The sequence below is a fragment of the Cryobacterium breve genome (genome assembly GCF_004402375.1).
Taxonomy (GTDB): domain Bacteria; phylum Actinomycetota; class Actinomycetes; order Actinomycetales; family Microbacteriaceae; genus Cryobacterium; species Cryobacterium breve.
Genome location: NZ_SOGJ01000021.1, coordinates 57672 through 113767, shown reverse-complemented (window position 1 = coordinate 113767; position 56096 = coordinate 57672). Strand labels below are relative to the sequence as shown.

Here is a 56096-nt window from a genome sequence, read left to right as displayed (position 1 = left end):
TGACCCGATTGATGATTTCCTCACGCACGCCGGCTTCGTCGGCTGCGGTGATGTGCTGGCTCACCCCATCGATCAGCAGATCACCCGTACCGTCGCTTCGGATCATCGCGCGTATGCGGGGGAGTGCGGAAATGTTCTGCGTCATGTTCGGCCTTTTTTCGTCGAGCTCAGCTCATCAAGCGTGAACACGTCGAATAACCCTCGACCGTGCCCTGATCAGCCTAACGGGGCGAACGGACCCCACCCCTCGTTTGGGCGGGTCCGGCCACTATCGGTAGAAAGCGCGTCGGCGAGCGCGGTTACGCCACGCGCGGGGCGTGCACCGCCCAGCGGATGGCGTGCAGGCCGCCCCGGGTAGCGTGCGTGTCGGCGTGTCCGTTCTGACGCCGGCACTCCACGAGGTCGTTCGTCGGCGTGATGTGCGGGTCTCGGCACGAGCTGGCATAGCTCGTGTAATCCGTTTCCAGGAGCAGTTCGTAGTCCGTTGGGTTGCTGTGGGTCATGGGTCTGTGTTTCTGTTCAGGCGCACTGTCCGCCCCCTCTGCGGTTTGCGCGGTGCTGCCTAAACGATTCCCGGTTGGGCAGGCAGATGATTGTCAGACAGCGTACGTGGGCCCGGTGCCATAAGTCGAGCATGAGTCACTTTGTTAACCTGATCGAAACTGTGGTGCAGCTTCGTGACCGCCGCTCAACCCGCGGCAGCCGCGCGAGGACGTGAAGTCTCGTCCGGATGGAACGGTCACTCGCGCTGCTGGCGCGCCCCCTCCCGGGATCAGGGCGTGGAAGGGTGTCGTTCTGGGCAACGCCAGGATCGCCACTTGGCCACAGTGCGCCGAGATGCCTCCACGCCCGACTCGGCATCCCGACAGGGCTGCCAATCTCCTTCGTCGATCCCCGTTAGCCGTGGCTCCGGCACCTACCGTTTACGGCGTAACCCTTAGGATTCATGCAGAACACAGAGGTGCACGGCACCCACACAAACGATCAGAGGCGAAAAATGAAATCCCTTGCTCCTTCACTTCGCCTGGCAATCGTGCTGCTCGGTACAACTGCGATCGTGTCGACATTCTTTGACACGGCGACCCGCGCCACAATCAACCCTTTCAATTTCTTTGGGTTTTTCACGATGCAGAGCAACATCATCGTGGTCATCGTTCTGGCAGTCTCGGCCTACGTTTCCTTCTCGGGGAGACCCCAGTCCCCCCGTTTGGTGTTGGCCCGCGGGTGCGCGACGACCTACATAGTGATCACCGGAGTCGTCTACAACGTGCTTCTCGCCGGGCTCGAAGGAGGCGTCTCTCTGGCTTGGGCCAACAGCGTGCTGCACATTGTCCTGCCCCTCTACGCAGCCCTCGACTGGCTGATCTTCAGCGACCGCAGCCCCCTCCCATGGAACGAACTATGGATCGCCCTCATCTACCCCATCGTGTGGATCATGGTCGTGCTCGTCCGCGGGGCAACCGACGGATGGGTACCGTACCCCTTCTTGAACCCGGCACAGGGGTACGGCGTCGTCGCGCTCTATGCTCTGGCTATCGCTGTTGCCACCGTCGTGTTCGCCGCCATCATCTGGACCGTCAGCAGGTTTCGCCCCCTCCGCAGCCCCGCGCTGATCGAGGCTCGGTAGCGAACCGGGCAACGGGCGCTCTGCGCAACCGTCCTGGCCCGTGGATCACGGGCCGTGTCAGTTGTTGTTCGCGGTGACTATCGACCGACGAGGCGAAGTCCCCCGCCGTCCGGCATGATCCACTGCGGGCGGGCGCGACCGACGAACACACCGACGCAGACCACTGCGTCTGAGTTGTGACGCGTGACCTCGGTGACAACTGCACCACATCGAGCGGCGCGAAATTCGATGTGACGGCGCATCGCCGGTTCATGAACCTCTGGAGCAAGTCCGGACGCGGCGACCGCGGCGAAAGATTAGGGAGCCGAACGACCGAGACCGTGCTGCATCCCGAGGGTATCAACCGTGGACGCATAGGTCTCTCGTCGGAGCCTGTCGTCGACGATTGACACGGAAGAGGCGAGTTCTCCGGCATGCTCTGGTTGGAACTTCTCGATCTCCGGTCGATGACGACGTATCGAAGTTGCTCAGCGTGTGAGAACAACAGGTCGGGCCAGGTCGGAATCAGCGGGTGCCAGCTCGGCTCTAACCTGCGCCTTCGGTCACCCTCGACAATATTGAGATAGTTCCGGTCCTGGATCAAGCACCCCGTTGACGATTGCGCGGATGGCGAACTCGCTGGCCTCCGCCAGCTCGATATCTTGCGGGTGCAGTAGCCATTGCAGCTGCAATCCGTCCATCACAGCGAGAATGCTGGCCGATGCCGCGCCGACCGTCGCAGGCTCGGTTATGCCCGCTTGATCGCAGAGCACGCGGAACGCATCCGCGATCACACCCCGCAGCGACGAGTAGCGATCCTCGAAGAACGAGCGAGCCGGGTGATCGTCCGTGACGGATTCCGCGGAGAGCACGGTGTAAACCTGCACGACACCCGCGCGCCGCGAATTCACAAGGGCCGTTCGTACCAAGTGCAGGAAAAGCTCCGGCCCATTCGGAATGTGATGCTCGTCGAGATCCGCGACGTCTGTCTCATCCCGGTACGTGAGCATCTCGAGCAGCAAATTCTGCTTCGACCCGAAGTGATGGAGCACACCGGCGTGGGTGATGTCCACCTGTTCTGCGATGTCGGCAAGGGTTCCATTCGCATAGCCCTTGTTGCCGAAGATGTCGATGGCTGCCTCCAGGATCTCCCGGCGCTTGCGCTGCGTCGCCGGCCTGGTGCGGGGCATGCTGCTCTCGGCTGCGTGCGTCACGGTGTTCCCTTCGGCGGCGACGATAAAGTCCACGTTCTGTCACTTGTTATGTTACTGACTTCTTGGTAGCGTCAGCTCAACTTACTTACCAGCAAGTAAGTAAAATGCGGGATGAGCACCACGATGGTGCTTCATTACTTAAGGAGAAGCAATGAGGCTTAGATCCACCTTTATCGGCGCCGGACTCGTGGCAGCTCTCGCGCTCACTGGCTGCGCCGGGGGCGCAGAACCCAGCTCGCAGCCTGAGGCCGGGGCGGCACTCACCATCGCCAAGCCCGACGGCGCGATCGCCACAGAGTCCAACAACCCTTGGGTCGGAGATTCGTCCGCGAACAAACTCGGCTATAAGAACGTCATCTTCGAACCCCTGGCAATGGTCAACGCCGTCGGCGAGAACGAGACCACCCCCTGGTTGGCCGAGAAGGTCGAAGGGAAAAGAGAATGATGGCAACCGAAGTCTTCACCGATTCCCTCCCGTACCAAGACCCCGCCCTCACAATCCCCGAGCGCGTCGCCGACCTCCTCGGTCGAATGTGGCTGGAGGAGAAGATCGGGCAGATGCTCCAGCTTGACGCGCAAGATTGCCTCGACGACCACGTGCTCCGCAAGCATGTCGGGTCTATTCTGCATACGTCTCCGGAGCTGATCCTGCGTGCGAATGAGCTCACCGCCAAGACGCGGCTGGGCATACCGCTGCTTGTCGCTGACGATTGTATCCACGGTCACTCCTTTTGGGAGGGCGCAACGATTTACCCGACGCAGCTTGGGATGGCGTCCTCCTGGGACGCCGACCTCCTGGAGCGGGTGGCCCGCGCGACCGCAGTCGAGGTGGCGGCCACGGGCGTGCACTGGACCTTCTCCCCCGTGCTGTGCATCTCGCGCGACTTGCGCTGGGGGCGGGTGAACGAGACCTTCGGCGAGGATCCGTTTCTCATCGGCGAGCTCGCCTCGGCAATGGTTCGGGGTTACCAGGGCGCGGGGCTGGCCGATCCGACGGCGATCCTCGCCACCGCCAAGCACTTCGCCGGGTACTCGGAAACGCAAGGCGGTCGTGACTCAAGCGAATCAGACATCTCCCGCCGGAAGCTCCGTTCCTGGTTCCTACCCCCGTTCGAGCGGGTGGCCCGCGAGGGATGCCGATCCTTTATGCTCGGCTACCAGAGTATGGACGGCGTACCGATCACGATCAACGACTGGCTTCTCAGTGACGTCCTGCGTCGCGAGTGGGGGTACACCGGCACGCTCATCACTGACTGGGACAACGTCGGCCGAATGGTCTGGGAGCAGAAGGTGCAGCCCGACTACGCGCACGCGGCCGCGGCTGCCGTGCGGGCTGGCAACGACATGATCATGACGACCCCGAAGTTCTTCGAAGGTGCTCTGGACGCCGTCGAAAAAGGTCTTCTTGACGAGAGCGCCTTCGACTCCGCTGTGGCCCGCATCCTCACCCTGAAGTTCGAGCTCGGGCTATTCGAGAACCCGCGGCTTCCACGCGCAGACCTGACCAGGATTGTGGGAAATTCTGCGCACGCGGAACTGAACCTGGAGGTGGCCCGCCGATCGATCGTTCTGCTGGAGAACAATGGAGTGCTGCCGCTGTCCGCTGCTCGCGCGATGCGGGTCGCCGTGGTGGGACCACTGGCTGACGACGCGCAGACTCAACTGGGCGACTGGGCCGGTGGATCGGGTCAGGTCGGTTGGCTCGACGGGCAGCCCCGCGAGATGATCACGACAGTGCTCGACGGCATCCAGCAGATCGCGCCAGACTACTGGGTCGTTACGCAGGCACGCGGCGCCAATATCCTCACCGTGGCGCCGGATCCCGCCGGCGCGACCTTCCCCGATGGTCAGCCCCGTCCGCCGCACGTCGTGCCGGGCGAGCCGGATCAGGCCCTCATCACGGAGGCCGTCGCCGCAGCGAACCAGGCGGATGTCGTGATCGCCGTCGTCGGCGACAGGATTGAACTCGTCGGCGAGGGTCGATCGACGGCGACTCTCGAGCTCATCGGCGGACAGAACGCCCTTCTGGACGCGCTGATCGCCACAGGGAAGCCGGTGATCGTCGTGCTGCTCGCATCCAAACCGCTCGTTCTGCCGGCATCCGTCCAGCGAGCCGCCGCCGTTGTCTGGGCGGCGAATCCGGGAATGCAGGGTGGCCGTGCTCTCGCCGAGATCCTGGTCGGCGAAGTGGAGCCATCCGGGCGCCTGCCGATCTCGTTCGCGCGTCACGTCGGGCAACAGCCGACGTACTACAACCAGATCCGCGGCCAACACGGCGACCGCTACGCCGACCTCACCCAGTCATCTGCGTGGGCCTTCGGTGAGGGGCGCAGTTACACCACAGTCCAGTACGAGGATCTCGTGCTGGAGGAGACGACGCTCACGGCATCGGGCACTATCGTCGCGCATATAACGGTGCGAAACACCGGCGCGCGGTCGGCGCTGGAGACAGTGCAGGTTTACGTGCGGGATGTCGTCACCTCGGTGAGCTGGACCGACAAAGAGCTCAAAGCCTTCCGCCAGGTCGACCTTGCACCCGGTGAGTCCGCGCGCGTGCGTCTGGAATTGTCCGTCGCCGAGTGCAGCATCGTGGATGCCGCCGGACGACGAGTCCTGGAACCGGGCCAATTCGAGCTCTTGGTCGGTCCATCGTCACGAGAAAATGCGTTGCTCGGAGCCGGGTTCACGGTGAAAGGGTGACGGCGTACGCCCCTCCCACTGGCGGTGAGCCCGCGCGGTTCAGGCGGTCACGGCGAAGATCACAGTATGACGCCGGAACCGGGTTCGGTACGTCCCGCAAGCCAACAGATGACCGCAGGCTCCCATTCGGTCAGTGTGCCCAGAGCTCCATCAACCACAGGGCGGAAGCCGTCCCCACGCCCGTGGACCCGGCCACATGGGCGCGCAGGAAAGTCCGGCAGCCTGCACAGCCAGCTGCCGGCATGGCCGCAGAGACCAGCCGCGCTTGGTTGCACCTCGAGATCGCTCCCCCGTGCAACCATCCGGCCCCGCCTGAACGAAAACGCTACTTTCCTGGCGTCAACGCCTGAGTAGACATTCCTGCCCGATCCGTGCGACCAGCCGAACACCAGGCCTGGTCTGGCTCTGCGCGGGAGCTACCTACTGGTCGACTTCGTGTCTGATGGGTTCTCGTCGGGAGTGTCGCTGTCGGTGTACTCACCCTCAGCTTGCCTCTCGTCAGCGAGTGGTTCCTGCGAGCCGGTAGCTATCTCGGAATCGGTGTACTCACCATCACTATCGGGATTGGCTTTCATGACATTCTCTCCTTTGAAGGGGACTCGGAACTGTATGTACATAATCTATGTTCCTCAACCGGCCAAAAGATAGGCGCAAATGGCTGCCCGCGGCATCAGAAACCGAGGGAACGGCTTCTACGCCGCGTGTTCGGGGCAGCCACGTTTCGGAGGGTGCAGACTCAGCGTTCCCGCCGTGCAGCCTCGACCCTGGCTTGATCGGAGAGCCAGTCCTGCAGCAGCCGGCCGGCCGCCAGATGAGTGCCCTCCGCATCATGTTGCTGCGCGTGCCAGATTTTTTGCTGCTCCGAATCAACCTGATGAGCTGCGAGATACTTGGTAACCGGGCAGGCTGCCAGGTCGTGTGGGTGGGGTGATTCCCAACGCAAGAACTGCCAGTGATAAGCCAGAGCGCCCAGCGCGGTCGCGACCGTGTTCGGCCTGAGGGGGAACCTGAATCCTGCAACCCAGTCCGGTACCGCGGCAGCGGGCATCGGACGCGAGAAATAGTAGCCTTGCCCGGCGGACGCGCCGAGAACGGTGACGGCCTCGGTCACGGCAGCCCCCTCCAATCCCTCCACGACAACGCGCACCCGGAAGTCGCGACCCAGTTGGGTGAGGGTGGCGATGAGGCTGAGGATTTCGACCGGTCTGGTGTCGATCTCTCGGAGCAAACCGCGGTCAAGCTTGATCGAGTCAAAGGGAAGCTCGGACAGCCTTGTGAGCGTGCCGTAGCCCGAGCCGAGGTCATCCAGGGCAAGCGTGACCCCCAGGTCCTTGATCCGGGTCACAGCGTCGACCTGCGCGGTGGAATCCACCGTCTGAGATTCCAGCAATTCCAGCTCGAGTCGCTGGGGTGCAATGCCGTGCCGGGACAGCGACGCTACGACCCAAGTGATGCAGTCAGGATTGATCAGGGTTGACGGTACCAGATTGACGGAGACCCGTATCGCCTGGCCCTGTCCACCCCACCCGGCAAGGCTGGCCAGTGCCATATCCAATCCAAGTCGGAAGAGCTCGTCCTGGTCGGCAGTACTGAGGCCAGGCAAGAACGCATCCGGAAGAACCACCGTGCCGTCATCTAAAACAACCCGAGCCAACGCCTCCACATGGCTGAGCGCCCCGGAACTCAGATCGAGAATTGGTTGCATATACATGCGCAGGCCACCCCCGAACAGACGTTCGCGGTACAGCCTGGCCACGTCATTTTTCAGAATTTCCTGCGCGCGTCCGTCGCGATGCAGGGACAACAGCGACGCCGACGCTGCCCCGTCAACCAGGCCTGGCCTGGCACACCGCCACCACAGCTCACGAATACCCTTGCCCGCCTTGGCCTGGTACAAAGCAACGTCGGCTTCCCGCAATAGTGTGGAGCAGTCCGCTCCGTCAGGGGGACGCAACGCAACGCCCATGCTGAACCCCACGGACACGCTGTCACCCTCAATGGTGAAAGGGGTCTCCACCGCCTGATGCAAGCCGGCCAAGACGCCCTCCAACTGGTCCTCGGCTTCGAGACCGGCGACCACAACAACGAATTCGTCGCCGTTCAGGCGGGCCAGAAAGTCCTCCTCGCCCAGCCGGGCCGCCAAGCGAAGACCCAGTTGACGCAAGAGAGCGTCGCCGCCCCGCGACCCGAACCTGTTGTTGACCAACCGGAAGTCGTCAATATCGATAACCCCGATCGCGGCCGACCGGTCGCCGCGCGGCCTGGCCTGGCCGGCAGCAAGATGTTTCTCCAATGCTCGCCGGTTAGGCAACTCGGTCACCGGGTCATGGTTGGCCTGGAACCGCAATTGCTCCTGCAGGGCCATCCTCGTGCTGATATCTCGCTGCACACTGACGAAGTGGGTGACAACTCCGCCATCGTCGCGTAGCGCGATGATGCTCAGACCGTTCCAGAACGGCGAGCCATCCTTTCTATAGTTGAGGACGTCTCCCTCGAACGACTCACCGCTGCTCAGAGCATTCCGGATCGTCACGCGGATCGCCGGGTCGGTACCCGGCCCCTGGAGCAGACGGCAATTGGTGCCCAAGACTTCCTCGGCTCCATAACCGGTCAGGGCAGTGAAGGCATCGCTGACGTGAAGAATGTACTGCTGCGCGTCGGTGATCAAAGAGACCCGACTCGCCGCGGCGAATGCCCGGGCAAGAAGGGCCTTTCCCGCCGTTTGGTCGAACCGCACGAACGTGTTCATCAGACCAGCCTTCGTCTCACTGGAACAGGAGGCACGGTGTGACAACGCTCACGAGCCGACCCCCCAATGGCCTGATCGAAAGTGCCGATCCCCGCACTATTCGAAGCTTATTCTAACGGCTCGACGCGAGCGACGACCAGCTCAATTGCCGCCATATGGCGTTAGACAAATCAGTGTTTGTGGCGCAGAGATCTGAATAGACGAGGCTCTAGAGCAGACTCAAGACCTCGTATTCCTGCAGCTGTCGCACACTTGGCTTTCGAGTTGATTCGGAGGAGGAAAATCCCGTCGTTTTCTGCTCATCGTGGACGTGGTCCACGGCTATTCCCCTCCGAATGAAGGCAGAGCAAGATCAGGACCGACCTGCAGCGGCAGTCCTCCGGAAGATCGCCAGCGTCGGCACGCCGGGAGGACAACCCGGAGGCGAAGACGCCGGGCACCGCCCCGGCAACATTGTCTGATTGTGTGACAAAGCCTCGGCCAGACGCGTCAGTTCTAGTGACAGCCACCATCGGCTGCCAATTTTCGTTGTTTGCGGACACCCACACAAGGCGTCGGTAGACCTATGTCAATTCAGGAGAACCATCATGCGAGACACCCTCGGCTCGATCCAAGACGGCTTCGCCGTCGCTATTTCGAACATCATCACATTCCTTCCCCAACTTCTGCTTTTCCTAGTAATTCTGATCGTCGGTTTGATCGTCGCGAAGCTCCTTTCCAAGGGCATCGAGAAGGTCCTCGAAAAAGTCGGCTTCGACCGTGCCGTGGAACGTGGCGGAATCAAGAAGGCCCTTGCGAAGAGCAAGTACGACGCCTCCGACATCGTCGCGAAGGTCGCGTACTACTTTTTGTTCCTCTTCGTCCTCCAGCTTGCCTTCGGGGTGTTCGGCCCGAATCCGATCAGCGATCTGCTGACCGGGATCATTGCTTTCTTGCCGCTGATCTTCGTCGCCCTGATCATAATCGTGATCACCTTCGCCATCGCAGCGGCTGTGCGCGAACTGATCGTCAACACCCTCGGCGGCCTTTCCTACGGAAAGCTTCTCGCCAATCTGGCTAGCGGGTTCATCATCATCATCGGTGTCATCGCCGCCCTGAACCAGGTCAACATCGCCGTCACCGTCACCACCCCGATCCTCATCGCGATCCTCACATCCATCGCCGGCATCCTCGTAGTCGGCGTCGGCGGCGGCCTGATCAAGCCCATGCAGACCAGGTGGGAGTCGTACCTGAACAAGGCCGAGGAAGAGGCCCCGAAGATTGCTGAGCACGCCAAGAACGCGCCCAGCATCGCCGATCAGGCCCAGCAGGCAAAGGACAAGGCCGCCCGCGAAACGAGCAGGCGCCGCTAACCAAACCGCAGTGCCGGTGCCTGGCATATCAACCGGCACCGGCCGGTGTCCTCAGATCAGCAGTCCAAGCAGCTGGCAACGCCGCCATCATACGAATCGCGGGTTCCATCGCCTCGGAATTCAGCTTGGGGATACCAGAAGTAGACCGAAGAGCGCACTGGACAAACTCAAAGTCGCGTCTCAGACTCCAGGCAGAATGGTCGCCGACCGGCGATTGGCCCGGTCGGCGAGAACGACGGCAATCACACCCAACAGAACCGCGCCACCGATGCGCGCGAGACCGTCCAGCCCCATCAGGATCCAGGTCACCAGATTCGGTCCGTAGATGGTGGCCGAGCCTCCACCCATGAGCTGCAGCAACAACCAAGCCACGGACACCGCCGCCACAATCCAGGTCGGCACCCAATTCCACGGAACAGGCACGGCCCCCAGCCTGCCAATCTGAACGACGGCCACCAGTGCCAGGGCGAACTGAACGAACGAGTCCGCGTAGACAAAGGCCAGCAAAACGACCGACGCGGAGTCATCCGTAAGGCTATCGCCGAGAACGCCGTACACCACAGACCCGAGCAGCAGCCAGACAGCCAACGCAGCGAGAGCGGTGGTGCCGAGCGGACGACGCGCTGTGACGCTGCCCGTACCTCCCACACCACAGGCGAATACCAGCAGAGCCGCAGAGAACAAAGCGGGGGCCAGCGTGTCGGCGTAGGGGAAAAGCACGGGCTGCGCGATCACCGTGACGACGACTGATGCCAGCAGCAGTCCCCCGCCGATGAACCAGGCGAGTCCTGCCGGTGGTGATGCGCGACCTCGAAGCTGTGAGCTTGCCATCCGATCGAGTCTACTCAGGGCGTTCACAGTGCAGAGCTGAGTTGGAGGACGCCAGGCGGACCTGCCCATCAACCACCGACGAGCGTGGCTCGAGTTCGATATTTCTGAATCAACGGTGTGCGGCCTTCGCGCGCGCGCCACACCCTCGCGCGCAAATCGGCAGGCTGGCGATAGCCGCACCCGCTGCACATCGGTACGTCGTTCAACTGCCGCTACGTCGCCTGCCCGAAGCACGGAGGATCGATGCTGTCGAAACCACTGGTCGCTGTTTGATGCGCCCCCGAACTCCACTGTGTGCGGGTCGCTTGTCGCACGTCGTATGGAGGTCGCGGAGGCGAGGGCGTCGCGAACTGACCGCATGAAACCCCGTCGGTGTGCAGAATTTGCTTGATTTCGCGGCACTGCTGAAAGAAAATAGTCGCATTCGGGCACCCGCAGAAAGGACACTTATGTATTTTCACGTGCAACGCCTCATTCACGACATCGCTCAGGACGAACCAGACCCGGCCGCGGCCAATGCACTCCAGGAAGGCCTCGGCGGTCAGTTCGGCGAGATGCGCACCATGATGCAGTACCTGTTCCAGGCCATGAATTTTCGTGGACCGGCGGCGAAACCCTATCGCGACCTGATCCAAGGCATCGGCACCGAAGAGATCGGCCACGTTGAACTCATCGGCACCACTATCTCCCGGCTACTGGATGGCTCGCCCCGGTACCAGGGCAAGGTAACCGACCCGCTCGACACTCCGGGCGCGGGCGGAGCGATCCCCCTTGAGCTCGCATTGACCCAAGGCAATATTCACCACTACTTGGTCGGCGCCCAGGGGGCCCTGCCCGTCGATGCCGTCGGCAACCCGTGGAGCGGCAGCTATGTGTACAACTCCGGCAACCTCGTGCTGGACTTGCTCTACAACCTCATGTTGGAATCCACGGGCCGGTTGCAGAAGTGCCGCATCTACGAAATGACCCAGAACAAGACGGCACGATCAACTATTGCCTACCTCATCGTGCGGGACCAAGCGCATGAGAACGGCTACGCCAAAGCGCTCGAGACTCTGGGCGTGAACTGGAACACCCTGCTGCCGATCCCGAAGACCAACGCCGAGAAGTTCCCCGAGGTGAAGAAGCTCCTCGACCTTGGACTGCAGAGCAAGCAGTACACCTTCGACCTCGCCGACCAGTCAGAGGCCGGGAAGATCTTCCAAGGGCTCTCCCCATCCAAAGACGGCACGAACCTGGTCTCTGACGAGCAAGCCCCAGAGGGCGTGCCGTCGACGATCGCTCCCGAACGGCTGGAAGAATTCGCACCTGGTCTTGACCCGGCCCTGCTGGAACTGATCCAAGCCACCGCCGACATGGAAATGGCCGAAGTCGACGCACAATTCGGTCCGATCGCCACAACGAAGGGCCAGTAGGCCGATACGGGAGCCAGGTCCCGGGCCGGGGCCTGGCTTCCTTATCGCCCGCTCAGCTGCGTACCTGGCTGCGCCGCACCAGGACTTGGATGAAGTAGATCACTGCTCCGACGGCGATCATGATGCCGCCGCGCAGCCAAACCTCTCCACTGAGCTGAGTGAGCAACACCAGGCAGGACAGCGCCCCGAGCGCCGGCAGCACTGTCCAAGCACGGAAGTGGTGATGCTGCACGCGTTCTCTGCGGAGTACGAGTACGGCAATGTTGGTGCTGAGGAAGACGATCAGCAGCAGCAACACCACGGTCTCCGCCAAAGTGGCGATGGAGCCCGTGACCGTGAGCACCATGGCGAGGAGAGTCGTGGACACAATCGCGAGCCAGGGCGTTCCTCGACCGGGAAGCACACGGCTGAGAACAGACGGCAGCAATCGCCGCGTGCTCATTCCATAGGTCAGGCGGCTGGACATGATCATGGTCAGGAGTGCACCGTTTGCGACCGCGACGAGAGCGATGACACTGAACAACCAGTCGGGGATGGCCACGGCGGTCGCTTGAATCACGGTGAGCAACGGTCCGGTGGAGCCTGCGAGCTCATCGGCCGGCACGGCAACCGACGCAGCCGTGCCAACCAGCACGTAGAGCACCCCCGCGGTAGTCAGCGCGGCGAACAGTGCTTTCGGATACACCCGCGAGGGGTCAGTAACCTCTTCAATCACGTTAGCGCTGGTCTCGAATCCGACGAAAGAATAGTAGGCCAGCAACGCAGCTCCGAAGATTGCCACGACTGGGCTGCTGCCCTCCTCGAACCGCACCGCCCGACCGATGTCACCGCCGCCATTGGAGAGCAGAACGCCGACCGCAGCCACGACCAGCACCAGCCCCGTCGTCTCGATCATCGTCATCACGAGGTTGGCCCGCACGGATTCTTTGATCCCGCGGGCGTTCACCGCTCCGATCACGGCGAGAAAGATGACCGCTCCGAACACCGGATCGATGTCGATGAAGGTGCGCAGGTAGTCTCCCGCGAAGGCCAGGGCGAGTCCGGCCGCACTGACGACGCCGGCGGCCAGCATGCAAAAGCCGACAAGGAAGGAAATAATCGGTCGTTTGTAGGCGCGTTCGGCGAACACGGCGGATCCGCCCGCGTGCGGGTACTTCGTCACAAGTTCCGCATACGACGCCGCCGTCAACAGTGCCAGGGCCAGGGCCAGCAGCATGGGCACCCAGGTGACTCCGCCGACCTTCCCCGCAATCTGCCCCACCAGGGCATAGATTCCGGCGCCTAGCACGTCACCCAGAATGAAGAGGAACAGCATTCGTCCGGTGATGTTGCGCTTGAGCTCCCCGGACGGTGCCAGTGCGGCACCCCGTTTGCTATCGGTGTCGTCGTTCAAATTCATGCTGACAATCGTACTGAGCAGGGCCCCCATGTGGAGCCTGAATCCATGTTTCCAATAGTCAGCGACCTCCATTCACGATGGAAATCTCAGGCTCCGGTTCGGGGTCTGACCAGGTGCCGGCAGATCGTGGAGCCAGTGGCTCCGAAGACCTCGGCAATGTGCTGGACGGTGTGGGTTCGCCGGCCGTCAGCGCCTTTCTTCTCATACAGCTCATGGGCCAGCTTGACGTTGCGAGGCCGATGAACACGGTCGCATCCGCATTGACCAATTCTTGATAGAGCGTTGCGGTCCGGCCGCGGATTCGGTCGGCGGCACCGGTGAGTTTGAGTTCTCCCGGCAGGTCGGGCAGGGCAGACGAATTAGAGCCATCGAGTGGTGTCCCCTGTGAGTTGCTTCAGTCGGTACTCACTGACCATCCCGCGATGGCTCTTTACGTTGACGAAACGACACTGATGAGCCGGAAATCACACCACTCACAGTGACATAACCCCGCACCGTCGGAGCCGACGTCTCAGTGACAGCCTGGATGGAAACCGTCGTCTTGACAGCCATCGAGACGATTCCCAACTCGACCTGGATCGCAATGGAGTACGCCAACGCGATCTCTGACGAGAGCAGAAGACCGTGGATCAGCAATGTGGAAATATCTGATCTTTCGGACGTGGCCTACCCATGGATAGCACAGCGCGATGACACCCGAACTGGGCCTTCTCAACCGTGCGTGACCTTCGATATTCTGCGCTCGATTTTTCCCGCGCCCGCTCTCGGGCGTACCCTCGGAAGATTGTCAGACAGAAACCGAGGGTGCGCGGAATGGACCAAAAATTGCAATCGTCGACAAATGGGAAGGTCATCGCGCTTGCGGTTGCCGGGGCCTTCGGAGGATTCCTCTTCGGATTCGATGCGTCGGTCATCAATGGTGCCGTCAATGCCATTCAAGATGAATACTCGCTCAACGCGTCCCTGACTGGCCTGGCCGTGGCGAGTGCGCTGCTCGGCGCCGCGGCCGGGGCGTACCTCGGCGGTAGCGTGGGCGATCGTTTCGGTCGCATCCCCGTCATGCTGCTCGGCTCAATTATGTTCTTCATTAGCTCGGTGGGATCAGCCTTCGCCTTCGGCGTCTACGACTTGGTGCTCTGGCGCATCGTCGGCGGTCTCGGGATCGGACTCGCCTCTGTTGTCGCCCCGGCCTACATCGCGGAGATATCACCCCGGCAGATGCGTGGCCGGTTGGGTTCGCTCCAGCAGCTTGCCATTACGATCGGGATCTTCTCTGCGCTGCTTTCCGACGCGGTCTTCGCCAACACTGCCGGCGGCGCCAGCGAACCGTCCCTCTTCGGTCTCGACGCCTGGCGATGGATGTTCTTGGCCTGTGCCTTCCCCGCCGCCATCTACTTCGTGATCGCCAGACTGCTGCCGGAGTCGCCGCGCTTCCTCGTGCTCAAGGAACGCGAGGACGAGGCGCGTACCGTCTTTGCGAAGCTCTGGCCGAACGGCGACGTGGACCGCGAGATCCGCGACATCAAGACGTCGATCGCCGTCGACAAACGCGCTGCACGTTCCGGTTCGCTCCGAGGTACGGCCATGGGTCTGCGCCCGATCGTATGGGTCGGAATCGCCCTGTCAGTCTTTCAGCAGTTCGTCGGCATCAATGTGATCTTCTTCTATTCGACGACACTGTGGAAGGCCGTCGGCTTCGAGGAGTCCAGTTCGCTGACCATCTCCGTGTTCACCGGTTTGACCAACATCCTGGTCACCTTTGTCGCGATCGCCTTGATCGACCGGATCGGCCGGCGGCCGATCCTGATGACCGGTTCGATCGGGATGACCGTGTCACTGACCACCATGGCCGTTGCGTTCAGTCAGGCGGTCACCGTGAGCGGCGAACTCATCCTCCCCGGTGCCTGGGGTCCGATCGCCCTCGTCGCCGCGAACGTGTTCGTCATCTTCTTCGGCGCATCGTGGGGCCCGGTGGTCTGGGTTCTACTGGGCGAGATCTTCCCGAACACCATCCGGGTGCGAGCCCTCGGCGTCGCCGCCGCGGCCCAGTGGGTCGCCAACTTCTTGGTTGCCGTGACCTTCCCTCTGATGGCGGCGATGTCGCTGCCGCTGACATACGGAATGTACGCGCTCTTCGCGGGCTTGTCATTTGTCTTCGTGCTGACCAAGATCCCGGAAACGAACGGCATGTCGCTCGACGAGGCGAACACTCTCCTGCCTCCGAAGAACTCGGCGAAGAAGGCTGTCGCCTCGCAGAAACGTGAAACGGTCGGAATCGACCACTGACCTGCTGTGGGTGGAGCTGACCAAAAACATCGGGATTTGACTCTTAGACAGAAAAATCCTCTGCCGACCAAATTCACCGCAGGTGCTCGAGGCTTCGTCTTCTCGGTGGGTTTCGCACGGTCAGGTTTCATTTTCCCCACCCGGCGAGACACATCACAAGGGAGTCGGATTGCACAGAGCGGGCTGCGTGTCTCAGGGTGACCGCATCAGAAGTCCTCGGTGATGCAGTCACGATCCGAGCATGCTTTCATCGGTGCACTCAAGCGGATCTGGGGACAGCATCAGGTTCTGGTCACAGGTTCTTGACTTTCCGTATCGGCAAGTGATTGACTTGCCAACATGGAAAATCAAGCACATGACCAAGCCCGCGCCGCTTTCGCTGCCATCGATGCTGGGCGCGCCGCTGCAGCAGAACGCCTCGTCACCCCACTGTGGTACCACCCGATACTCGGCATCCTGACGGCCGGGTATCTTGCCGCTGTTACGTCGCGCAGCATCATCGTCACACTCGTCGCATTGCCAATCTTCCTTGCTGGAGTATTCGCCCTTGTCTCCGCATACAAGAAGATCACCGGCCTCTGGATCTCTGGGTTCAACGCTGGTCGAGCGAGCTGGTGGGCCGCCGCCATGGGTGCCATTCTGATGGTCCTCTTCAGCCTCGCCTACGCCCAGGTGTGGAGCGTCTGGGCCGCCGCTACAACGGCATTCATCGCAGTGAACGTCTTCGGATTACTGTTTGACAGAACTCTTCGCGCAAGCCTCCGCGCTGGCACTATCGCCGACCCGCGATGACGGCCGCATTGAATGAGGTCATTCACGCTCCAAACCGGCTTCAAATCTGCGCCTTCCTGATCTCGGTCGACCGGGCGGAATTCAGCGTCGTGCGGGACATGCTCGGTGTGACCGACTCAGTCACCAGCAAACACATCAAGGTGCTGGAGCAGGCCAGCTACGTCCAGATTGCAAAGCCGACCGGGCAGGGACGCGTCAAGACCTGGCTGGAACTGACCCCATCTGGCCGCCTCGCCTATGCCGCGCATGTCGAGGCACTTCGCCATCTGATCGCGGAGTCGCCCTGACCATCAGCCTTCGAGTGGCCACCTCATCAGATCGGACGCCAGTTGCTTCAGCGCCCGCACGGGCACGGCTACTCGGGTTTCAGGTAAAGAGCCTCGCGAAAACACTCATCACTTTTTTCCTCATGGGGTCGCGCGCACAGGTAAGGTCATCAGCGAAACGACGCCGACAAGAGGGAAAGGCCGAAAGGATTTCAATCGCAGCACCCCACACTGTCACCGGAGGTCCTGGACCGATGCCCAGTACGTTCCGTGAGGAAAAGCGTATGCGTTGAGTGTGGTCTCATACATTTCCGCGCTGTAACCCGGCTGAGTCGGAACAACGTACGCGCCGTTCTTGACGATGCATGGTTCAACGAAGTGCTCATGTAGGTGATCGACGTACTCCGTCACCCGGTCCTCCAAAGTCCCGGAGACGGCGACGTAATCGAAAATGGAGAGGTGTTGCACGAGCTCACACAGGCCCACACCGCCTGCGTGCGGGCACACCGGCACGCCGAACTTCTTGGCCATGAAATACACGGCGAGGAGCTCGTTGATGCTGGCCAACCGCGCTGCGTCAACCTGACAGTAATCAATGGCTTCCGCCTGGAACATCTGTTTGAACAACACACGATTCATGCCGTGTTCACCGGTGGCAACGCCAATCGGGGCTACCGCCTTGCGCACGGCGGCATGGCCGAGAACGTCATCGGGGCTTGTCGGCTCCTCTATCCATAAGGGCTTGAACTCGGCGAGGGCTGCGATCCGCTCGATGGCCTCCGGCACATCCCAGACCTGGTTTGCATCGATCATGAGGTTGGTCTCGTACCCGATGACCGACCGAGCGATTCCGAGCCTGCGGATGTCGTCATCCTTGTTCGCTCCGACCTTCAGCTTGATGTGGGTAAAGCCCGCATCCACAGCTTCCTGACACAGGAGACGAAGCTTCTCATCTGAGTAGCCGAGCCATCCGGCGCTGGTCGTGTAGCACGGATAGCCGGTCACCTCGAGTTTCGCGATGCGTTCTGCCCGGGTCGGGGCGAGTTCTTCCAGCATCGCCAATGCCTCGCCCCGCGTCAGCGCATCGGACAGATAGGTCAGGTCGGCTGCATCGACTATTTGCCGAGGGGACATGTCGGCGAGCAATAGCCAGAGCGGCTTGCCCGAGTGGCGGGCGGCGAGATCCCACAGCGCATTCATCACGGCGGCCATTGCCAGATGCTCCACACCCTTCTCTGGTCCGAGCCAGCGCAGTTGTGAATCGGACTTGAGCTCGCGGTAGATCCCGCCCAGATCGCTCACCAAATCGAGCACGGTGCGCCCGATCAGCGGTTGTGCGCGCTGCTGGGCGGCGAGCACGCAGATGTCATTTCCACGGCCGATCGTAAACGTGAAGCCGAAGCCGCTGAGGCCAGGCTCATCCGTTCTGAGGATGACATAGGCCGCCGAGTAGTCGCCGTCCTTGTTCATCGCATCGGAGCCGTCCATGCTCTGGGAGGTTGGAAAGCGAACGTCGATGACGTCGACAGCAGTGATGATGCTCATGTGCAATTCCTTGATCGATGCGGAGACAGACGACGAGGCATCCGTCGCCGAAGGGGTGCTCTGGCTCGGCTAAGCGGGCCGAAGCGGCAGCTCCCACACCAGGGGCAACGCCCTGATAGAGGAGGAATCACTCGTCGTTTCGAGCAATCCAGCGATGCGCTGTTGCCAGAGTCGGTCGACGGGATCAGCGGCGAGATGGGCCTGCATGGCTTCGAAGTTCTCTACTTCGACCCAGTGGAACAGGTCGCGGCCGTCGCGCCAGATCCGCCAGCTTGTGACGCCGGCCGCGCGCAGCGCCGAATCGAGCTCCGGCGGGATGATCGCGTGCACAGCCTCGTATTCGTCGATGCACCCCTCGGCGAGCCGCGTGTGCAGGGTTACCACCTGTGGACTGCTCACGTGACGGCCGCATGCCCGTGAATCAAACGAATGATTGATTGGCTCATCTCGTCGTAGTCGTGTGAGTTCTCAACTTCTCCCGTGATCGCGAAACGGTCCATTACGGCGATCCGGTCTGCGAGCGTGATCATTTCGGCGAGGTCGCTGGAGATGAGCAGAATCGCGAGACCGTCGTCAGCCAGCTTCCAGATGAGGTCATAAAACGATCTCTTGGTACGTACGTCGATGCCCACTGTCGGTTCGTCGATGATGAGGATCTCGGTTTTTGCAGCCAGCCACTTCGCCAGCGACACTTTCTGCTGGTTTCCGCCGGAGAGCTGCCCGACGAGCTGACGCTGGCCGGAGATCCGAATATCCAATTCGGTCACGTATTTCTGCACCAGGGCGCGCTCGGATTTCGTGCTGACATACCCGAGCATCCGCTCGAGTCTCGACCAGACAGTGATTGCCACGTTTCGGGTCACCGACTGGGCCAAAAAGACTCCTTCCTCCTTCCGGTTCTCGGTTACATAGCCGATTCGGTAGCTCTCAAGCGCCTGACGCACGGAGCGGATCGATACTCGCGCCCCTCGAACATGAACGCTCCCGGAGGTGACTCGGTCCAGTCCGAGAACGGCTCGGGCTAGTTCGGTTCGGCCTGCTCCGACCAGACCGTAGAGTCCGAGGATCTCTCCGGAGCGCAGTTCCAGGGACACGCCCCGGTGGCCCGACGCCGTGTCGACGTCGGAGAGCTCGAGCACGGGCGGCCGGCTGCGATCGACAGCACGCTCGGGCACCTCCAGGGCCGCGAGCGAGCGACCCACCATGACGTCGACGATTTCGTCGCGGGAATGAGCGGACAGGGGCTCCGATTCGAGCACGGATCGACCATCGCGCAAGACCGACACGGTGTCGCAGTGGGCAAACACTTCTTCCAGTTTGTGGCTGACAAACAGCACGGCAGTTCCCTGCTCCGTCAACCGGCGCACGACGCGGAACAGCCGGTCGGCTTCGTTGTCACTGATGGATGCTGTTGGTTCGTCCAACAGAAGGATGCTGGTTTCCGTGTAGAGTCCTCGTGCAATTTCGACTAGCTGTGTCTGCGCCGACGACAGCCGGGCCATTGGAGTGTCGGGGTCGAGTTCGAGGTCGAGAAGGGCTAGGCATCGTTTTGCCTCCCGCCGCACGGCCGGCCAGTCGACCCGTGGACCTCTGCGGGGCATCCTGCTCATTACGATGTTCTCGCCGACTGTGAAGCCACGGATGACGTTGCGTTCCTGGTGCACGACACCGATTCCGGCGTGCATCGCGGCGGCCGGGGAATGGATGTCAGCAATGCTTCCTGCCACGCTCAAGGCGCCCTCGTCTGGTCGGTGCACCCCGGTGAGAATCTTGATGAGAGTGGACTTCCCGGCGCCGTTTTCGCCCATCAGGGCGTGCGTCTCACCGCTCATCAAACGCAGGTTAACCCGGTCGAGGGCTTTGACTCCCGGGAAGGACTTGGAGAGGCCGTTGGCTTCGAGGGCGATTGTGGAGCTCATTTGGGGTCTCCAACCGGAGTCAGTTCGGGGCGGGTGGACAGGCTGGCAGGTGGTGGCGCGTTTCTGCGGGCATCCTGCGCCTCACGCACCCGACCGAGCGCAACGGTCCCAAGGACGACGGCTCCGACGACGAAATTGACCCAACTCGGTGCGAGCTGAAATTCGGCGCGCGCGCTGTCCACGAGACGCAGGATTGTCGAGGCGAGCACCGTTCCGAGTACGGCGACGGAGCCTCCGACCAGCGAGACGCCCCCGATGATGGGGGCCGCGAAACTGGGCAAGAGCCAGTCGCCGCCGACGCTCTGGTTCACTCCTGATAGTGAGGCGAGGGTCACAAAGGCCGCAACCCCGCAGAGCAGGCCGGATGCCGCGTGGGCGATGATCACGCTGCGATCGTTGGAGATGCCCGCGAGCTGGGCTGCAACTGAGTTCCCGCCGCTAGCGAGCAGGCGGCGCCCTGTCACCGTGTGACCGAACGCGAAAGAGAGAAGCAGGGCGACGATCAATGCAATCCAGAAGATCACCGGGACACCCAGTACGGAGGCCTTGCCCAAGTCGACGATGGGTTGCCAGGCCGTACTCGAGATCGTGCGAGTACCGACCAGGCCGTACTGCACACCGGTCAGAATGGTCATGGTAGCCAGCGTCACGATGAAACCGTTGATGCGGGTGGCGACCACGAGCCATCCGTTCAGCAACCCGGCAATACCGCCCACGAGCACGGCGGCGAGTCCTCCGATCCAGGCCGGAAGACCCAGATCCGCGACGAGGACCCCGGCGAAGCACGCTGAGAAGCCGCCTATCGCACCCACCGCCAGATTCAGCTGGCCAACGGACAACGTGATCATTTGGGCCAGACCGATCAGGATGGGAACGGCGAGAAAGAGGAAGAATGTCCTGGTCGAGATGGGATTGAAGAATCCCCCGCCCGACGTGATTCCAATCAATGCTGCTCCCACAATCACAATGGCGGCCAGCGTCAGGTTCTGAGACTTCAGAAAAGCGAGAGTGGAACGCTTCATGCGGAAATCTCCTCTGGTACCGAGGGCTGAGCGAGCTTCGGGCCGGGCGGGGGCGATGTTCTATCGACCTGAGCCGGCCTCCGCGTGCGTCTGCGACCGAAAAACAGCCGGATCTGGTCGCTGGAGAGAGCGATGAGCAGGATTACACCCAGCAAGACATTGAGGGTTTCCAGCCCCACCCCGAAAAGGTCCAACCCCTTACGAATGACCAAGGTCAACGTGATACCGAGAAGCGTCCCTGTCACCGACACGTATCCGCCGGCTAGAAGCGTTCCTCCGAGAATCGGTCCCACGAATGATTGCAGCATGAACTCCTGGCCTATGCCCGGCGTGAAGGATCCGGTACTGGCTGCAAGCAAGAAACCGGCTAGGGCTGCCAAAGCGCCGGAGAGGGAGTGCACCAGCACGATCCGGCGTCCTGTTGGGATGCCGGACAGCTGCGCGGCGTCCACATTGCTGCCGGTCATGAGTAGCTCCCGTCCCAGGCGGGTGTGAGAGTACAAATACCCGATGAGTAACATCACGCCCAAAGCCGGAATGACTATCAGGGGAATTGCGTTGGAGCCACAGGCACCGTTCACGCAAATAGCAGAGAAGCTGCTCCTCCCGATCTCGTCAAGACCGTCAGGTTTGACAGTGAAGGCGGATCCGGCGCTGAGCCATGAGTAGACGGTGGGCACCAAACCGATGAGGGCGAAGCTCATCGCCAAGGTGACGATGAATGAATTGACCCCTGTGCGGGCGACGAGCCAGCCCGACAGCGCACCCATAGCTGCACCAGCGAGGATTCCAAGGGCAAGACCCAGAACCAACGGCAGGTCCCACAGTTCATAGGAGAGCCCCATGAACATGGCACCAAAGGCCGCCATCGGTCCTACGGCCAGGTTCATATGCCCGATCGACAGCACCACCATCTGAGACAGCCCGACGACCGTGAAGATCGAGATACCCGTGAGCAGCGGGGCGATGACGAAGGGTCCGTTGAAGAAGGCGGGCTTGATCGAGCCGAGAACGATGACCAGGACGAAAATGATCACCAACAAAAAGAAACTCGGTGTGGCAACGAATCTGCGCAGCGCGCCCGCTTGCAGGTGTGCTGATGATCCGGACTTCAGCGTTGAAGTCATGAGACCCTCCTATCGTCCATGGCGTCCCGATTCCAGGCAATACCGAGTCCTGGAGTTTGAGGTGCCAGTGCGTGACCGTTCTCGACACCCATCTCCCCATAGGTGATCGCACGAAGTTGCGGTATGTGTTCTACGTAGCGCCCGTTGGGCACTGCGGCCACCAGACTCACATGAAGCTCCATCAAGAAGTGAGGGCACACCGCGACGTTGAATGCCTCAGCGAGGTGTGCCACTTTGAGCCATGGTGTGATGCCGCCCACCCTTGCCACGTCGACCTGAACGATGCCGGCTGCGCCTCTCTCCAGGTAGTCCCGGAATTGCCCGACGGAGTACAGCGATTCTCCTACCGCGATAGGAATCGGGGTGGACCGGGCCAGCCGCGCATGACCGGCAACATCATCGGCTGGTAACGGCTCCTCAAACCAGAAGAGGTCGACATCGTCGAAGGCATGCGCCCGACGGATCGCCTCCGCTGCTGTCATCGACTGGTTGGCATCGATCATGATGTCCATCCGATCACCGACAGCAGCACGCACCGCCAGCAGTCGTTCCCGGTCTTCGCCGATGTGGGGTTTCCCGACCTTGAGCTTGATTCCGGGCCAGCCTGCCTCCTGCGATGCGAGGGCCCCGCTTACGAGGGCATCCTCCGACAGGTGTAGCCACCCGCCTTCCGTGTCATAGAGGGGCACGGCACGGCGAAAGCCGCCGGCGACTTCCCAGAGCGGAGCCGCTGCCCGAGCGCATTTGAGGTCCCAAAGGGCAGTGTCAATGGCGGCTATGGCAAGGGACGTGATTGCCCCTACCGTCGTTGCCCGCGTCGCCGCGAAAAGCGTGTGCCACAAGGATTCGATTTGGCGAGAATCCTTACCAGGAAGGAGCGGGATCAGGTGGTCGCGCAGCATAGAAGAGACCGCGCGACCACCTGTTCCGATGGTGTAGGCGTAACCAATCCCCGTCAACCCATCGCTGGTGTCGATCTCGACGAATACCGTCTCCTGCTTGGCGAAGCACTGAACTGCGTCGGTTCGGACGGTCTCCACTTCGAGGTCAACCACGTACGTACGGGCATCGGTGATCGTTGACATGGCGCGCCTATACCCTCGATGGTTCTTACTTGCAGTTCAACAGGGAGTCAGAGAACAGGGACTTGAGCTTTTTGGATGCCGCTTGGCGCTCATCGTCGTAGGTCGCGACGTTATCCTTCGTGACCAGGAACGAGCCCGAGTCAACGACGACGCCCGGCTGCTTTACCGTGCAGGCCTTGCTGGCCAGCTGGGCCAGCGCCCAGCTTCCGACATACGCCTGGCCGACGGGATTCTGCGCGACTGTTGCGTAGACCGAGCCCTCCTTGATGGCCGTGAGAATGGTCTCATCGTCGTCAATAGCCACGAGTTTGATATCGAGCTTGGAATCCGCAACCGCTGTAGCGGCCGCAACAGACGGGTTGTAGGCGGTTGAGACAATGCCATTGATCTGGCTTCCCTGGGCAGCGAGCAGGTCGGCCACGGCCTTTTGCGCGGTGGTGAGGTCCTTGTCGATGTCCGTTACGTCCGGCAGGACGGTTACGGCGCCATCCGTTTCGTCGACGGCTTTCTTGACTCCCTCAATGCGTCGCTGAGTGTTGGAGTCAACGTTGTTCCCCGTCAAGTGGACGAGGACGCCGCTTCCGCCCATCGCCTCGATGGCTGCCTGGGCCGCCGTGTACGCGGCGATCTCAACATCGGTCGAAAGGCAGAAGTCCGCTTCATTGGTCTCGCCCGCCGGACACGACGCGATAGACGCTGTGGCGATGCCGCTGCCCTTCAACATCTTGAACGTCGAGTTGATATCCGTCGGAGAGACACCGAAGATGCCAAACGCGTTATAGCCGTTAGCGACCAGGGAGTTGATCACGTCATTCTGCTTGGATTGGTCCCAGCCGCCCGTCTCGTTGAAGGTGACGCCGGCCAGGCCGAAGTCCGTCTGGGCGTCCTTACCGGCCTGCTGCCAGGGCTGGAAGTACGGATGGGCGCCACCCGGGACCAAAGCGAGCCTGACCTCGCTCAGCGACCCTTCACCGCCGGCCGCCCCGCCTCCTTCCTCCTGCGCACAGGCCGACAAGCCGATCGTCAGGGTCGCCGCTGCGGCGACGGCAAGAGATCGAACGATAACTACTTTTTGTCTCAACACTGAGCCTCCAAGATCGCAAAATAAAAGATCCTATAGAATCTATAGCCACAACATAATGGTCTGAGTCTCACAATGTCAAGGTAAGGAACAGTGATGAATTGCGTCCCTTTTGTCAAAATTGCACGCCAATCAGTTCGCTCAACGCTATAGGATATAGACATGGTGACCCTCCTGAAGATGCCTCGACGTCAGATCCTGTCCGACGACGTTTTTGAGCAACTGAAAGCACTCATCATGAACAGCTCCATTCCTCCCGGAGCACGGATGAACATCGAAGACCTCGCTCGTCAACTCCAGGTTTCACCAACCCCCGTACGTGAGGCACTGGCCCGACTCGAATCTGAGGGACTCACCGTGAAGCTTCCGCTCAAGGGGTACCGCACCACCGACCTTCTCAATGCTGACGAGGTCCGCAACCAGTACGAGTTGCGCCTCCTGTTGGAGGTTCCATCGGCAAAAAAGGCAGCCCACAGCATGAGTATCGCCCACGCCGAGAGCCTCCGCGAGGAGATGCAGAGCATCGGCGAACCCCCCACCGGAAGCCGGTACGAGAGCTACCAGACCCTGACCGCGCACGACACTCGTTTCCACCAACTCATCCTCAGCTTCGCCGGAAACGACATGGTGCGACAAGCGGTAGAGCGCACCCACTGCCATCTGCACATCTTTCGCCTCACCTATGGCGGCCCTTTCGGGGAGAACACCGTGGCCGAGCACGCGACTATCGCCGATGCCCTGCTGAAGGGGGACGGAGCCGCGGCCGAGCGTGCCATGCATTCGCACCTGGTCCAGTCCCGCGACCGGGTCCTCGCCAAACTGCCGTAAAGGCCAAGACCACACGATGAAGTGAAGGGATCCCTGTGAGACTTATGCGTTTGGGGCCGCCTGGCCGGGAAAGACCGGCCGTCCTGTCAGACGACGACGTTCTATACGATCTGATGCCGCTGACCCCCGATATCGATGGGGCATTTCTCGAGCGTTGCGGCGTCGCTGAGGTCGCCGCAGCCCTCGAAGCCGGAAACCTGACCGTGATGGACGACCCTGCCGACGGCACAGGTCTGCGGATCGGGGCGCCCGTCGCCCGACCAGGCGCCGTGATCTGCGTCGGAATGAACTACGCAGCCCACGCAGCAGAATCCGGCTCTTCACCCCCGACGCGCACAGTCATATTTCTGAAACATCCGAATACCGTCGTCGGGCCCTTCGACGACGTGCGCATTCCACCGGGGTCAACAAGAACCGACTGGGAAGTGGAGCTCGCATTAGTTGTCGGCAGACGCGCGCGCTACCTGGCATCCAAAGAGGAAGCCGCGCATTACATTGCAGGCTTCACAGTGTCCAATGACGTCTCCGAGAGGGAGTATCAACTGGATATCTCTGGCGGCCAGTGGAGTAAAGGCAAGTGCGCGGAAACGTTCAACCCGCTTGGTCCGTGGCTCGTGCCGACAGCAGAACTCGGGTTGGGTGCAGGTCTCCGCCTACGTTCCTCTGTCAATGGCGAGGCGCGGCAGGACTCCACTACGGACGACCTCATCCTGGACGTTGCCCAGGTCGTCTACGAACTCAGCCAGTACATGGTGCTCGAGCCCGGAGACATCATCAATACGGGGACTCCCGAGGGAGTCGCGTTGTCTGGGCGCTTTCCCTACCTTGCTCCCGGAGATCTCGTTCAGTGCGGTATTGACCATCTTGGAACTCAACGTCAGCACGTCGTACAGGGAAGTGCACAATGAGCATCCAGAAAAGTTATGAGGGCCTCGTCGCCGCCGTCACCGGCGGCGCCTCCGGGCTCGGCAAGGCCATCGCTGAGGAACTTGCGTCGCGCGGTGCACGCGTCTATTGCTTGGACCTGAACGAGGGTTCGGTCTCCAAGCCACTGCGTGGTGTCCATTGCGACGTCGGAACCGACGACAGCGTTCGATCAGCCATTGACGCCGTGGTGGCGGATGCGGGGCGCCTCGATGTCGTAGTCGCCAATGCCGGTATCGGAGCTCAGGGCGACATCGAGGCAAATGATGACGCGGAGTGGATGCGCGTGCTGAACGTCAACGTCATCGGATCCGCGCGGACGGTGCGAGCAGCGATGCCCTATCTACGCCAATCGCCAAGTGGGGCGATCGTCTTCACCACATCAATCGCCGCATGGGCCGGGCTTCCCCAACGCGCACTGTATTCCGCCTCAAAAGGCGCCATCCAAGCTATGACACTTGCGGTCGCAACGGACTGCCTGCAGGACGGCATCCGAGTCAATGCAGTTGCACCGGGAACGGCCGACACGCCATGGGTAGGGCGTCTGCTCGACAGCTCATCGGATCCGAAAGCGGAGCGTGCCGCACTCGAGAGCCGCCAGCCGACGGGACGTCTCGTGCGTCCCAGTGAGGTTGCCGAAGCTGTCGCGTATCTCGCGTCCCCGACGTCGGGGAGCACGAACGGCGTCGTACTCGCCGTCGATGGCGGGATGTACTCGCTCCGGCCCCGGACCCGCTGACAGCCACCCTCCCTCTTTCCCTTCTTTCCCTTTCTGTCGAACACTGGAGTTCGGATGGACATTCGGCTTGGCGAGCCCGACTCGACGGGACCATCGACTGTCGATGCGCACCACCACCTCTGGGACCCGGCGGTGCGAACCTACGCATGGATGGATGAGTCTGTCGCCCCGATCGTTCGCCGGTTCGATGCCCGCGATCTGGCAGCGGCTTCAGCGCGCACACCAGTCACCAAGTCGGTTGTCGTGCAGGCGACTCCCGATATCGAAGAGACCCATGACCTCCTGGACATCAGTTCGTGGCAAAACATGGTCGCCGGGGTCGTGGGCTGGATAGACCTGACCCAGAACGATGCGGCTGACACCCTGGTGGGGCTGAAAGCGCGGCCCGGTCAGCTCGTCGGCATCCGGCATCAGGTACAGGACGAGTCCGACCCCGCCTGGCTGCTTCGAGATGATGTGCTCCGCGGACTGAAGGCGGTGCAGGACGCGGGGTTGGTTTTCGAGCTGCTCATGGGTCGCCGAGAAGCTGCGGCCGCCATCCGGCTGGCCGAGCTACTCCCAGATCTGCCACTAATTCTCGATCACGCGGGAAAACCGTCGATTCATTCCGGGGAAGGGGACAGTTGGCGGGACTGGATAACGCGGCTGGCATCGCACGAGCAGGTCACCTGCAAACTCTCGGGTCTCGTCACTCAAGCCTCCTGGGCGACGTGGCGCTCCCAGCCTGTCGAGTCTTATGCACTCGCGGTGCTCGACACATTCGGTGCCGAAAGAGCCCTCTTCGGCTCAGATTGGCCCGTCTGCCTGCTCGCAGCGAGTTACGACGAGGTTTTCGAGCTCGCGGCCCGGGCCGCCTCGACGCTGTCAATGACCGAGCGCAGCGCACTGTTCGGAGGCACTGCAGCTCGAGTGTATGGGCTCGCCTGACGCGGCTGCCCGTCACCAAAGAAACGATGAGGAGATGACATGTTGAAGCCAACAGAATCTGCCCTGAACGGAGGGCGTTCGGCCCCAGTCGCCGAGAGTGCCGCTCGGCCACTCGGCCGAGGTGGCCTCCACGTAGGACCGTATTCCTTCGGCGCCGCGCCAATCGCCAACCTTGGGCATCGCGTCACGGACCAGGCTGCCCACCAGGCCATCGATGCGGCGTGGGATGCAGGAATTCGCTACTTCGATGTCGCCCCGCACTACGGACTGGGGCTCGGGGAGGAGCGACTCGGTGCCGCCCTGACCGGCAGACCCCGGGAAGACTTCATCATTTCGACAAAGGTCGGCCGCCTACTTGTGACAAACCCGGCTGGCCGACAGGCAGACCCCGAAGGCTACGATGTCGTCTCGCCACTCACCCGCCGACGCGACTACAGCCGCGACGGCGTGGTGCGCTCAGTGGAGGAGAGTCTCATCAGGCTGGGGTTGGACTACCTCGACATCGTGTTTGTCCACGACCCCGACGACTACTACAGGGAGGCGCTGGATGAAGCGTTCCCCGCCCTCGACGAGCTGAGGGCACAAGGCATCATCAGATCCTTCGGTGCAGGGATGAACCAGTCCGAGATGCTGGCTGAATTCACCCTGAACACGAGCCTCGACGTCATCATGTGCGCGGGTCGCTATACCCTCCTCGACCAGAGGGCGCTCGATGACCTCCTACCGGCCGCAACCGGACACGGCGTATCGATCGTCGCGGCGGCTGTCTTCAACTCCGGGATCCTTGCACAGATGCGACCGGCACCAAACGCGACCTACGACTACAGCCCCGCCACCAGGGAGATGGTTGATCGTGTGAACGGCATTGCAGATATCTGCGAGCGGCATTCCGTGCCATTGCCTGCCGCTGCCATTCAGTTTTCACTTGGGCATCCGGCAGTTTCAACGGTGTGCGTGGGAGCTCGTTCGTCTGAGCAGGTAGAGCGCAACGTGTCGCTGTTTGATGTGAAAATCCCTGGCGACCTCTGGGCAGAACTGGCGGCGGAGGGCCTTATCCGTGCCGACGCCCCCACGCCGAAGTAGTCTCTCCGACAAACATCTCCCCATTCCTCGTCACGTTCTGATTGCAGGCTTTTCGTTCGGATACCAGGAAGCGGACACTAGGTCCCCTCTTAGGTCTGGTCAAGTTGCGCCTGCAGCTCTAGGTTCTATGGACTGGGGACGATCTTGCGAAAAACAGCCAAGCCGCCGCCGTCGCCCATTCGCATCACGGAATCTTTCCGGGGGTTGCGGACGGTCCTGGCGCGTTCGGCGACGTCGCCGCCCTGGTCGATGCCGGTCACCAGGTCATCGACGCGGTCTTCGGCGCGGATGGTTTCGGTGGCGAAGAGCATGCCGTCGCTGTGGAAATTCAACGGAGCTGAGCCATCCCAATCCGCGTTCGCTTTCCCGAAGAATTCCAGTCCACGCCCACTCGAAAACTGCTCGACGGATTAGAGCTGGGGCAACGAACCCTGTGAAAAGCCCCTCGGTGGTGCAGCGGCGTCGTTCGGCGCCGTACGGCGCGGGGTCTGGCCCTCGGGTCACCGGAATGCGCTGATGCCGGTCAGGTCCCTCCCGATCAGGAGGGACTGAACGCTCTCGGTGCCCTCGTAAGTGTGCAGCGACTCGATGTCGGCGAGGTGCTGGATGACGTGGTTCTCGAGGAGGATTCCGTTGCCTCCGAGCATGTCCCTGGCCATCGATGCGATCTCCCGCGCTGCCCGGGTGTTGTGGTACTTCGCCAATGACGCTTGGATCGGCCGCAGCGTTCCGGCAGCATCGAGCTCGGCCAGGCGCAGGCAGTGCAACTGCATCGAGGTGAGCCGGGACAGCATCGTGGTCAGGCGCTCCTGCACGAGTTGGAAGCCGGCGAGCGGCTTGCCGAACTGGATGCGCTGGGTCGAGTAGTTGAGCGAAGCCTCGAACACCGCCGTGGCGTGGCCGAGGGCCGACCAGGCCACTCCGAGTCGGGTGGCGAAGAGCACCGCAGAGGCATCCTTGAACGTGTGGGTGCCTGGCAGCACGGCGTCCTGCGGGATCCGGACATCCGTGAGGGTGATCCGGGCCTGGTGGATGGCGCGCAGGGAACCTTTCCCGGTGATGGTCTCGGCGTGGTACCCGGGGGTGTCCTGTTCCACCAGGAACCCGCGCACATTGCCGTCGTCGTCGCGGGCCCAGACCACCGTGACGTCGCCCACCGAGCCGTTGCCGATCCACTTCTTCTCGCCGTTCAGCACCCAGTCGACTCCGTCGCGCTGCGCGGTGGTCTCCAGGCCAACCGAATCGGAGCCGTGGTCGGGTTCAGTCAGCGCGAAGGCGCCGAGCTTCTCGGCGCGGGCCAGCGGCACCAGCCAGCGTTCCTGCTGCTCCGGGCTGCCGAAGAGGGCGATGCTGCGCAGAGCCAGACCGCCCTGCACGGCGACAACGGTTCCCATCGAGCCGTCTCCGCGGGAGATCTCCATGTTGACGAGGCCGGCCGCGAGCGGCGACATGGGGCTCAACCCTGGGCCGACGACCCCGTCGGTGAGGAGATCGAGTTCGCCGAGCCGCCGCACCAGGTGCAGCGGGTACTCGGCCTTGTCCCAGGCTTCGGTCAGTTCGTCCAGGGACTCCGTGGCGAAGCTGCGGGCGCGGTCCCAGAAGGCCCTGTCGGCCTCGGGGACGTCAGCGAAAATATTGTAGTAGTCAGTGTCGAGGGGTATGGATACGTCGTAGTCGGGCACGGATTCCCTTTCGTGGAGGACGGCTTCGAAGGTCACAGGCCGGCAACGCCGGCCGGGTGGAACAGGGCGCCGCGCACAGCCATGGAGGCCCCGAGCGGTCGAGCAGCGGGGTCAGCCCGCCGGTGTGGCGCGGATAGTTCGCCCCGAGGATCATGTAGGCATCGATGTCGGCGGCGGGGCACTCATCGCTGTGCAGCAGCGCGCCGAACACCGCCACGGTTTCGGCCTGCACCGGATCCGCTCCCCGGGCCAGGCGCGTGGCCGTGCGGGTCAGTGCGGGGGTTGCGTCGACCGCGGGGATGTCCCCGGAGATCCGGCGGGCGACCCCGGCACGCACGACCGCCGGGTCCCAGACGTAGGGTGCCGCCGCGGATGCCGCCACGAGCGTCCGCGGTTCGGCGAGCGTCCGCGCGGCCCAGGCCAAGGACGCCTCGAGGGAGCCCTCGCCATCGAGGGCCACGTCCGCGACACCACGGTCGCAGGCATCGACCTGGCTGGTGTCGATCAAGCGCACGGCGCTGCCGAGAGCCTCGAGCGCTTCCCCGGTCCACGACAGGATCATGCCCGGTGGAGGTGCGAAAGCCAGCAAAGCGAATCGGCGACCACCGGCCCGTCGAGTGGTGACGCCGACTCGAATGCTCAGCCCAGAGCGCACGGTGCCCCCTTGCGCCGGTCAGAAAATGCCTAGGTACAAGTTTTAGCTGACACTCAGTCCCAGGTCAACTGGTATTCAGTCTCAGCGGGGCGCCTGGGTGCGTAAGCGCTCCTCGATTGCACGAGCCAACTCCGCGGGATCCGTTGCGGCCGGGAAGACGGCGACGACCACGTCGCCCATGGATCGCACCTCGGAATCAGACGCCACGGCATCCGGGTGGAAGAACCGTCGCACCTCGGCGAGTTCGGTGGCCAACGAGAACGGGCCCACGTTGTCGTCGGCCCGGATCAGCCGCCGCAGCACGAAATTATGGGTGGCGGTCACCGCCGCTGCGAACCGGATCGCGGTCAGAGGCGGCACGCCCGGCACGGTGCTGCGCAAATAACTGGCGAACATCCGTTCGTACCGGATGGCCATGACAGTTTCCCGGTCGCGCAGCACAGGGGTGTCTCGCAGGACCCGGTCCCGGATACGCACAATCTCTAGCCGCTCGCGGAAGCGCTCGAAGACCATGGTGGCAGCCTCGCACACGGCCAGCCAGGGATCGGGATGAGTCGCAGCGAAGTAGTCCTCGATGCGGGCGACCAGATCGTCGTGGTCGGCGAAGATCACGTCGTCTTTTGACCGGAACTGCCGGAAGAACGTGCTGCGGGAGACTCCGGCCGCCTCAGCGATGTCCACGGTGCTGGTGGCCTCGTAGCCGTGCTCCTGAAATAGTCGAACCGCGATATCGGCGACCTCGACCCGGGAAAGCTGGCGCTGGGTCCGCGGCGGCTCGACTGGGCGGGAGGCGGCAGCGGCGACAGCAGTAGTAGGCAGTTCTGGCATGGTCTGGAGAAATTATCACGGAATACGAACCATCCGCTGCGAAGCCACCCCGCGACCGTAGAGTACGCCCGATGGGACCGGCCCGACGACCACGCCGCCGTGGCGCGGGGGTTCCGACCCGACCGGGAACGCGCCGCATCGTGCCCGTGTCGGACCTGCTGACGCCGGAGGTCGCCGGCAAACTCCGCTGCCGCTTCTACGCATCGCTGTTGCCCAAGAGCACGTCGGACGCCTTCCACACCGACGAGGAGGCCCTCGCCCCTCCGGCTGGGCCATGCGCATGGTCCGCGGTGCAGTGAAGGTCACGGCCCCACCCTGGCTCGAACCGGCACACGCACATGGCGGAACGTGACCAGGTCACGCACCCGGATGACCGACGCCACCGAGCGCAGGAACGCCACCCAAGACGACCTGTAGGGGTGCGGCGGTTCGATAGCCGGGGGATGCGTCGGCCTGATGACGACGGAATTGCCCTGGCCCACCGCGTGCCGTAACTTCTGAATCGGCGCTGTCCGCTGCTGCGCCGAATCGAACCGGAGTGAACATGACCAATGTCGAGCTGCTCGTCTACGCCGATCGCCTGGGCGGCACCATCCACGACCTGCAGAGCCTTCTTGACGGTCCGCTGCGAGCGTTCGGCAGCGTGCACGTGCTGCCCTTCTACGTTCCCTTCGACGGCGCCGATGCCGGGTTCGACCCGATCGACCACGCGGCGGTCGATGCCCGCCTCGGCACCTGGGACGATGTGCGTGCTCTAGCCGGCACACGCGGGCTCACCGCGGACCTGATCGTCAACCACGTGTCCTCCTCCTCGGTCGAGTTCATCGACTGGCTGGCCCGCGGCACCGCCTCCGACTACGAGGGCATGTTCCTCACCTTCGACACCGTGTTCCCGAACGGTGGCACCGAGAGCGACATAGCGGCGTTCTACCGACCCCGGCCCGGTCTCCCGTTCACCGCTTACCAGGGCGCGGACGGCAGCCGTCACCTGGTCTGGACGACCTTCATGCCCACACAGGTCGACCTGGACGTCAATCACCCGGCCGCCCTCGCCTACCTGCGGCGCGTGCTGCAGACGCTCGCCCGCGGCGGGGTATCGACCGTGCGGCTCGACGCCGTCGGCTACGCCGTGAAAACTCCCGGCACAGACAGCTTCATGACCGAGCGAACGCTGGAATTCACTCGCACGGTCGTCGCTCTGGCCCATGAGGAGAAACTCGAGGTACTAGTCGAGGTGCACGCACACCACAGCCAACAGCTGGCGATTGCTCCGCTGGTCGACCGCGTCTACGACTTCGCCCTCGCACCGTTGCTGCTGCACTCACTCGGCACCGGAACCGTCGACCGCCTCGCGGACTGGTTCCGGATCCGCCCCGCGAACGCCATCACGGTGCTCGACACACATGACGGCATCGGCATCATCGACGCCGGCCCCATCGGAGACAAGCCCGGTCTGCTGACCCAGGCCGAGATGGTCGATATCTTCGCGCGCGCGGAACGCGCCACGAATGGCCACTCCGCCATCGCATCCGTCATTCCGGAGTGGTTCACCCTGCCGCACCAGATCAACGCAACCTTCTTCAGCGTCGTCGGCGGTGAGCAGACAACCTACCTCGTGGCACGCGCCGTTCAGCATTTCCTGCCCGGCCGCCCACAGGTCTACTATGTGGGGCTGCTCGGCGGTCTCGACGACACCGAGTTGTTCGGACGCACCGGCAACGGCCGCGACGTGAACCGCCACGTCTACACGGCAGAGGAGGTCGAAAGCGCCCTCGCCACCGACGTGACCCGGGCCCAACTCGGCCTGGCCCGCATGCGCAGCACGCACCCGGCGTTCACGGGCGACTTCTCCTGGTCTGCCACCGCGGGCGATCGGCTCGAACTCCTCTGGTCCGGGGCCGATGCCAGGGCCCGGCTCACTGTGGCCACCACGCTGGGCTCACCGAGCTTCCGGATCGAGCTGACGGATGCCGGGCACACGCAGGTGCTGGACACGGTCGCATCCGTCGCCGCTTGGGAGCCCGGAGAACGCTGACCCGGCGCGCCCCGCGGGTGCAGCCCGTCTGGCGCGCTTGACTGAGGTGTGCGCACACGATCCCGCTGTTACCGCGATGGCATCCTCGTCGACGAGGACTTTCCCTTGGCCAAGGTTTCGGAGCATCTCGCTCTGCCCGACAGCGTCGTCTGGGTGGACCTGTCCAACCCTGGCGAGAGCGATCTGGCGCTGCTGGCCGAAGAGCTGGGTTTGCACGAACTGGCGGTCGAAGACGCTCTGACCCTGCGCCAGCGCCCAAAGCTCGACCGGTACCCGGACCACCTGTTCCTGTCCGCATACTCCATCGACATCGAGCAATCCTCGGCGAAGGTGACAACGAACGAGATCGCGGCCTTCATCCTTGACCGGGCGCTCGTAACCGTGCACACGGACGACCGGTTCGATCTGGATGCGGTCACGGCCCGTTGGGATTCTTCTCCCGATCTGGCCAGCAACGGAGTGTCCTACCTGCTGCACGGCCTGCTCGACTATCTCGTCGACGGCTATTTCGAAGCTGTCGAGGCCCTCGACGACGAGATCGAAGACCTCGAGGATCAACTCTTCCTGCCCAATACCAACCAGGAGCAGGTGCAGCGGCGCTCGTTCGAACTGCGGAAAAGCCTCGTCACTCTTCGCCGGATCATCCTCCCCATGCGCGAGGTCGTGAACACGTTGCTGCGGCGGGACCTGCATTTGCTTCAGGACGAGATGGGACCATACTTTCAGGACGTGTACGACCACGTACTGCGGGCCATGGAGTGGACCGAGAGCCTGCGCGACCTGGCGACGAGCATCCTCGAAGCAAACCTGGCGATTCAGGGGAACCGTCTCAACGTGATCACTAAAAAGGTCACCGGCTACGCGGCCATCATCGCCGTGCCCACCGCTGTCACGGGCTTCTATGGTCAGAACGTGCCCTATCCAGGCTTTGCCCAACCGTTGGGCTACTACAGCTCGGCCGCGCTGATCGTGGGTCTCTCGGCGCTGCTCTACGTACTCTTCAAACGCAACGACTGGATCTGATCACCGGTCGGCGGCGCTCAGAGCGTCTGAATAAGCCGTTGGTGTTGCGTGGGCGGCAGCCAGGCGCGCGTGCGCCAGACGTACGGGGCCGCAGGCGTCTCATCGCCAGCGTCGCCAACCTGATCATCCGGTCCGGCGAGCAGCGCATCGAACGTGGGCAGGGCGGCAGTTGTGGATCCGGTGTCATCGGCGGCGGGTGAGTGGAGCATCGGGCATCCTTCGGGTCTCGGGCAAACAGAGGCTGTCGCCATTAGGACGTGGGTTGTGACATATTTGTCACGGATTTATCAATTGTTTTTTGACACGTCGGATGAAGGGGCGAAAGCACGATGCCAACGACCTCGACCCGGGAACCAGTCGCGTCTCCGCTCGAGTCGTTCACCGACCAGATCCTCGCCGATCGCGCTGGAGACGGGGACATGCGGGCGTTCGAGGTGCTCGTGCGCCGCTACGGCCCGCTGATGCGGGTGTATGCCAGCCGGGTTCTGGGATCGAACGACGAAATGGATGACGTCGTTCAGGAGTCCTTCATCACCGCCTGGCAGCAACTGCCCACGCTCGAGAATGGCGCCGCGGTCAAGAGCTGGCTGATGCGGATTGTGAGCCGCAAAAGCGTTGACCGGGTTCGCGCCCGGCGCCAGCACGTCAATATCGACCTCACCGATGCCCCAGCCCCCGCACAGCACTCCCCCCATAGACTGGCAGAGGCGGGCTCGCAGACGGAGGCTCTGACGCGGGTTCTCGCCGATTTGCCCGAGGACCAACGTCGCTGCTGGATGCTCCGAGAACTCGCGGAATGCAGCTACGGCGAGATCGCCGAGGAGCTGGAAATTCCCGTCTCAACGGTTCGCGGCTTGCTGGCCCGTGCTCGAAAAACCCTGCTCCAAGAGATGGAGGAATGGCGATGACATCCTCCGACGCGCTTGCCGGACACACCTTCGAGGAGCTGAGCGACTACCTCGACCGAGACCGCACCCCGGCCGATCCGAGCATCGACGGCTCCCCCGAATGCCAGACCGCGCTGAGTGGCATGCAGCGCCTGCGCCGCACGCACCGCGACCTACTCCTCAAGGACGTTCAACTTGAAGCCGAGCGCGAGGACAGTTGGGTCACCTCGATTCTGCAGCACATCAGCCTCGAGGCCCGCGCGGGCCGCGACATCCCGATCAGTCACCCGTCACCGACCGCCCGCGTGAGCGTGACCGAAGGTGCAGTGCGCGGCATCCTTCGTGCCGCCGGGGACAGCGTGCCGAACATTATCGTCGGGCGATGCCGCCTCGACGGCGACGTCACGGCACCGGGCGCCCCCGTCACCGTGCGGGTGGACGCAACGGTCCTGCAGGGCGAGATCATTGCATCGCTCGCCGATCAGCTCCGGGATGCGCTCTATGCCGCGCTGCGCCAGCACACCGAGCTCGCGGTCGAGTCCGTGGACATCACCATCCGCGATCTGTACCAGATCCCCGTACCCGCCGGCGAAAGCGAGCAGTGATGAGTGACGCCCCTGCACTTAAACCGGTGACGCCCGGCTCCGGGACACCAGCCCCGCTGACCGACCAACTCGACGAGGTGGTGCTGGCCGTTCCGGGTGTGGATGCGCTGTACTCGGCGGCGCCGCTCCTGGTGGCCGTGGTCGCCACGGTGATCGCCACCACCGTTGAAGCCGTGACCGGTGAGCCGAAATCGAAAAGCTCTGTCTCCGTCAAGGAGAAGAAGTCCGGCCTGCAGATCGCGGTCAAGATCGGCGTCACCGCCCCCTACGCGGCCATCGACGTGAGCCGTCGCGTGCACGACGCCATCACGGAGCAGCTCGATCAGAACGGCAGTCAGGACGTGGCCGAGATCGCGGTCACCGTCGCCCGCATCGACTGACCGGGTCCGCAGCCGATTCCACCGGTCAATCCGGCAGATCGAGCGGGATCTCCAGACAGTTCCCGACCGGCAGCCACCGGCGGACGGCGCACTGCCCGGCGTTCACGTGCTCTAGCCGGTGGCGATCGCACGCGGGCCGGCATCCGCGTCGATCAGCGCGCGTGCGAGCATCCGGTGCGCCGACGGTGCGACCCGGCTCGTTGTCGGTGACGGCGACGGCGACGAAGCCCTCCGTGACTGTGCCCAGCTTCCAGAGAGCAGGCATCTCCGATCAGCGCCGGTCCACCCGTTCCTCCGTCTAACGAATTCGACGGAGATGTTGCTCTCACAGGCCTGTATCCGGCCGAAACGGCGGGATTCTTGAAAAATCTCCGTCGAATTGGTGCGGCGGGCTGCGGAGGGGGGCTCCGGAGGCCGCGGGGCGACCGGTCAGAACTAGACCCCGAGTCGCGCCGCCGTCAACGGGCAGTCTTTCATTGGATCCCAGGTCGCACTCGGCCGACCCAGCAGGTAGCCCTGGGCCAGCACGGCACCGCTGACACGGAGGCTGTCCAGCTGGTCCAGAGTCTCCACGCCCTCGGCAATCACCTCTACGTCGAGCTTCGCGGCCAGCGCCAGGATCCCCTGCACGAGCGACACGGAGGAGGCGTCGGGAAGATCTGTGATGAAGCTGCGGTCGATCTTGATCTGGTCAACAGGGAGGGTTTTGAGCCAGGCGAGAGTCGAGAAGCCGGTGCCGAAGTCGTCGAGAGAAATACGGATGCCCAGGCGACGCAGTTCCACAAGGCGCTCGACGATGCCGGGCAGGTCGATGAGGGACTTGCTCTCCACCACCTCGAGGGTGAGTCGCTCCGGTGCGAGGCCGTTGCTGTTGAGAGCCGTGCGAACGGTCGAGACGAGTCTGCGGTCCAGAAGGGTGGCCGCGTCGAGGTTGACCGCGATCCCCAGCGGCCGCGTTCCAAGCTGGGGCCACTCGGCCACGTCCCGGCAGGCGGTCGCGATCACCCACAGATCCAGCTCGGTGATCAGACCCCGTTCCTGCGCCAGCGGCAGGAATGCGCCCGGAGCCAGAACACCGAGCCGCGGGTGTGCCCACCGGATGAGGGCTTCCGCGCCGACGACCACCTCCGCGCCGAGACGGGACACGTCAACGACAGGCTGGTAGTAGACCCTCATCTCGTTCGCCTCCACGGCGCGGGACAGCTCCACGAACAGCGACGTGTCGGTGTCCCCCGGTGATTCGAACCCGGATGATGTGCCGCCCGACGCCTCGTTGCCGGCGACGGCGATCTGGTTGCGTCCCGTGCGCTTGGCGTCGTACATCCCGGTGTCGGCCGCGTCTAGGAGCTGCTCGCCATGGCCCCCCGGCCCCCGATGGGAGGCCACCCCCACACTCGCGGAGATGCGCACGTGCTGGCCGGCGAGGTGGAATGGCGGATTCAGGCAAGCCACGATCCGTCGGGCTAGGTCAATGGCCGAATCCTCCCCGTCGAGATCGGTGACCAGTACCGCGAACTCGTCGCCGCCGAGGCGGCCGATGGTGTCACTGCTGCGAACCTCGGCGCGCAGGCGTTCTGCGACCTGCCGCAGAAGTTCGTCCCCGGCACGGTGGCCCAGACGGTCATTGACGCGTTTGAAGTTGTCGAGGTCGCAGAACAGGACCGCCGTACGGGTTCGCGGCTGGCACTGCGCCAATGCGGCGTCGAGCAGCAGCGCGAACAGTGCCCGGTTGGGCAAACCCGTCAGGGCGTCGTGCTGGGATTGGTGCCTCACGGTTTCCAGCAGTCTGGCATTCTGCATCGCCGTTTCTCCCTGGTGGCTGACACCTTCGATCAGGGCAATCGCCTCCGCCAGGACCTCGGGCGGCACGGGGGCGACCCAGCTCGCCGTTGCGACACCCATCAGCTCGCCCCCGGCGAGAAGCGGCACGGCGACAACGCTGTTCACGCCGATGGAACGGAGCATCTCGGCCAGGGCCGGGCTTGCGTCGTCAGCGGTGATCAGAATGCGTTCGTGGCGCTGGAGAACGCCCAGGAGCTCTGGGGTCTGCTCCACGCTGACCGTCGTCCGAAGGAAGAAATCGCGCTTGTCCGGTTCGAGGCCGACGACGAAGGCGGGGCGAAGCTCACCGACGTCGGCGTCCCACAGGAGCACGCCTGCTGCATCGCTGCCGACGATAGTCGCAAGGGCCGACGCGACTACCTCCGCGATCGCCTCGACGCTGTCACTGGTCGCCAGCTGTTGGGCGAGGCAGAGCAATGCGGCCGTGCGCAGCCCCTCCCGGCGGGATTCCTCCAGCGCCGCGAACAGGTCGAGAGCCGCCGCCGCGTGTCCGGCGTAGGCCTCGAGCAGGGCCCGATCGCCGTGCATCGCGGTATGTCCTTCTGCGAACAGTGCGGCCAGGTGCCCGTGGATCTTGCGGTTGGAAGCGATGTCGACGACCAACGCGCGTTCGTCCAGGAGCTCACCCCGCAGCATCCGGGCCACAATATCGGCGGCACGTTCGTCGCTGAGCCCTCGATGGCGAACCAGCGGAGCGCCACCCCCGGTTGGCTCGACGATGAGAAGGTACGCCGGCGCGAGCACCGCGGAGGCGGCTCTATCGACAATCCTGGCCAGCACCTCGTCGGCGTCGTCGCTGTTGACGAGGTCGGCAGCGGCAAGCTGGACTTCCCGCACCTTGTCGCGCAGAACGCCGAGGGATGCGTCCACCCAGCGACTGCGCGATCGCCACGACCACCAGCGCACCCGCGTCGACCAGGTGAGCACGTATTCGCACGCCGGGTAGCCGTCCGACTGACACTGCGGGTGGCCGACGTGGGCGAGGGCGAGGCCGAAGATGGCCGGAATGGCCGAAAACAGTCCCTGGGCGTATTGGCAGTCGAGGCGGGACGGGCGGTAGCCGTCGTGGAGGCGGTAACGCACCGTGGCCCGGGTTTTGCCGACGTAGAGCGCGTCGATCGTGGACGTCGTGGTGAACTTCGGCACCATACGCGGCATTTGGCGAAAGATGGCCCCGGGTGAGGCGAACACGCTCAGGAGCTGCACGAGCACAGGCTGGATGTCGCCCCGGACCGCGCTGGTGCCCACCGTGAACATGGTGTTCGGGTCACCGAGCACCGCCGTGGCTGCCTCGAACAGTCGAATGCGGGTGGCGTAGCTGACCCACGTGGACGCGTTCTGAAGAGTCGCGGCATCCTGCTGCACCCCCGCCCGAGCGAGCACCTCGGAGACGGCTTCATCCCCGCCGCGTTCCCGCACATGGCGCAGAAGCAGGCCGATCGTCGTGCTCGCGGTCTCGCGCGGCTCTGCATCCATCGTCTGCCACCTCCTCCAGTTCTCTATCGACGTGTTTCGGCGCGAGGTAAGGCGTTGTATCTGGTATTCAGCCGGCCGGTGGGCGGTCGAGGGTGGTTCGGCCAACGACTCAGGCCGTGGGCAGATAGCGACGGGGAGTGAAGGCCTGGGCCACGAGCGCACGCAGTCCCTCGAGGCTCCCGGTCACAAGCCCCTGGGCGCGGGCCTGCACGAGCACGTTCCCGATGGCGGTCGCCTCGACCGGACCGGCCAGCACGGTCAGCCCGGTCCGGTTCGCGGTGAGCTGGCAGAGCAACTCGTTCTGCGACCCCCCGCCGACGATATGCACCGTGCGGATGGTCGTACCTGACAGTTCGCTCGCCGCCTGCAGGGTCTCGGCATAGGCGGCCGCGAGGCTTTCCACGATGCTGCGCACGAGTTCGTCGGGCGGGCCCGGCACCGGCAGGCCGCGCTCAGCACAGTAGGCGCGGATGCGTTCCGGCAGGTCCCCGGGGGCCAGGAAGCGAGGGTCGTCCACGTCGAACACCGTGACCGGGCCCGCCACCTGGGCGGCCTGGGCCAGCAGGGACTGCAGCTCGAACGTGGTGCCCTGCGCCTGCCAGGTGCGCAGCGACTCGCTCAGCAGCCACAGGCCCATGACGTTGCGCAGGTAACGAACTCGGCCGTCGACGCCCTCCTCGTTGGTGAAGTTGGCGGCCCGGCTCGCCTCGGAGAGCACCGGTGAGGCCAGTTCGACGCCGACGAGCGACCAGGTTCCCGACGAGATGTAGGCGTCGGTGTCGCCGGTCATGGGCACGGCAACGATGGCGGATGCCGTGTCGTGCGACCCGACGGCGACGAGATCCAGGCGCGCGGCCGATCCGATCTCGGCAGCGACGCTGGGCAGCAGGGACCCGATCCGCTCCCCCGCGCCGACCAGGCGCGGGAAGATCGACCGCGGCAGGCCCAGCCGGGCAATGAGGGCGTCGTCCCAGTCCGCGGTCGGCGCTGCTGCTGCGGGCGAGGCCATGGCAGTTGAGGCCACGGTGCCCGATCCCGGCCCGGCCGTTCTGCCGTCCCCGAGCCTTAGCAGCCCGGTGGTCGATGCGTTTGTGCGCTCGGCGACCCGTTCCCCCGTGAGCCAGTAGCCGAGCAGATCGGGAATCAGCAGCAGTGTGTCAACGCCGGCGAGGCTGCCGGCCAGACGGTCGGCAGCGAGCTGGTACAGCGTGTTGAACGGCAGGAATTGAAGGCCGTTGCCGGCGTAGAGGTCGGCTGGCGAGACGAGGGCGTGGGTGGCCTCCACTCCTCCCCCGGTGCGAGAATCGCGGTAGTGGTAGGGGTTGCCGAGCATCCGTTCGCCACGCAGGAGCGCGTAGTCGACCGCCCAGGAATCGATGCCGGCGCTGACCAGTTCCGGCTCCTCCCGCACGGCGGCGTGCACGCCGACGAGCACGTTGCGGTAGAGCTCGAGGATGTTCCAGTGCAGGCCGTCGATCGTGCGCACCGGGTTGTTCGAGAAGCGGGCCACTGGCCGCAGACGCAACTCGCCCGGGCCGACGTGGCCGAGCATGACCCGGCCGCTCGAGGCGCCGAGGTCGATCGCGGCGACCGTGCCCGCGGTGGTCGAAGGCCTCACCACGAGCCTGCCCCTGCTCCCACTTCGCCGAGTTCGACTGTTCCGGTCGACTTCGACCGGCGCAACGGTCGGGCTCGACCGCAGGGGTCGAACTCGGCGGTGCTCATCGGAGGAACGCGGCGGCGACGCCGGCGTCGACCGGGATGTGCAGCCCGGTGGTGTGGCTGAGGTCGCTCGTGCAGAGCACGAACACCGCGTTGGCGACGTTCTCCGGCAGCACCTCGCGCTTCAGCAGCGTGCGCTGCGCGTAGTACGTGCCGAGCTCCTCCTCCGGCACGCCGTAGACGGCGGCGCGCTTGGCTCCCCAGCCGCCGGCGAAGATGCCCGAGCCGCGCACCACCCCGTCGGGGTTGATGCCGTTGACCTTCACACCGTACGCGCCGAGCTCGGCGGCGAGCAGCCGCACCTGGTGCGCCTGGTCGGCCTTGGTCGCCGAGTAGGCGATGTTGTTCGGGCCGGCGAAGACCGAGTTCTTCGAGGAGATGTACACGATGTCGCCGCCGAGCTTCTGGTCGATCAGCACCCGAGCCGCGGCCCGGGAGACCAGGAACGAGCCCTTGGCCATCACGTTGTGCTGCAGGTCCCAGTCGGCCACGGTGGTCTCCAGCAGCGACTTCGAGAGCGAGAGTCCGGCATTGTTGACCACGAGGTCGAGGCCGCCGAACGCGAGCAGGGCCGCGTCGACGGATGCCTGCACCTGGGCCTCGTCGGTGACGTTCGCCTGCACGCCGATCGCGACATCGGCCGACCCGATCTCGGCCGCCGCAGCCTGAGCCTTCGCGAGGTCGAGGTCGGCGATCACGACGCAGGCTCCCTCGGCCGCGAGGCGGATTGCGATGGCCTTGCCGATGCCGGATGCCGCCCCGGTCACCAGGGCGACGCGGCCGGCGAGCGGCCGGGGCGCGGGCATCCGCTGCAGCTTGGCCTCTTCGAGCGCCCAATACTCGATCTTGAACTTCTCGGCCTCGTCGATGGGCGCATAGGTGGAGAGACCCTCGGCGCTGCGCATCACGTTGATGGCGTTGAGGTAGAACTCGCCGGCGACCCGTGCGGTCTGCTTGTTCGCGCCGTAGCTGAACATGCCGACGCCCGGGATGAGCACGATCAAGGGGTCCGCGCCGCGGATCGCGGGTGACTCTGGCCCAGCGTTCCGGTCGTAGTAGGCCTGGTAGTCGGCCCGGTACTGCTCGTGCAGTTCCTTCAGGCGGGTGAGGGAGTCGTCGACGGATGCGCCGGCCGGCAGGTCGAGCAGCAGCGGCTTCACCTTCGTGCGCAGAAAATGGTCGGGGCAGCTCGTGCCGAGGGCCGCCAGGCGGGGGTGCCCGGCCCGGGACAGGAAGTCGAGCACCTCGGGGGCATCCGTGAAGTGCCCGACCTTGACGGCATCCGTCGACACCAGACCTCGGATCGTCGGGGCGAGGGCGGCCGCCTTGGCACGCCGTTCTGCCGGTTCCAGCGGTGTGAAGCCGGCCAGTTCCCGGCCGAAGGGCTCTTTCGACGAGTGCTCGGCGATGTAGGCGGCGGCGGTGTCGATGATCCGGAGCGAGTTGGCCTCCGCCTCGTCGCTGGTGTCACCCCAAGCGGTGATGCCGTGGCCGCCGAGGATGCAGCCGACGGCCTGCGGGTTGGCATCCCTGATCGCGGCGATGTCGAGGCCGAGCTGGAAGCCCGGCCGGCGCCAGGGCACCCACGCCACCCTGTCGCCGAAGATGGTGGTCGTGAGCGCCTCCCCGTCGGCGGCGGTGGCGATCGCGATGCCGGAGTCGGGGTGCAGATGGTCGACGTGCGCGGCATCGACGAGCCCGTGCATGGGCGTGTCGATGGAGGGGGCCGCACCTCCCTTGCCGTGCAGGGTGTAGTCGAGGGCCGCGACCATCTCGTCCTCCCGGTCGAGTCCGGGATAGACGCCGGCGAGGGCGCGCATCCGGTCGAGGCGCAGCACGGCCAGGCCCGACGCGGTCAGCGTGCCGAGGTCGCCCCCGGACCCCTTGACCCAGAGCAGCTCGATCGTCTCGCCCGTGACGGGGTCGATCTCGGTGCCCTTGGCGGAGGTGTTGCCGCCGGCGTAGTTCGTGTTCTTCGGGTCGGAGCCGAGGCGATTCGACCGGGCGATGAGCGCCGCAGCAGTGGGATTGATGGTCATGATCTACTTTCGAAGGTCGGAACGAGGAGCGAGGGGGTGGGTAGGTGGTGGAAGCTAGGCTCCCCAGCCGGCCTGGGTGCCGCCGACGCGGTCGGCCGCGATCTGCTGCTGGTACCCGGATGCCGCGTAGGCCGCCATGGGGTCGGCCGCCAGACCTCGAGACTCGCGCCAAGCGGCCAGGGCAGGGCGCACATCCGTGTAGAAGGCATCCATCAGCAGGCCGTTGGCGCCGAGCACGTCGCCGGATTCCTGCGCCGCGGTGAGCGCCTCGCGGTCGACGAGCAGCGCGCGCGCCGTCATCTCCTGCACGTTCAGCACCGAGCGGATCTGGCCGGGGATCTTGTCCTCCACGTTGTGGCACTGGTCGAGCATGAACGCCACGGTGGAGTCGGGGCCGAAGCCGCCGCCACGGATGACCTCGTAGAGGATGCGGAACAGCTGAAACGGGTCGGCCGCGCCCACGATCAGGTCGTCGTCGGCGTAGAAGCGGGAGTTGAAGTCGAAGGAGCCGAGCTTTCCGAGCCGCAGCAGCTGGGCGACGATGAACTCGATGTTGGTGCCGGGAGCGTGGTGCCCGGTGTCGAGGCAGACCAGGGCCCGGTCACCGAGGGCCGCGACCTGGGCGTAGCTGGTTCCCCAGTCGGGGACATCCGTGTGGTAAAAAGCCGGCTCGAAGAATTTGTACTCGAGCACGAGGCGCTGGTTCTCGCCGAGGCGGGTGTAGATCGCGCCGAGGGAGTCGGCGAGGCGGTCCTGGCGGCCGCGGATGTCGCCCTGGCCGGGGTAGTTGGTGCCGTCGGCGAGCCAGATCTTGAGGTCGGCGGATCCGGTCGCGTGCATGATCTCGATGCACTCGAAGTGGTGGTCGATGGCCTTCTGGCGCACGGCGGCATCCGTGTGGGTGAGGCTGCCGAACTTGTAGGCGTCGTCCTGGAACGTGTTGGAATTGACCGTGCCGAGGGCCAGTCCGCGCTCGCCGGCGAAGTCGCGGAGGGCCGAATAGTCGTCGACCTTGTCCCAGGGAATGTGCAGCGCGACCTTCGGCGCCAGCCCGGTGTAATCGTGCACCTGGGCGGCGTCGGCGATCTTCTCCTGGATGGTGCGCGGCGTGCCGGGGGTGGAGAACACCTTGAACCGGGTGCCCGAATTGCCGAACGCCCAGGAGGGCAGTTCGATGGCCTGCTCCGTGAGCTGGGCGGTGATGGATCCGAATGTCGTCATCGTCGTGTCACTTCTCTGAGAGGGTCGGGTTGAATTTCGCATGAATCGTTTCAATCACGTTGAGGGCGGCGAGCTGATCCTCGAGGTTGAACACCTCGGTGAGGCGCAGGAAGCCCTCGTCGGGCGAGACCTCGAGGTCGTCAAAGAACTCGGCCATCTCGGCCTGCCAGCGGGCGTTCACGGTCGTCGCCGCCATTCCCGCCCGCGCCGCCGCGAGGGACTCTGTCTCGAAGTACCCGATCAGGGCCCCATCGGGCCGGAGGAAAAGGGAGTAGTTCCGCCAGCCGGTCTGGTGCAGCGCCCGCAGCATCTCCGGCCAAACGGCGGCGTGCCGCCGCTTGTATTCCTCGATCCGGTCGGGCTTGACCTGCAGTTGGAAGCACACGCGATGCACGGTTACCGCCCCCCGAGAGAGACGTGGCGGTGTTCGAGTCCGAGCAGGCTCGCGGCGGCCTTGATGTCGCCGGCGCGGTGCCCGAGACAGAGGGCCCAGTGGTGACCGATGCCGGTCTGGCTCCACTCATCCACCCAGACGCCGGGGTCGCCGCCGAAATCGACGCGGGAGGTGGTGTTCCCGATGGCGAGCAGCGGCCCGGGCACGACCTCACCCTCAGCGGTGATGAAGACGTAGCGGCCGTCGGGGTCCTGCCCGATGCCGAAGGTGGTCACCGGGCCGGGCGTCACGTCGAACTCCACCGAGACCCCCCAGCCGCGCTTCCCGTGGTAGATGCCGAGCCCGCGCAGCAGCGGGTCCCGTGCGCTGACCGCGAGGTGCGCGGGACCGTCGTGGCCCATCTCAACCACGCCGTCAATGAAATTGAGTGCCTGGATCTCGGTGAACGAGCCACCGGCGCCGATCGCGTGGCTGGCGAGCATCGCGATCGAGGTACGGAGTTCATACTCCCCCGCCATCGGGATGCCGCGGGCCGTCAGGATCGAGGCGCCAAGGATCATGCCGGCGCCGAGGCGCTCGTGCTGCTCGCCGGCGAGGCCGCGGTGGTAGTAGGCGAGCGAGTCGAGGTCGAAGTCGGCCACAAGTCGGTCGAGGCCCACGGACACCTTCGCGCTCCAGGCGAAGTCTTCGTCATTGACGGAGACGTCAATTTGGAACAGCTGCTTGGCGAGGAGCATGCGGTCGGCGACTTGGGCATCCGTCACCTGGTTCACGCGCTCACGGAGGTCGTCGAACTCCAGCACCTCGACATGGGAGCCGAAGGTCGTCGAGACGCTGCTGAGGTCGGTGGACACGTCGAGCATGCCTGGGTAGAGGTGGCCCATCAAGCCGTGCCGGGCGTTGCGGAGCGTGGAGCGCACGCCCGCCGCGTGCACCCACTGGATGATGCGGTCCCAGGCGCTCTCCTGGCGGAGGTAGCCGGACACCGAGCGGAACGGGATGCCAGCTCGCCGAAACACGTTGGCGACCTCGGGCACCGGGCATTGGCCGCAGTAGGCGAGCCACTTGCCGGTGTCAAAGGTGGCGTGGTCCATGGCCTCGGTCGGCTGCAGGTCGATCACCAGCACGGGCGTCTTCGCCCGCTGCGCGATCGGCAGCACCATCGACGAAGTCAGGTAGGTGGCGAGGAAGACCACGATCAGGTCACAGTCGGCCAGCCGCAGTTTCTCTGCAGCCAGCCCGGCCTCCTGTGCGTCGGAGATGAACCCGACGTCGACCACCTCGGCATCGAGCCGGGTGAAGCGTTCGGTGACATAGCGGGCGGATGCCTGCAGCTCCGGCAGCAGGTCAGGGAACTGCGGCCAGTAGGCACCCAATCCTCCGGAGACCAACCCGATCCGGGTCCGCCTGCGTTGTTTCGGTTCCAGCAGCTCGCTGGCCGAGCGGCGATGATTCTCGTTCATGGCGGACTCCTGGTGAATGTGAGGGGGTGAGGGCGGATGCCGGGGCATCCACCCTCACGAGGTGCTGCGTTTTCCGGGTGGGGGCGACCTAGAAGTCGTATTCGTCGATATTCGCGGCGTCGAAGACCGTCGGCGGGCCGACGATGACGATGCCGTCCGCGCCGACCTCGCGCTCGCCCAGCTCGCCGGCGTCGAAGGTGTCACCCTCGGCTCCGGTGATCGTGCCGTCGGCGAGCGCCTTGCCGGCGAACGCGGCGACGTAGCCGAGCTGTGCCGGGTCCCAGAGGGCGAACGCGGTGACGGTGCCGTCCTTGACGAACGGGCGCATCTCGTTCGGCAGGCCGAGCCCGGTCAGTGCGACCTTGCCCTTGTACTCCGAGGTCGAGAGGTAGCGGCCGGTGGCGGCGATTCCGACCGTTGTGGGCGAGATGATGCCCTTCAGGTTCGGGTAGGCCTGCATCAGGCCCTGGGCCTCCTGGAACGACTTGGTGTCGTCGTCGTCGCCGTAGACCTTGGCCACGAGGGTGATGTCCTTGTACGCGGGGTTGGAGGCGAGCTCCTCCTCCATGAACTTGATCCACTCGTTTTGGTTGGTGGCGTTCGCGGTGGCCGACAGGATCGCGATCTCACCGGAGCCGCCGATCTGCTCGGCGATCACCTCAACTTGGATCAGGGCGACGTCCTTGGCGACGACCTGGCTGATGAATACGTCACGGTACTTCGGGTTGGTGTCGGAGTCGAAGGCGACGATCTTGGCGCCCCCGGCACGGGCTTCCTCGAGGGCCGGACCCACGGCATCCGGGTCGTTCGCGGCGATCACGATGACGGAGGTGCCGGCCTGGGTTTCGGCGTTGATGAAGGACACCTGGCTGGACGCGCTGGCCTCGAGCGGGCCGACGACCTCTGTCGCGGCGAACCCGGCCTCTTCGGAGCCGGATTCGCCGCCGCCGAGCACCACGTCGGTGTAGGGGTTGTTGAGCTGCTTGGGGATGAAGGTGATGCTGAGGTCACCGTCGGTTCCGCCGCCGGCGCCCGAGTCGGTGCCGGTGTTGGTGCCGGTGTCGGAGGCGCAGCCGGCGAGCAGTGCGACGGCCGCGACGACCGCGGTCACCGACGCGAGGCGCCGGGCTGCCGCACCTTTCCGGGTGTGATTGCGAATGAACTCCATTGTCATTTCCTTTCCTGGACGCCAGGTGCGGTGGCGCTGGTTGCTCCCGAGGCAGGTACCTGGGGAAGTGTTTTGTGCATCCGGCGGCCGTGCCGCCAGCGTTGGAGCGCCTCGAAAACGCTCGGTGCGACAACGGATGCGATGAGCAGGGACCCCGTGACCATGATGAGCACGACGTCGGAGATCCGCTCGAGCCGAAGGGAGAAGTTGATGGTGCCGATGAGGAGGACGCCCGCGATGACCCCGGGGATCGACCCTGTGCCGCCGAAGATCGACACCCCGCCGAGGAGCACGGCCGCGATCACCGTGAGCTCGAGGCCGCTGGCGTTGTCGCTGCGGGCGCTGGAGTAGCGCAGGGTCCAGTAGATCCCGGCGAGCGCCGACACCGACCCGGTGCCCACATAGAGCCAGAACTTGGCCCGGGACACCCGGATGCCGACGAAGGTCGCGGCCTCCTTACTGAAGCCGATGGCGTAAAGGCCGCGGCCGAACGGGGTCAGGTGCAGCAACACCCCGAAGAACAGGGCCACGACGACGACGCCGATCATCACGGTGGGGATGCCCGTGGCACCGATCTTCGAGGTGAAGAACGCGGTGAGCCCGGGTGGGAAGTTGGCGACGGCGTTGTCGCCGATCACCACGAGCGCCAGCCCGCGGTACAGCGCAAGGGTGCCGATTGTGACGGCCAGCGACGGCAACCCGGCCACCGCGATCAGGAACCCGTTGAACGCCCCGGCCACGACCCCGGCGAAGAGGCTGATCGCCAGGACCACGCCGATGTCAAGGCCGGACTCCCAGAGCACCCCCATCAGAGCGCTCGTCAGACCGGCGATGCTGGCCACGGAGAGGTCGATCTCACCAGTGATGATGACGAGCGTCATCGGCATGGCGATCAGGAGCACCGGGATCACGTCGAGCAGCAGAAAACCGACCGTTACTGGGGATGCGAAGCGGGGAATCGCGATGCTCGCGTAGAGCACGAAGGCGAGCAGCAAATAGATCATGATCGCGTCGCGGCCGAGCAGGATGCGCGCGGCCCCGGTGCGGCCCTTCGGCTCGGTCGGCAGGGTCTTGGTGGTGTCGATGAGCCGGGTGTCAAGGGAGGATATCTTGTCCGCCGGCGTCACGGGCGAGCTGCGGGTGGTGGAAGAGCCGGGCTCAGACATTGCGGGCCTCACTGATTCGGAGCTTGCGGGCCGTTCGCACGCTGGCGATCCGGTCGATGATGATGGCGCTGAGGATCAGCACGCCGACGATCGCTTCCTGCCAGAATTTGTCGACTCGCAGGGCCGTGAGAGCGCTCGTGATGGTGGTGAGCAGCAGCGCCCCCATGGCCGCGCCGACGACCGAGCCGCTGCCGCCGAAGATGGCCACGCCGCCGACGACCGCCGCGGCGACGACGGCCAGCTCGAGGCCGCTGCCGGTCGTGGCTCCGACCGAGTTGAAGCGGCTCGCGTACAGCACCCCGGCGAGTCCGGCGAGCACCCCGTTGGTGAGGAAGGCCAGGAACACCCGGCGGCTGACCGGGATGCCGAACAGTTTCGCGGCGTCCGGGTCAGACCCGATCGCGTAGAGGTCCCGGCCGGCGCGGGTGCCGGCCAGGTAGACCGCGACGATCACAACGACGACGATGGCGATCAGGGTGATCAGGGGGAAGCCGAGCACGGTGTCGACCGAGAGCGCACCGAAGGCGTCGGGCCGATCGCCGGCGAAGTACTGCGTGCCTCCAGCCCAGGCATTGTTGAGGCCGCGATAGATATAGAGGGTGCCGAGGGTGATCACGAGGGCGGGGACTTTGGCGACCGTCACCAGCAGGCCGTTGATTGCGCCGAGCAGGGCGCCCAGCAGCATCCCGACCAGGAACACGACGACGATCGGGATGCCGGGAACCGTCACGAATAGCGTGCCGGTTCCGAAGGCGACGAGGCCAAGAACGGAACCGACGGAGAGGTCGACGTTGCGGGTGATGATCACGAGGGCCTGACCGGCAGCGAGGATGATCACGATGGTCGCGTTCAGCAACAGGTCCTTGACCCCTTGAGGGCTGAGGAACAGCGGGTTCACGACGGTTGTGATGGTCACCAGCGCGATCAGCGCCACGGTGACGGGCAGTTCCCGCAGGCGGAGTAAGGCCCCCAGCCGGGATGGCACCGCGGAGACGGTGTGCTCTGCTGTGCCGGGCGGCCGGGTCGGGGCAGTGGTCATTGTGCACGCTCCAGGGACGCGGTGGCCGCGTGCATGATCGATTCGGGAGTGGCTTCGGCTCGGCTCAGCTCGGCGGTGATGCGCCCCTCGTGCATGACGATCACCCGGTCGGCCATGCCGAGCACCTCGGGCAGTTCGCTCGAGATCATCAGGATGGCGATGCCCCGGTTCGCGAGGTCGGAGATGAGCCGGTGCACCTCACTCTTGGTGCCCACGTCAATGCCGCGGGTAGGTTCGTCGACGATCAGGAACTTCGGGTCGGTGGCCAGCCATTTGGCGAGCACGACCTTCTGCTGGTTGCCACCGGAGAGGGTGGAGACGGCGTATTCCTGCGAGGTGGTCTTGACCTGCAGCCGTCGGCTCCACTCGACAGCGGCCGCGCGTTCGGCCCGCCCGTTGATGATGCCGAACCGGGCGACTCGGTCGCGCAGAGTCAGCGCGGTGTTGCGGCCAACGGAGAGGTTCATCACGAGGCCCTGTTTGCGGCGGTCCTCGGGCACGAATCCCATGCCGGCGTCGATCGCGGCCTTGGGACTGTGCGGCCTGAGCCGCGTGCCCGCGAACTCGACCGTGCCGCGGTCGTACGGGTCGATGCCGAAGACGGCGCGGGCCACCTCGGTGCGCCCGGCCCCGACGAGCCCGGCCAGGGCAACGACTTCGCCGGCCCTGACGTCGAAGGTCACGTCCGCGAAGACGCCCGCACGGCCGAGCCCTTTCACCGAGAGCACGGTGTCGCCCACCGGGGCGACAACCTTGGGGAAGAGCGCTCCGACGTCGCGCCCCACCATTTCGTGCACGATGGCGTCCACGGTCACCGTGCTGGTGACGTGCGTCGCGATATAGCGGCCGTCCCGCATCACGGTGATGCGGTCGCAGAGGGCGAAGACCTCGTCAAAGCGGTGCGAGATGAAGAGGATGCCCGCACTTTGGGCCCGCAGATTGCGGGCCACCTGGAAGAGGCGCTCCACCTCGACGCCCGACAGGGCTGCGGTGGGCTCGTCCATGACGAGGACGGTAGCCCCCTGGGAGATGGCCTTGGCGATCTCGATGATCTGCTGGTCGGCGATCGACAGTCCCTCGGCGACCCGGTTGGGATCGATACGCACGCCGAGCTGGTCGAAGAGATCGCGGGCCGCCTGGCGCATGGCCGCCCGGCTGATCAGGCCCAGCCGACCCTTCGGCTGACGCCCGATGAATATGTTCTCAGCCACCGTGAGGTCGGGGAAGAGAGTGGGCTCCTGGTAGATCACCGAGATGCCGGCGGCCTTGCTGTCGGCCACAGAGCGGAACGACACCGACTGCCCGCCAACGTGGAATTCGCCGGCGTCGAGGCGGTACAGCCCGGCCAAGATCTTGACGAGGGTGGACTTGCCGGCCCCGTTCTCGCCGACCAGGGCGTGGATTTCACCGGGAAGGATATCGATATTGCCGTCGGCGAGGGCTACAACCGGCCCGAAGGCCTTGACAGCCCCGGATAGGGCCAAGCGCGGTCGGGGCGGCCCATCGCCCGCGTGCAGGGATTCGGTTTGCATGGCGTCGAGGGCCTCCACAGTGAGGGATGAATCGTTTCATAAAACGGGTATTCAGCGAATATAGGGTGAGTGTCCCCCATTCGTCAACGGTCAGATTTTTCTGTGACGCAAAACGAGATTCAACCGAGACCTGGCGCGGGTGACGTGCTCTGATTCGATTCAAACGTCGAGCCGGTGTTCTAGACTTCACACAGGGCGTCAGAAGGGGTGGCCGTGGCAGCTATCAGCGTGCGCGATGTCGCCGCGCGGGCCGGAGTCTCGGTAGGCACGGTGTCCAACGTCCTCAATCGCCCCGACAAGGTCGCCCCGGCCACGGTGGAACGCGTGCAGGAAGCCATCTCCGAGCTCGGGTTCGTGCGCAACGACGCCGCCCGCCAGCTCCGGGCCGGCCGCAGCCGTAGTATCGGGCTCGTGGTGCTCGACGTCGCCAACCCCTTCTTCACTGATGTCGCGCGCGGCGCAGAAGCCAGGGCCGCCGAGGATGGCCTCACTGTGCTCCTCGGCAACAGCGACGAGAACCTCGACCGAGAGGGTGCCTACCTCGATCTGTTCGAGGAGCAGCGGGTGCACGGCGTGCTGATCTCCCCGCTCGGCGACGTCGGGGACCGCCTCACCCGCCTGCGCGCCCGCGGCACGCCCACCGTGCTCGTCGACCGCAAGACGGCCGACCACAGCTTTTCCTCCGTGGCCGTCGACGACGTGGCCGGCGGGCATCTCGCCGTGGAGCATCTGGCGGCGATCGGACGCACCCGGATCGCGTTCGTGGGCGGGCCGCAGAGCATCCGTCAGGTTGCTGACCGGCTCGAAGGTGCACGGCAGGCCGTGCGAGAGCACCCGGGGGTCTCCCTCGAAGTGATCGACACGGAGGCGCTCTCGGTGCTTCAAGGACGATTCGCGGGCGAACAACTGCGCGCCCGCGACCCCGCCGACCGTCCGGATGCGGTGTTCGCGGCCAACGACCTGCTCGCCATCGGCGTGTTGCAGGCCCTCAGCATGCTGGGCGACGTGCGGGTTCCGGCCGACGTCGCGCTCATCGGCTATGACGACATTGCCTTCGCCGCGGCCGCCATAGTGCCGCTCTCGTCGATTCGCCAGCCGAGCACGCTGATCGGCCACACGGCCGTCGACCTGCTGCTGCGCGAAGCCGCTGGCGGCGATGACTTCGAGCACGAGCAGATCGAGTTCCAGCCGGAGCTGATCGTGCGGGAGTCCACCGGAGGCTGACCCGTCGCGTCGGGTCGCGCACTTACGTCGCTGAGCCATGAGTGCGGTTCTTCTTTGTTGATTTTTAGCAGCGCTTGTCGTGGTTCGGCGGTCTCGAACCGCTTCCATCCCGCTCCTAGACTTGAGCGCATGACTCCGCAGCCCCTGCTCAACAAAGACACCCGCCTCTGCATCTCCCTCGCGGCCCGGCCCAGCAACTTCGGCACACGCTTCCACAACTACCTCTACGCCGAGCTGGGGCTCGACTTCGTCTACAAGGCGTTCACCACGACCAATCTCGCCTCCGCGATCGGCGGCGTGCGCGCCCTGGGCATCCGTGGCTGCTCCGTGTCGATGCCTTTCAAGGAAGACGTCATCGCCCTGGTCGACGAGATGGATGCCTCGGCGAGCGCCATCCAGTCGATCAACACCATCGTCAACGACGACGGGTGCCTGCGGGCCTCGAACACCGACTACATCGCCGCGGCCGATCTGATCCGTGCGCGGGCCATCGACCCGGCCACCCCCTTTCTGCTGCGCGGCAGCGGCGGTATGGCCAAGGCCGTCGCGGCCGCCTTCCGCGATTCCGGGTTCGAGCACGGCACCCTGATCGCGCGGAACAAGGTTCGAGGCCGGGACCTCGCCCACGAACTCGGCTACGGCTGGGCGGCCGAGCCGGACGGCCTCTCCGCGCCGTTGCTGGTGAATGTCACCCCGATCGGGATGCAGGGCGGGGCCGAGGCGGGTGACCTGTCCTACTCTGCCGAGGCCATCGCCGCCGCGACCTGCGTGTTCGACGTGGTCGCCCTGCCCGCCGAGACTCCACTCATCCTGGCCGCGCGGGCGGCCGGCAAAGCAGTGATCACGGGGGCCGAGGTCATCGCTCTGCAGGCGGCGGAGCAATTCGAACGCTATACCGGGGTGCGCCCGGCGCCGGAGCAGGTCGCCGCGGCATCCGCTTTCGCCCGCAGCCACATGGGGTAGTCCGTGACAGGTCGATGCGGCCTCAGATTGCCCTGAGTCGCGCAGGGCCCGAGTGCTACGTGAGAAAACCCGCGTCGAAGGAGATCAGGTCGTCAGTGACGCCTTTCCGGCGGACGACATGCTAGCGGATGCCGATCCGCCGGTGCTCTGGGTGCTCCAGCCGCCGGACGGAACGGGCGCAGGCGCGAGGCGGTCGGCCGTCCAGGTGGCGAAGCCGGGAGGTCCGGCGTTGGTGTCCCACACCGGCCCGTCGAAGAATTCATCCTCGACGGCACCCATGATTCCGGGCCACATCGCGTGGCCGGAGTCGATATCGGCGGCGATCAGTCCGCGTGGGCAGTGGCCGCAGAGGCCACCTCATCCGTCCAGGTCGGCGGCAACGGCGAAGTCCGGCTCTGTGGCGGCACGCACCGCGTCGGCGGTGACGCCGGGGGCCAGGCGTCGCAGCAGGAGGCCGGCATCCGTCACATCGAAGACGGCAATGTCGGAGATGATGCGGTCGACGACCTTCAGGCCGGTCAGAGGGAGGCTGCACTCGGTGACGATTTTCGGCGACCCGTCCCTGGCCGTGTGTTCGGTGAGCACGATGACGCGCGGCGTTCCCGCGACCAGGTCCATGGCGCCACCCATGCCCTTGACCATCTTTCCCGGGATGGTCCAGTTGGCCAGGTCTCCCTGGCCCGACACCTGCATGGCGCCGAGGATGGCGACCTTGATGTGGCCGCCCCGAATCATTCCGAACGACGCCGACGAGTCGAAGATCGACCCGCCGGGCTGAACCGTGACGGTCTGCTTGCCGGCGTTGATGAGGTCGGCGTCCTCCTCGCCCTCGAACGGGAACGGACCCATGCCGAGCAGCCCGTTCTCACTCTGCAGCGTGACCGCCACCCCGTCGGGCAGGTTGTTGGCGACGAGCGTCGGGATACCGATCCCCAGGTTCACGTAGTCGCCGTCGCAGAGTTCCTCAGCCGCGATTGCGGCCATTTCGTCGCGCGTCCATGCCATGGTCTTGCTCCTTGCGGTCGGGGGTGGTCGGTGCTGGCGGTGCTGGCGGTGCTGGCGGATGCGTGCTGGCCCTGCGTCAGGCCGGCACGCCGCCCGGGCGCGGGCGCACCGTGCGCTGCTCGATGTGTTTGACCCGGTTCGAGGCCTGCACCAGCCGTTGCACGAACACTCCCGGAGTAACGACGTCGTGGGGATCGATCTCGCCGCGCTCCACGATGACCTCGGCCTCGGCGATCGTCACACGACCGGCCGTGGCCACCACTGGGTTGAAGTTGCGGGCGGTGTAGCGGTAGACGAGATTGCCCTCGGTGTCGGCCCGGTAGGCGTGCACGAGGGAGACATCCGCGATGATCGCCCGTTCCTGAAGATAGGTCTCACCGTCGAAGTCGGCCAGCCGCTTGCCCTCAGCGATCAGGGTGCCCACGCCGGTCTTCGTGTAGAACGCGGGAATGCCGGCTCCGCCCGCGCGGAGCCGCTCCGCCAAGGTGCCCTGCGGGCTGAATTCAACCTCGAGCCGGCCGTCGAGGAGTTGCTCGGCGAAGAGCTTGTTCTCGCCCACGTAGGAGGCGATCACGCGTCGCACCTGACCGGCTTCGAGCAGCACACCGAGGCCCTTGCCGTCGACGCCCATGTTGTTGGAGACCACGGTGAGGTCTTTCACACCGGATGCCCGCACCGCGTCGATCAGGTCGGCTGGGATGCCGCTGAGGCCGAAGCCCCCGACCGCCAGAGTCATACCGTCGTGGAGCACGTCGCTGAGAGCCTCGCCTGCGCTGGACCGAACTTTGGTCATGGAATTCTCCTCGTTGAGCATCCGGGAATACATCCACTTTGTGGACACAGCATCCGTTGGTCAT

General features: G+C 64.5%; 54 protein-coding genes (1 of these 54 only partly in view). 21 read left to right on the top strand and 33 right to left on the bottom strand.

The window, feature by feature from the left end; translation table 11 throughout:
* Positions 1-145, bottom strand: partial view of a chromosome partitioning protein gene (locus E3O65_RS08350; protein ID WP_198411712.1) — the beginning only. The gene continues 1541 nt to the left of window position 1, outside the view; the window shows 145 of its 1686 coding nt (coding positions 1-145); its start codon is at positions 143-145; its stop codon lies off the left edge, out of view.
* Between the two features lie 154 nt (positions 146-299).
* The gene (locus E3O65_RS08345) at positions 300-503 is read right to left on the bottom strand and encodes a hypothetical protein (protein WP_134363281.1); all 204 of its coding nucleotides are present in this window, start codon (positions 501-503) and stop codon (positions 300-302) included.
* 494 nt (positions 504-997) lie between these two features.
* On the opposite strand from E3O65_RS08345, the gene E3O65_RS08340 reads away from it, so the two are divergent.
* Positions 998-1627 carry a Pr6Pr family membrane protein gene (locus E3O65_RS08340; RefSeq protein WP_134363280.1) on the top strand — a complete coding sequence of 210 codons (630 nt, stop codon included), beginning with the start codon at positions 998-1000 and terminating at the stop codon, positions 1625-1627.
* Positions 1628-2169: 542 nt separating this feature from the next.
* On the opposite strand, the gene E3O65_RS08335 is transcribed toward E3O65_RS08340, so the two are convergent.
* A complete protein-coding gene (locus E3O65_RS08335; protein WP_134363386.1) occupies positions 2170-2796 on the bottom strand; it encodes a TetR/AcrR family transcriptional regulator in 627 nt (208 codons plus the stop codon).
* 175 nt (positions 2797-2971) lie between these two features.
* Between E3O65_RS08335 and E3O65_RS16880 the strand changes: the two genes are divergently transcribed.
* Both E3O65_RS16880 and E3O65_RS08325 read left to right on the top strand, forming a co-directional pair.
* Positions 2972-3265: a hypothetical protein gene (locus E3O65_RS16880; RefSeq protein WP_174722279.1), complete on the top strand. Its 294-nt coding sequence runs from the start codon at positions 2972-2974 to the stop codon at positions 3263-3265.
* Entirely contained in the window at positions 3265-5520 is a 2256-nt protein-coding gene (locus tag E3O65_RS08325; protein ID WP_134363385.1) for an exo-beta-d-1,3/1,6-glucosidase, read from the top strand. Before E3O65_RS16880 ends, E3O65_RS08325 begins: the two co-directional genes overlap by 1 nt.
* 416 nt (positions 5521-5936) lie before the next feature.
* Here the strand turns inward: E3O65_RS08325 and E3O65_RS16690 are convergent, their stop codons facing one another.
* Both E3O65_RS16690 and E3O65_RS08320 read right to left on the bottom strand, forming a co-directional pair.
* Positions 5937-6095, bottom strand: a complete 159-nt coding sequence (locus E3O65_RS16690) for a hypothetical protein (protein ID WP_166785696.1) — start codon at positions 6093-6095, stop codon at positions 5937-5939.
* 161 nt (positions 6096-6256) lie between these two features.
* Positions 6257-8269 carry a putative bifunctional diguanylate cyclase/phosphodiesterase gene (locus E3O65_RS08320; RefSeq protein ID WP_134363279.1) on the bottom strand — a complete coding sequence of 671 codons (2013 nt, stop codon included), beginning with the start codon at positions 8267-8269 and terminating at the stop codon, positions 6257-6259.
* Between the two features lie 587 nt (positions 8270-8856).
* Between E3O65_RS08320 and E3O65_RS08315 the strand changes: the two genes are divergently transcribed.
* Positions 8857-9621 (top strand): mechanosensitive ion channel family protein, encoded by a 765-nt coding sequence (locus E3O65_RS08315; RefSeq protein ID WP_134363278.1) that lies wholly within the window; start codon positions 8857-8859, stop codon positions 9619-9621.
* Positions 9622-9801: 180 nt separating this feature from the next.
* Here the strand turns inward: E3O65_RS08315 and E3O65_RS08310 are convergent, their stop codons facing one another.
* Positions 9802-10452 carry a hypothetical protein gene (locus E3O65_RS08310; protein ID WP_134363277.1) on the bottom strand — a complete coding sequence of 217 codons (651 nt, stop codon included), beginning with the start codon at positions 10450-10452 and terminating at the stop codon, positions 9802-9804.
* 449 nt (positions 10453-10901) lie between these two features.
* Here E3O65_RS08310 and E3O65_RS08305 point away from each other — a divergent pair, with 449 nt between their 5' ends.
* Positions 10902-11867 (top strand): manganese catalase family protein, encoded by a 966-nt coding sequence (locus E3O65_RS08305; protein ID WP_134363276.1) that lies wholly within the window; start codon positions 10902-10904, stop codon positions 11865-11867.
* Positions 11868-11919: 52 nt separating this feature from the next.
* Here the strand turns inward: E3O65_RS08305 and E3O65_RS08300 are convergent, their stop codons facing one another.
* A complete protein-coding gene (locus tag E3O65_RS08300) occupies positions 11920-13266 on the bottom strand; it encodes an APC family permease (protein WP_134363275.1) in 1347 nt (448 codons plus the stop codon).
* 813 nt (positions 13267-14079) lie between these two features.
* On the opposite strand from E3O65_RS08300, the gene E3O65_RS08295 reads away from it, so the two are divergent.
* The 3 genes from E3O65_RS08295 (at position 14080) to E3O65_RS08285 (ending at position 16631) form a co-directional block, all read left to right on the top strand.
* Positions 14080-15552, top strand: a complete 1473-nt coding sequence (locus E3O65_RS08295) for a sugar porter family MFS transporter (RefSeq protein ID WP_134363274.1) — start codon at positions 14080-14082, stop codon at positions 15550-15552.
* Between the two features lie 339 nt (positions 15553-15891).
* The gene (locus E3O65_RS08290) at positions 15892-16344 is read left to right on the top strand and encodes a hypothetical protein (RefSeq protein ID WP_134363273.1); all 453 of its coding nucleotides are present in this window, start codon (positions 15892-15894) and stop codon (positions 16342-16344) included.
* Positions 16341-16631, top strand: coding sequence for a transcriptional regulator (locus tag E3O65_RS08285; protein WP_134363272.1), 291 nt, complete (start codon positions 16341-16343; stop codon positions 16629-16631). Before E3O65_RS08290 ends, E3O65_RS08285 begins: the two co-directional genes overlap by 4 nt.
* A 213-nt stretch (positions 16632-16844) precedes the next feature.
* On the opposite strand, the gene E3O65_RS08280 is transcribed toward E3O65_RS08285, so the two are convergent.
* The 7 genes from E3O65_RS08280 to E3O65_RS08250 form a co-directional block, all read right to left on the bottom strand.
* Positions 16845-18155: an L-fuconate dehydratase gene (locus E3O65_RS08280; RefSeq protein WP_134363271.1), complete on the bottom strand. Its 1311-nt coding sequence runs from the start codon at positions 18153-18155 to the stop codon at positions 16845-16847.
* Between the two features lie 69 nt (positions 18156-18224).
* Positions 18225-18554, bottom strand: a complete 330-nt coding sequence (locus E3O65_RS08275) for an L-rhamnose mutarotase (protein WP_241985808.1) — start codon at positions 18552-18554, stop codon at positions 18225-18227.
* Positions 18551-20074 carry a sugar ABC transporter ATP-binding protein gene (locus E3O65_RS08270; RefSeq protein WP_134363269.1) on the bottom strand — a complete coding sequence of 508 codons (1524 nt, stop codon included), beginning with the start codon at positions 20072-20074 and terminating at the stop codon, positions 18551-18553. The genes E3O65_RS08275 and E3O65_RS08270 overlap by 4 nt, the downstream gene beginning before the upstream one ends.
* The gene (locus E3O65_RS08265) at positions 20071-21096 is read right to left on the bottom strand and encodes an ABC transporter permease (RefSeq protein WP_134363268.1); all 1026 of its coding nucleotides are present in this window, start codon (positions 21094-21096) and stop codon (positions 20071-20073) included. The genes E3O65_RS08270 and E3O65_RS08265 overlap by 4 nt, the downstream gene beginning before the upstream one ends.
* Positions 21093-22223: an ABC transporter permease gene (locus tag E3O65_RS08260; protein ID WP_134363267.1), complete on the bottom strand. Its 1131-nt coding sequence runs from the start codon at positions 22221-22223 to the stop codon at positions 21093-21095. The genes E3O65_RS08265 and E3O65_RS08260 overlap by 4 nt, the downstream gene beginning before the upstream one ends.
* Entirely contained in the window at positions 22220-23308 is a 1089-nt protein-coding gene (locus E3O65_RS08255) for a mandelate racemase/muconate lactonizing enzyme family protein (RefSeq protein ID WP_134363266.1), read from the bottom strand. The genes E3O65_RS08260 and E3O65_RS08255 overlap by 4 nt, the downstream gene beginning before the upstream one ends.
* 25 nt (positions 23309-23333) lie before the next feature.
* Complete coding sequence (locus tag E3O65_RS08250; RefSeq protein ID WP_198411711.1) at positions 23334-24389, bottom strand: sugar ABC transporter substrate-binding protein; 1056 nt, start codon at positions 24387-24389, stop codon at positions 23334-23336.
* A 162-nt stretch (positions 24390-24551) separates the two neighbouring features.
* Between E3O65_RS08250 and E3O65_RS08245 the strand changes: the two genes are divergently transcribed.
* From E3O65_RS08245 to E3O65_RS08225, 5 genes are read left to right on the top strand one after another with little or no spacing between them, the layout of a single operon-like run.
* A complete protein-coding gene (locus tag E3O65_RS08245; protein WP_174722278.1) occupies positions 24552-25217 on the top strand; it encodes a GntR family transcriptional regulator in 666 nt (221 codons plus the stop codon).
* 35 nt (positions 25218-25252) lie between these two features.
* Complete coding sequence (locus E3O65_RS08240; protein ID WP_134363265.1) at positions 25253-26125, top strand: fumarylacetoacetate hydrolase family protein; 873 nt, start codon at positions 25253-25255, stop codon at positions 26123-26125.
* Positions 26122-26880, top strand: a complete 759-nt coding sequence (locus E3O65_RS08235) for an SDR family NAD(P)-dependent oxidoreductase (protein WP_134363264.1) — start codon at positions 26122-26124, stop codon at positions 26878-26880. The genes E3O65_RS08240 and E3O65_RS08235 overlap by 4 nt, the downstream gene beginning before the upstream one ends.
* A gap of 54 nt (positions 26881-26934) precedes the next feature.
* The gene (locus E3O65_RS08230; protein WP_134363263.1) at positions 26935-27807 is read left to right on the top strand and encodes an amidohydrolase family protein; all 873 of its coding nucleotides are present in this window, start codon (positions 26935-26937) and stop codon (positions 27805-27807) included.
* Positions 27808-27846: 39 nt separating this feature from the next.
* Entirely contained in the window at positions 27847-28890 is a 1044-nt protein-coding gene (locus E3O65_RS08225) for an aldo/keto reductase (RefSeq protein ID WP_134363262.1), read from the top strand.
* 125 nt (positions 28891-29015) lie between these two features.
* Here the strand turns inward: E3O65_RS08225 and E3O65_RS08220 are convergent, their stop codons facing one another.
* The 4 genes from E3O65_RS08220 to E3O65_RS08205 form a co-directional block, all read right to left on the bottom strand.
* On the bottom strand, positions 29016-29201 hold the full coding sequence (locus E3O65_RS08220) for a hypothetical protein (protein WP_134363261.1): 186 nt from the start codon (positions 29199-29201) through the stop codon (positions 29016-29018).
* Positions 29202-29390: 189 nt separating this feature from the next.
* The gene (locus E3O65_RS08215; protein ID WP_134363260.1) at positions 29391-30572 is read right to left on the bottom strand and encodes an acyl-CoA dehydrogenase family protein; all 1182 of its coding nucleotides are present in this window, start codon (positions 30570-30572) and stop codon (positions 29391-29393) included.
* Positions 30535-31134: a hypothetical protein gene (locus E3O65_RS08210; RefSeq protein WP_134363259.1), complete on the bottom strand. Its 600-nt coding sequence runs from the start codon at positions 31132-31134 to the stop codon at positions 30535-30537. The genes E3O65_RS08215 and E3O65_RS08210 overlap by 38 nt, the downstream gene beginning before the upstream one ends.
* 174 nt (positions 31135-31308) lie before the next feature.
* Entirely contained in the window at positions 31309-32055 is a 747-nt protein-coding gene (locus E3O65_RS08205; protein ID WP_134363258.1) for a TetR/AcrR family transcriptional regulator, read from the bottom strand.
* Between the two features lie 71 nt (positions 32056-32126).
* Here E3O65_RS08205 and E3O65_RS08200 point away from each other — a divergent pair, with 71 nt between their 5' ends.
* The 3 genes from E3O65_RS08200 to E3O65_RS08190 all read left to right on the top strand — a co-directional run bounded on the left by E3O65_RS08200 (position 32127) and on the right by E3O65_RS08190 (position 35113).
* Positions 32127-32354: a hypothetical protein gene (locus tag E3O65_RS08200; protein WP_134363257.1), complete on the top strand. Its 228-nt coding sequence runs from the start codon at positions 32127-32129 to the stop codon at positions 32352-32354.
* A gap of 245 nt (positions 32355-32599) precedes the next feature.
* The gene (gene gtfA, locus E3O65_RS08195; RefSeq protein WP_134363256.1) at positions 32600-34090 is read left to right on the top strand and encodes a sucrose phosphorylase; all 1491 of its coding nucleotides are present in this window, start codon (positions 32600-32602) and stop codon (positions 34088-34090) included.
* Positions 34091-34138: 48 nt separating this feature from the next.
* A complete protein-coding gene (locus E3O65_RS08190; protein ID WP_134363255.1) occupies positions 34139-35113 on the top strand; it encodes a magnesium transporter CorA family protein in 975 nt (324 codons plus the stop codon).
* 17 nt (positions 35114-35130) lie between these two features.
* On the opposite strand, the gene E3O65_RS08185 is transcribed toward E3O65_RS08190, so the two are convergent.
* A complete protein-coding gene (locus E3O65_RS08185; protein WP_134363254.1) occupies positions 35131-35322 on the bottom strand; it encodes a hypothetical protein in 192 nt (63 codons plus the stop codon).
* Positions 35323-35442: 120 nt separating this feature from the next.
* Here E3O65_RS08185 and E3O65_RS08180 point away from each other — a divergent pair, with 120 nt between their 5' ends.
* Genes E3O65_RS08180 through E3O65_RS08170 form a run of 3 tightly spaced genes read left to right on the top strand, consistent with a single transcriptional unit; the run spans position 35443 to position 36985 of the window.
* Entirely contained in the window at positions 35443-36021 is a 579-nt protein-coding gene (locus E3O65_RS08180) for an RNA polymerase sigma factor (RefSeq protein ID WP_134363253.1), read from the top strand.
* Positions 36018-36605 carry a hypothetical protein gene (locus E3O65_RS08175; RefSeq protein ID WP_134363252.1) on the top strand — a complete coding sequence of 196 codons (588 nt, stop codon included), beginning with the start codon at positions 36018-36020 and terminating at the stop codon, positions 36603-36605. The genes E3O65_RS08180 and E3O65_RS08175 overlap by 4 nt, the downstream gene beginning before the upstream one ends.
* A complete protein-coding gene (locus E3O65_RS08170) occupies positions 36605-36985 on the top strand; it encodes a hypothetical protein (RefSeq protein ID WP_134363251.1) in 381 nt (126 codons plus the stop codon). Before E3O65_RS08175 ends, E3O65_RS08170 begins: the two co-directional genes overlap by 1 nt.
* A 25-nt stretch (positions 36986-37010) precedes the next feature.
* On the opposite strand, the gene E3O65_RS08165 is transcribed toward E3O65_RS08170, so the two are convergent.
* The 11 genes from E3O65_RS08165 to E3O65_RS08115 all read right to left on the bottom strand — a co-directional run bounded on the left by E3O65_RS08165 (position 37011) and on the right by E3O65_RS08115 (position 52047).
* Positions 37011-37250 carry a hypothetical protein gene (locus tag E3O65_RS08165; RefSeq protein WP_134363250.1) on the bottom strand — a complete coding sequence of 80 codons (240 nt, stop codon included), beginning with the start codon at positions 37248-37250 and terminating at the stop codon, positions 37011-37013.
* A 170-nt stretch (positions 37251-37420) separates the two neighbouring features.
* Complete coding sequence (locus tag E3O65_RS08160) at positions 37421-40303, bottom strand: putative bifunctional diguanylate cyclase/phosphodiesterase (protein WP_166785695.1); 2883 nt, start codon at positions 40301-40303, stop codon at positions 37421-37423.
* A gap of 109 nt (positions 40304-40412) precedes the next feature.
* Positions 40413-41855, bottom strand: a complete 1443-nt coding sequence (locus E3O65_RS08155; RefSeq protein WP_134363382.1) for a rhamnulokinase — start codon at positions 41853-41855, stop codon at positions 40413-40415.
* A gap of 169 nt (positions 41856-42024) precedes the next feature.
* Positions 42025-44064, bottom strand: coding sequence for a bifunctional aldolase/short-chain dehydrogenase (locus E3O65_RS08150; protein ID WP_134363249.1), 2040 nt, complete (start codon positions 44062-44064; stop codon positions 42025-42027).
* A 54-nt stretch (positions 44065-44118) separates the two neighbouring features.
* Positions 44119-45285, bottom strand: a complete 1167-nt coding sequence (rhaI, locus tag E3O65_RS08145; protein WP_134363248.1) for an L-rhamnose isomerase — start codon at positions 45283-45285, stop codon at positions 44119-44121.
* Between the two features lie 7 nt (positions 45286-45292).
* Positions 45293-45679, bottom strand: a complete 387-nt coding sequence (locus E3O65_RS08140) for an L-rhamnose mutarotase (RefSeq protein WP_134363247.1) — start codon at positions 45677-45679, stop codon at positions 45293-45295.
* Between the two features lie 2 nt (positions 45680-45681).
* Positions 45682-47142, bottom strand: coding sequence for an L-fucose/L-arabinose isomerase family protein (locus tag E3O65_RS08135; protein ID WP_134363246.1), 1461 nt, complete (start codon positions 47140-47142; stop codon positions 45682-45684).
* A gap of 88 nt (positions 47143-47230) precedes the next feature.
* Positions 47231-48310, bottom strand: coding sequence for a rhamnose ABC transporter substrate-binding protein (rhaS, locus tag E3O65_RS08130; protein WP_134363245.1), 1080 nt, complete (start codon positions 48308-48310; stop codon positions 47231-47233).
* 2 nt (positions 48311-48312) lie between these two features.
* Positions 48313-49476, bottom strand: a complete 1164-nt coding sequence (locus E3O65_RS08125) for an ABC transporter permease (protein ID WP_134363244.1) — start codon at positions 49474-49476, stop codon at positions 48313-48315.
* Positions 49469-50515 carry an ABC transporter permease gene (locus tag E3O65_RS08120; RefSeq protein WP_134363243.1) on the bottom strand — a complete coding sequence of 349 codons (1047 nt, stop codon included), beginning with the start codon at positions 50513-50515 and terminating at the stop codon, positions 49469-49471. Before E3O65_RS08120 ends, E3O65_RS08125 begins: the two co-directional genes overlap by 8 nt.
* A complete protein-coding gene (locus E3O65_RS08115; RefSeq protein ID WP_134363242.1) occupies positions 50512-52047 on the bottom strand; it encodes a sugar ABC transporter ATP-binding protein in 1536 nt (511 codons plus the stop codon). The genes E3O65_RS08120 and E3O65_RS08115 overlap by 4 nt, the downstream gene beginning before the upstream one ends.
* A 213-nt stretch (positions 52048-52260) precedes the next feature.
* Between E3O65_RS08115 and E3O65_RS08110 the strand changes: the two genes are divergently transcribed.
* Both E3O65_RS08110 and E3O65_RS08105 read left to right on the top strand, forming a co-directional pair.
* On the top strand, positions 52261-53271 hold the full coding sequence (locus E3O65_RS08110; RefSeq protein WP_134363241.1) for a LacI family DNA-binding transcriptional regulator: 1011 nt from the start codon (positions 52261-52263) through the stop codon (positions 53269-53271).
* A gap of 129 nt (positions 53272-53400) precedes the next feature.
* On the top strand, positions 53401-54234 hold the full coding sequence (locus E3O65_RS08105; protein ID WP_134363240.1) for a shikimate 5-dehydrogenase: 834 nt from the start codon (positions 53401-53403) through the stop codon (positions 54232-54234).
* Between the two features lie 84 nt (positions 54235-54318).
* Here E3O65_RS08105 and E3O65_RS08100 read toward each other — a convergent pair whose 3' ends face one another.
* The 3 genes from E3O65_RS08100 to E3O65_RS08090 form a co-directional block, all read right to left on the bottom strand.
* The gene (locus tag E3O65_RS08100) at positions 54319-54513 is read right to left on the bottom strand and encodes a hypothetical protein (RefSeq protein WP_166785694.1); all 195 of its coding nucleotides are present in this window, start codon (positions 54511-54513) and stop codon (positions 54319-54321) included.
* Between the two features lie 78 nt (positions 54514-54591).
* Positions 54592-55239: a 3-oxoacid CoA-transferase subunit B gene (locus tag E3O65_RS08095; protein ID WP_134363238.1), complete on the bottom strand. Its 648-nt coding sequence runs from the start codon at positions 55237-55239 to the stop codon at positions 54592-54594.
* Positions 55240-55315: 76 nt separating this feature from the next.
* Positions 55316-56032, bottom strand: coding sequence for a CoA transferase subunit A (locus E3O65_RS08090; protein WP_134363237.1), 717 nt, complete (start codon positions 56030-56032; stop codon positions 55316-55318).
* Between the last annotated feature and the right edge of the window lie 64 nt (positions 56033-56096).

Excerpts from the sequence above, each read along its gene's own strand:
- E3O65_RS08345 (WP_134363281.1), bottom strand. The coding sequence starts at position 503 with ATGACCCACAGCAACCCAACGGACTACGAACTGCTCCTGGAAACGGAT.
- E3O65_RS08340 (WP_134363280.1), top strand. The coding sequence starts at position 998 with ATGAAATCCCTTGCTCCTTCACTTCGCCTGGCAATCGTGCTGCTCGGT.
- E3O65_RS08335 (WP_134363386.1), bottom strand. The coding sequence starts at position 2,796 with ATGCCCCGCACCAGGCCGGCGACGCAGCGCAAGCGCCGGGAGATCCTG.
- E3O65_RS16880 (WP_174722279.1), top strand. The coding sequence starts at position 2,972 with ATGAGGCTTAGATCCACCTTTATCGGCGCCGGACTCGTGGCAGCTCTC.
- E3O65_RS08325 (WP_134363385.1), top strand. The coding sequence starts at position 3,265 with ATGGCAACCGAAGTCTTCACCGATTCCCTCCCGTACCAAGACCCCGCC.
- E3O65_RS16690 (WP_166785696.1), bottom strand. The coding sequence starts at position 6,095 with ATGAAAGCCAATCCCGATAGTGATGGTGAGTACACCGATTCCGAGATA.
- E3O65_RS08320 (WP_134363279.1), bottom strand. The coding sequence starts at position 8,269 with ATGAACACGTTCGTGCGGTTCGACCAAACGGCGGGAAAGGCCCTTCTT.
- E3O65_RS08315 (WP_134363278.1), top strand. The coding sequence starts at position 8,857 with ATGCGAGACACCCTCGGCTCGATCCAAGACGGCTTCGCCGTCGCTATT.
- E3O65_RS08310 (WP_134363277.1), bottom strand. The coding sequence starts at position 10,452 with ATGGCAAGCTCACAGCTTCGAGGTCGCGCATCACCACCGGCAGGACTC.
- E3O65_RS08305 (WP_134363276.1), top strand. The coding sequence starts at position 10,902 with ATGTATTTTCACGTGCAACGCCTCATTCACGACATCGCTCAGGACGAA.
- E3O65_RS08300 (WP_134363275.1), bottom strand. The coding sequence starts at position 13,266 with ATGAATTTGAACGACGACACCGATAGCAAACGGGGTGCCGCACTGGCA.
- E3O65_RS08295 (WP_134363274.1), top strand. The coding sequence starts at position 14,080 with ATGGACCAAAAATTGCAATCGTCGACAAATGGGAAGGTCATCGCGCTT.
- E3O65_RS08290 (WP_134363273.1), top strand. The coding sequence starts at position 15,892 with ATGGAAAATCAAGCACATGACCAAGCCCGCGCCGCTTTCGCTGCCATC.
- E3O65_RS08285 (WP_134363272.1), top strand. The coding sequence starts at position 16,341 with ATGACGGCCGCATTGAATGAGGTCATTCACGCTCCAAACCGGCTTCAA.
- E3O65_RS08280 (WP_134363271.1), bottom strand. The coding sequence starts at position 18,155 with ATGAGCATCATCACTGCTGTCGACGTCATCGACGTTCGCTTTCCAACC.
- E3O65_RS08270 (WP_134363269.1), bottom strand. The coding sequence starts at position 20,074 with ATGAGCTCCACAATCGCCCTCGAAGCCAACGGCCTCTCCAAGTCCTTC.
- E3O65_RS08265 (WP_134363268.1), bottom strand. The coding sequence starts at position 21,096 with ATGAAGCGTTCCACTCTCGCTTTTCTGAAGTCTCAGAACCTGACGCTG.
- E3O65_RS08260 (WP_134363267.1), bottom strand. The coding sequence starts at position 22,223 with ATGACTTCAACGCTGAAGTCCGGATCATCAGCACACCTGCAAGCGGGC.
- E3O65_RS08255 (WP_134363266.1), bottom strand. The coding sequence starts at position 23,308 with ATGTCAACGATCACCGATGCCCGTACGTACGTGGTTGACCTCGAAGTG.
- E3O65_RS08245 (WP_174722278.1), top strand. The coding sequence starts at position 24,552 with ATGGTGACCCTCCTGAAGATGCCTCGACGTCAGATCCTGTCCGACGAC.
- E3O65_RS08235 (WP_134363264.1), top strand. The coding sequence starts at position 26,122 with ATGAGCATCCAGAAAAGTTATGAGGGCCTCGTCGCCGCCGTCACCGGC.
- E3O65_RS08230 (WP_134363263.1), top strand. The coding sequence starts at position 26,935 with ATGGACATTCGGCTTGGCGAGCCCGACTCGACGGGACCATCGACTGTC.
- E3O65_RS08225 (WP_134363262.1), top strand. The coding sequence starts at position 27,847 with ATGTTGAAGCCAACAGAATCTGCCCTGAACGGAGGGCGTTCGGCCCCA.
- E3O65_RS08220 (WP_134363261.1), bottom strand. The coding sequence starts at position 29,201 with ATGCTCTTCGCCACCGAAACCATCCGCGCCGAAGACCGCGTCGATGAC.
- E3O65_RS08210 (WP_134363259.1), bottom strand. The coding sequence starts at position 31,134 with ATGATCCTGTCGTGGACCGGGGAAGCGCTCGAGGCTCTCGGCAGCGCC.
- E3O65_RS08205 (WP_134363258.1), bottom strand. The coding sequence starts at position 32,055 with ATGCCAGAACTGCCTACTACTGCTGTCGCCGCTGCCGCCTCCCGCCCA.
- E3O65_RS08200 (WP_134363257.1), top strand. The coding sequence starts at position 32,127 with ATGGGACCGGCCCGACGACCACGCCGCCGTGGCGCGGGGGTTCCGACC.
- gtfA (WP_134363256.1), top strand. The coding sequence starts at position 32,600 with ATGACCAATGTCGAGCTGCTCGTCTACGCCGATCGCCTGGGCGGCACC.
- E3O65_RS08185 (WP_134363254.1), bottom strand. The coding sequence starts at position 35,322 with ATGCTCCACTCACCCGCCGCCGATGACACCGGATCCACAACTGCCGCC.
- E3O65_RS08180 (WP_134363253.1), top strand. The coding sequence starts at position 35,443 with ATGCCAACGACCTCGACCCGGGAACCAGTCGCGTCTCCGCTCGAGTCG.
- E3O65_RS08175 (WP_134363252.1), top strand. The coding sequence starts at position 36,018 with ATGACATCCTCCGACGCGCTTGCCGGACACACCTTCGAGGAGCTGAGC.
- E3O65_RS08170 (WP_134363251.1), top strand. The coding sequence starts at position 36,605 with ATGAGTGACGCCCCTGCACTTAAACCGGTGACGCCCGGCTCCGGGACA.
- E3O65_RS08165 (WP_134363250.1), bottom strand. The coding sequence starts at position 37,250 with ATGCCTGCTCTCTGGAAGCTGGGCACAGTCACGGAGGGCTTCGTCGCC.
- E3O65_RS08160 (WP_166785695.1), bottom strand. The coding sequence starts at position 40,303 with ATGGATGCAGAGCCGCGCGAGACCGCGAGCACGACGATCGGCCTGCTT.
- E3O65_RS08155 (WP_134363382.1), bottom strand. The coding sequence starts at position 41,855 with ATGCTCGGCCACGTCGGCCCGGGCGAGTTGCGTCTGCGGCCAGTGGCC.
- E3O65_RS08150 (WP_134363249.1), bottom strand. The coding sequence starts at position 44,064 with ATGACCATCAATCCCACTGCTGCGGCGCTCATCGCCCGGTCGAATCGC.
- rhaI (WP_134363248.1), bottom strand. The coding sequence starts at position 45,285 with ATGACGACATTCGGATCCATCACCGCCCAGCTCACGGAGCAGGCCATC.
- E3O65_RS08135 (WP_134363246.1), bottom strand. The coding sequence starts at position 47,142 with ATGAACGAGAATCATCGCCGCTCGGCCAGCGAGCTGCTGGAACCGAAA.
- rhaS (WP_134363245.1), bottom strand. The coding sequence starts at position 48,310 with ATGGAGTTCATTCGCAATCACACCCGGAAAGGTGCGGCAGCCCGGCGC.
- E3O65_RS08125 (WP_134363244.1), bottom strand. The coding sequence starts at position 49,476 with ATGTCTGAGCCCGGCTCTTCCACCACCCGCAGCTCGCCCGTGACGCCG.
- E3O65_RS08120 (WP_134363243.1), bottom strand. The coding sequence starts at position 50,515 with ATGACCACTGCCCCGACCCGGCCGCCCGGCACAGCAGAGCACACCGTC.
- E3O65_RS08115 (WP_134363242.1), bottom strand. The coding sequence starts at position 52,047 with ATGCAAACCGAATCCCTGCACGCGGGCGATGGGCCGCCCCGACCGCGC.
- E3O65_RS08105 (WP_134363240.1), top strand. The coding sequence starts at position 53,401 with ATGACTCCGCAGCCCCTGCTCAACAAAGACACCCGCCTCTGCATCTCC.
- E3O65_RS08100 (WP_166785694.1), bottom strand. The coding sequence starts at position 54,513 with ATGGGTGCCGTCGAGGATGAATTCTTCGACGGGCCGGTGTGGGACACC.
- E3O65_RS08095 (WP_134363238.1), bottom strand. The coding sequence starts at position 55,239 with ATGGCATGGACGCGCGACGAAATGGCCGCAATCGCGGCTGAGGAACTC.
- E3O65_RS08090 (WP_134363237.1), bottom strand. The coding sequence starts at position 56,032 with ATGACCAAAGTTCGGTCCAGCGCAGGCGAGGCTCTCAGCGACGTGCTC.